The following is a 51,172-nucleotide window of genomic DNA, read 5'->3' on the forward strand; positions in this document are numbered from 1 at the left end:
TCGGATCGGCCAAGGGCAATCTGGGCCATCTGGAACCGGCCGCCGGAATCGCCGGACTGCTCAAGGCCATCACGGTCGTCCGCGACCGGATCGTCCCGCCCACACTGCATTTCGACGCGCCGAATCCGCTGATCGACTGGGACGCCACGCCGATCGTGATCCCGGCCGAGGCGCGGGAGATCTCCGGCGCCGAGCCGGTGTACGCGGGGGTCAGCGCATTCGGATTCAGCGGGACCAACGCGCATACGATCATCACCGCGGCCCCGGGGATCGAACCGGCGGCCGAAGATGCCGGGGATGCCGGGGTTGCCGCCGAACCGGCTCGGGAACTGCTGGTCCTGCCGCTGTCGGCGGCCACCGAACAAGCGTTGCGGGATACCGCGCTTCGCTGGCGGGACCGGCTGGCGGCCGGCGCGCCTGCGCGTGACCTGTGCTTCACCGCGTCGCGTCGCGCCGCACTCGACCATCGTGCCGTGGTGATCGGGGAAACCGCCGCCGCACTGCAACGCGGACTTACCGCCATCGCCGAGGATCGTGATCGCGCGGGCGTGATTCGCGGCCGCCGCGGCGAACCGGGCGCCCTGGTCTTCGTCTTCGCCGGATTCGGCGGGCACTGGACCGGGATGGGTGCCCAGCTCATGGCCGACTATCCGGTATTCGCCGAGGCGGTACGGTGGTGCGCGGCGGCGTTCGAACCTCATCTGGGCGCCGACATCGCGGAACTGCTGGCCACCGGCGAATCCGACGGCGGCCGTATCGATCTCGCCCAGCCCATGTCCTTCGCCGTGCAGATCGGATTGGCGGAATTGCTGGCGGCGACCGGGTTCCGGCCCGATGCCGTGATCGGTCACAGCGTCGGTGAGATCGCGGCCGCCCGGGTCGCGGGGGCACTGAGCCTCGCCGACGCCGCCGCGGTCATCGTCCACCGCAATCGCGTGCTGCGCGCGATCGAAGGGACCGGCGGCATGTTGTCGGTGCCGATGAGCGCCGGTGAGCTCGCCGGATGGCTGGAGCAGATCGAAGGCGAATTCGACCTCGCCGCGGTGAACGGACCCGCGCAGGTCGTCGTCTCGGGAACGGTCGCCGATCTGGATCGGCTCGAAAAGGCGCTGGCCGCAGCCGGTTACGATCCTCGGCGGGTGAAGATCGAGTCGGCCGCGCACAGCCGCCAGCTGGATCCGCACCTGGACGCCTTCGTCGAGCGGATCGCCGGCATCACCGCGATCCCGGGTGGCCGGGCCGCCTTCCTGTCCACCGTGGAGTCCGACTACGTCCCCACCGATGCGCTGACCGCCGACTACTGGGGTCGTAATCTGCGCAGCACGGTCCGCCTCGACGAGACCGTCGAGCGGGTGCTCGCGGAGGGTCCGGCGACCTTCGTCGAGATCGGGCCCAATCCCGTTCTGGTGGACGGCATCCGCGCCCGCATCGACGCGTCGAACGACCGGGGTGCGGTGGCCGGATCCCTGAAACGCAACGGCTACGCGCGCCGCGACATCCTGGAACTGATCGCCCGGTTGTACGTGCACGGAGTCCCCGTGGACTGGGCGGCCGCCGGGGTGCGCGGCCGGATCGTCGAACTGCCGGCGTATCCGTGGCAGCACAAGCGGTTCTGGGCTCGCTCCGACTGGGATGTGGCGGCCGAACAGCACGGTGGTCAGGCGGTGGTCGAATCGTCCGTCAGCGGCGAACGCCTGCTTCAGCGCGTGGTCGATCCCGCTCGCTCGCCCTGGTTGCTCGACCACGCGGTCGGGGATACGCCGGTCGCCGCGGGTGCCTGGCTGGTCAACCTCGCCGCCGCGGCCCGCCTGCAGCACGGTTTCGGGCCCGGCTGCCATTTCGCCGATATCCGGTTCGAACGGGTACTCACCCTGCCCGAATCCGGCCGTCGAGTGCAGGTGGTACTGCGCGACAACGAGTTTCGCATCAGCGCCCGCGCCGCCGAGCCGGGTGGCGCGGCCACGGTGTGGACCGAGCACGCTCGCGGACGGATCGTTTCCGGCGAGAACATCCCCGAGGTCCCCGGACTGGCCGCGGCGCGGCGGCACTGCCTCACCGTGGTGGACCCGCAGGATCTCTACGCGGCCTACACCCGCAACGGCACCCGTTACGGGGCCGCCTTCCGCACGGTGACGGAACTCTCGGTCGGCGATGGTGAGGCGCTCGGGCGGGTGAGCGCGGCGGCCGGTGCGCGCGACCCGGAGCACGGGGTGGCGGCCGCCGCGGTGCTCGACGGATGTTTCCAGGTGGTCGGCGCACTGGCCGGGGACGAACTGTTCCTGCCGTCCGCGATCGGCGCCCTGCACGTCGCAGACCACATTCCGCCCCAGGTCCACGCCCATGTGCGCCGCTACGCCCGCGACGGTCGCCTGCAGACCGCCGACCTCGACATCTACGCCGACGACGGCTCGCTCGTCGCCACGGTGCGCGAGCTGACCGCGACCCGCGTCGACGCGGCGGATACCGCCGATGCCGCCGTCCTCGCGGTCGATTGGCAGCAGCGTCCGCGCGCGACCGGGCGGCTCTCGGGGCGCTGGGTGGTCGTCGGCGGCGACCCGGACGACGACGCACCGCTGGGATCCGAAACGCTGATCCGGGAACTCGTCGCGGCGGGCGCCGACGCCGCCACAGTCGCGGTCGCGCCGAGTGCCGACGACACCGAACCGCACGCCCCGACCTTCGACGAGCCCGCGGATCACATCCTGTACCTCGCCGGAACCGAGGACGGTGCAACGGCATTCGCGGATCTGGCCGCACTGCTCGGCCTCGCGCGGGCGGCCGTGCGGATGACCTCCGCGCCCCGGCTGTGGGTGGTTACGCGCGGCGGTCAGGCGGTGGCGCAGGAGTGCGTGGACCCGTGGCAGGCGGCCCTGTGGGGTTTCGGCACCGCCCTGGCCGCCGAACACCCCGAACTGCGGACCACGCTCGTCGACCTGGCCGCCGACGCGGGCGTGGACGGCGACGACGCGGCCGACCTGATCGCGGAACTCGCCGACGGCAGCGAGCGGCATATCGCGCTGCGCTCCGGACTCCGCTGGGTCGCGCGCCTCGACCGGGTCCGGCTGAACCCGGATCCACCCGTCGTCGCCGCGGGCACCCGCGGCTTCGGGGTGGATATCGACGAGCCCGGCCGCCTGCAGACGCTGACGCTGCGCGGTCGGGGCCGGCCGCGACCGGGCCCCCGTGAGGTCGTCGTCGCCGTGGCCGCCGCCGGCCTCAACTTCGCCGACGTCATGTGGGCCATGGGCTTTTTCGCGGATCTCGACGACGTGCCGCTGGGATCGGAATGCGCGGGCACCGTCGTCGCCGTGGGCGCCGAGGTCGACACGGTGCGCGTCGGCGACCGGGTGGTGGCGGTGGCGCTGAACTGCCTGGCCACCCATGCCGTCGCCGACGCGGCGCTGGTCTTTCGGCTGCCGGAGACCTTCGCGCTCACCGACGCCGCGGCGCTGCCCACCGCCTACACCACTGCCTGCTACGCACTCGAACATCTGGCCCGGGTGCGCCCCGGCATGCGCATCCTGATCCATTCGGCTACGGGTGGCACGGGTGCGGCGGCCATCGCGGTGGCACAGCGGCACGGGCTGGAGATCATCGCGACCGCGGGCACCGAGGACAAGCGCCGCTTCCTGCGGGAGCTGGGCATCGAGCACGTCTTCGACTCGCGCACCACGGAATTCGAGCAGCAGGTTCTCGACGTCACCGCCGGCGCGGGGGTCGATGTCGTGCTCAACTCCCTCACCGGCGCGGCCGCCGAGGCGAGTCTGCGCACGGTCGCCGCCGACGGGATCTTCCTCGAGCTCGGCAAACGCGATATCTACGGCTCGGGGCGACTCGCCCTGGAGCATTTCAAACGCCGCATCACCTACACCGCCGTCGATATGGCCGGCCTGCACCGCGAGCGCCCGGCGGTCTTCGCCGAACTGCTGCATGACACGCTCGACCGCGTCGTCTCCGGCGAACTGGAACCGCTTCCGGTGCAGACCTATCCGATCGCCGCGGCGGCCGAGGTGTTCCGGCTGATGAGCACCGGTGCGCACACCGGCAAACTGGTGCTGGTGACCGACGACGCGGCCACCACCGACATCGTGCGCGGCGCCGCGCAGGGGCTGGCCGAACCCGGCTGCGTGCTGATCACCGGCGGCCTCGGCGGGCTGGGTCTCGAACTGGCCCGCACCCTGGTCGAACGGGGCGGCGCGCAGGTCGGACTGCTCGCTCGCCGTGAGCCGACCGCCGACGAACGCGCGATCATCGACGAACTCAACGCCGCCGGAGAGCGCGTGATCGTGGAACGCGCCGACGTCGCCGATGCGGTCGAGGTCGCCGACGCCGTGGGGCGGTTGCGCTCCCGGGTCGGTCCGGTGCGCGGGGTGTTCCATCTCGCGGCCGTTCTGCGCGACGCCGTCCTGACCAATCAGAGATGGGACCGGTTCGATCCCGTGCTGCGTCCGAAGGCATTGGGCGCCTGGAACATTCACCGCGCGGTGGCGGGCGATCCCGTCGAGTACTTCGTGATGTACTCCTCCACCGCGACCCTGCTGCCCTCGGGCGGTCAATTGAACTACGCCGCCGCCAACGCGTTTCTCGACGGCCTGGCGCACTACCGGCGCGCGCAGGGGCTGGCGGCCACCGCGGTGGCATGGGGTCCGTTCCGCGATACCGGACTCGCCGCGCGCAGCGCCGCGACCGAGGAGTATCTGGCCGGCCGCGGAATCCGCTCGCTGGCGCCGGCGACGGCATACACGCTGCTGGAGACACTGCTCGACGACGGTCGTCCCCGCGCCGCCATCATCGGTCTCGATGCCGACGCCTGGCTCGGCGCCCATCCCTTCGCGCGCGCCGTGCCGATGTACGAACCTCTGCGCGCCATGGGTTCCGGCGCCACCTCGGCCCTGGCGGACGAGCTGCGCCGCCTCCCGGTCGAGGAGCGCGAGGCCGCGCTGTGGGAGCTGCTGCTGAGCAGAACGGCCGCGGTCCTGCGCATCGATGCCGACGAGATCGATCCCGCCACACCGTTTCTGGAACTGGGCATGAGTTCGCTGGCGCTGCTCGAATTCAAGAACGGGCTGTCGGCGGCGCTGGGGATCGACCTGCCCGGCGCGGTGCACTGGGAGCATCCGACCGTGCGGGCGATGCACCGCTACCTGTCCGGCCGCCTGCGCGAGGAGGAGTCCCGATGAGCGTCTATCTGCACGGGATCTCCTATGCCGTCGGCGCTCGCGAGCCGATCGCGGGCCTGGAGCCGCTGCGCGAGGACCCCGCCATGTTGCGCGATATGCACGGCCTCGGCCTGTACCACTACTGCCGCACCGAACAGAGCCCGCTGCAACTGGCCGCCGAGGTGGTCGCGAGCACTTTCGACCGGATCCCGGTGGATGCGGCTGAGATCGACCTGCTGGTCTACGCGTCGTCGAGTCCCGAAACCGGTGCCCTGGCCGGTGGTGAATTCCTGCGTTTCTGTGAGCGTTTCGGCCTCACCCGCGCCACCCCGATCGGTGTCACCCTCGCCGAATGCGCGAATTTCGGCAGCGCCCTGCGGATCGCGCACAGCCTGGTCGCCGCCGGATCGGCCCGCAATGTCCTGGTCGTCACCTCCGACGCGTGCCCGGACCCGCACGCCCGCATCCTGCGCGACGCGCTCTCGGTGCTGAGCGACGGTGCGGCCGCCTGCCTGATCACCTCCGCCGAACCGTCGCGCATCGAGGTGCTCGGCTCGAATCAGGGCACCAACCAGCTGATCCGCGTGGCGAAGATGCCGGCGCTGGCCGGGCTCACCAAACGCGGCCTGTCCCGCGCGGTCGCCGATATGCTCGACCGCGCCGGCCTGGACCGCGCCGACGTGCGGCGCATCATCGCCAACAACGTCAACGAGGAGGCCGTGCGCTTCATGGCCGATTCGGCCGGACTCGACCACGACCTGTGCTATCTCGACAACATCGCCGACTACGCCCACGTGCACTCGGCCGACAACTTGATCAACCTGCAGACCTATCTGGAGGACGGCGTCGCGCCGGGGGAGATCGTCATGACCATCAGCCACGGGTTCGGCACCTGGGGCGTCGCACTGTTGAGGATCGGCTGACATGCTCGCATTCGTATTCCCCGGTCAGGGCGCGCAATTCCCCGGCATGGGCAAGGCGCTGGCCGACACCTACCCGGTCGCGCGCGAGGTGTTCGACCGCGCCGACGCGGCGATCGAATTCGGCCTCGGCGAGCTCTGCTTCGGCGGCGACCCGGCGGAGCTGGCCCGGACCGAGTACGCCCAGCCCGCCATCCTGGCCACCAGCGTGGCGGCGTACCGGGTTCTGGTGTCCGAGACCGGCATTCATCCGGTGGTCGTGGCCGGTCACAGCCTCGGTGAGATCACCGCCTACGTCTGCGCCGGCGCCCTCGACTTCGAGACCGCGGTGCGCCTGGTGCGCCGCCGGGGTGCCCTGATGCAGGAGGCGGTGCCGCCCGGGGCGGGTGCGATGGTGGCCGTGATGGGTCTGGCCGCCGACGAGGTCGATCGGATCTGCGCTGCCGCAGCGCAATCCGAGGTCGTCGCGGTCGCCAACTACAACGGCGCGAGTCAGATGGTGATCTCCGGGCACACCGGCGCGGTCGGCAGGGCACGCCGACTCGCCGACGAACGCGGCGCGATCACCCGCGCTCTCGAGGTCAGCGCCCCGTTTCACTGCGCACTGATGGCACCGGCGGCGGCCGCCTTCCGATCCGAGCTGGCCCGCGCCGAATTCACGACGCCACGAATTCCGGTGGTGGACGGCACATCCGGGGATTGGCGAGCCGGAGCGGATCCGGCCGGCTCGCTGTCCGCACAGATCTGCGCACCCGTGCGCTGGGACGCCGTGATGGCCGGACTGACGGCCCGCGGCGTCCGGTACGTGATCGAAGCCGGGCCCGGCGCCCGCCTCACCTCCATGGTGTTACGGTCGAAAAAGTCCATCGCAGCAACGCATTTCGGCGCGCCGGAGGATCTGGACGCCGTGCTCGATCTGCTCGCCGACCGGCCGTGGACGCGGCGCGAACTGGGATATTGGCGCCACGGCGAGCGCGGCGATCTGTACGCGCCCAGCACATCCGAGATCGTCTGGGCCGGTACCGACGAATCCGAGCCGATCACCGATGCGGCCTGGACCGTCCGTTCCGACGGCTCCCGTCTGCGGCGCTACGGCCCGATGGCGGTGATCGCCGCGGACAACGCGCTGCGCACTTTCGATCCGGACGCGTGGACGCCACGCGAGGACGGAGCCTATCTGCGACGGGACCACCTCGCCGTCGAACATCCGGCCGATGGCGGTGAGACCTTCGACCCCGCGGAATGGATCGTCGACCCGGCCGGAACCCTGCGCCGGCGCGACGGCTCCCGCGTCGTCTGGCCCGACGGCGACGAATGGAGTTTCGCGACGCCCTGACCGGTCTCATACGGTCGTATTGACCGAAGGCCTCATACGTTCGTATGGTAGTTCTCATACGAACGTATGAGAGGGGTGGCTGCCGATGTTTCGTCTCGTGGAACTGCTGGGTCTGTGCGCGCCGCTGCTGGGTGCGGCGATCGCGCTGTACTACCGGCGGCGGCTGGGGCGAGCCTTCGGCGCCGCAGTACTCGCCGCGGGGGTGGCGGTGATCGGCTCGGTGGTCGGACTGGTCACCAGCCGGGCGATGTGGTTCGGTTCCGGTGGCGCCGAGGGCATTACGCGGCGCATGGACTTCGGCGTCGGCGTCCGCAACCTCTTGCTGGTGCTGGCCTGGGCGCTGTTGCTGGTCGCCATCCTGCGGCGTCCGGTGCGGCCGGAGCCGGCGCGATGAGCGGCGCGCAGGTGGTGTTCGGCGTCGGCGAGCTGGCGGTGGTGGTGCTGGCTGTGGTCTCACTGGTGGCCGGCGTGGGATTGGCGCGCAGCTATCGCCTCGCCGGGTGGTCGCTGGCCGGAGCAGCGGTGTTGTGGCTGGTTGCCGAGGGCTTGCGTCTGCTGCAATTCGAAGCGCTGCTACCGGCGTTGGCGGGACCGGATCACGAATCGGCCCGCATGCTCGTCGGCCTGCTCGGGGATGCGGTCTACTTCGGCCTGAGCGGCGTCGCGGTGCTGCTGCTGTTCTTCGCCGCCGTCGTGGAGCGGGCCTCCCGGGGCGACGGCCGCCGGGAACCGGTGGCGGTGGCGCGTCGGGTGGGAGCGCAGATCCGGCACTACTATCAGGCTCGCGATGAGCGGGAGAGGAGTCGACGTGGTGGGCGTTGAGCGGGCCGGGGCGGCCGGTGCCGCGATGGACCGTCGTGGTCAGCTGCTCGATCGGCTGGCCGACGTCATCGCCGAGGACGGGATCGAGGGCGTCAGTATCCGCACGCTGGCCGCCCGCGCCGAGGTGTCGATCGGTACGGTGCAGTACTACTTCTCGACGAAAACCGACCTCCTGCACCGGGTGTGGGAATACGTGCGGGACGAGGCGGCCCGCCGCTTCGACGCCGCGACGGTGGCACAGCTTCCGCCGGCGCAGCGCCTGTCCCGCCTCGTCGACCTGCTCATCGCCCCCGACAGCGAGGATCGCCTCGCCCGGGTGTGGTTCGCCCTGGTGGCCCGCGCCGCCCACGACCCCGAGATCGCGGCGCTGCATCGAGCCCAGTGGCAGCACACCGAGGAACTGCTCGCCCGGGCGCTGGCCGCCGTGAATCCGGACCGGTCCGCCGAATCCGCCGACGCCGCAGCCGAATTGCTGGCGCTGCTCGACGGTCTCACGCTCGCCGTCCTCACCGAACCCGATCGCATGCCGCCGGCCCGGGCTCGCCGGATCGGGCGGGACTGGACCGACCGCTGGGCGGGCCGGTAACCGTCACCCGGGCGGTGTCAGTGCACCCGTGAGGAATCCGGAATCAGTCGGCCCGCCTCGACCAGAACACGCAGTGCGGCACGGCGGCGCGGGCATTCGTCGGTGCGGCAGCCCCGGTGCATCTGCATGATCTGATGGGCCTTCTGCGGGGTGAGGTCGAGCGGTTCCATCCAACAGGTACTGAACATGTCCACGGTGTAGTCGCCCTCCTCGATCCCTGCCTGACCTTCGGCCATCCCGTGCCGATGTCGGTCTGTCGAGGTTATGCCCCCACTTTCGGGGGCCGGAATGTGCCGAACGGACCGAATATTGGTAATTTCGGACTGTGGTTGGGATCGGTACGCCGTCCGATGTGTTACCGCACGGCAGCGTCAGTGTGCGCATGATGGTGAGTGTCGGGCTCGCGCATGGATTGGATGAACCGCTGTTATTGGCGGGCACCGGAATCGAACCCGCGGATCTGGCCGATGAACAGGTGCGAATTTGGCCGGATCAAGAATTCGCTGTCGCCCGCAATCTCATTCGCGCGCTCGGCGATCGTCCCGGGCTCGGCGTGCAGACCGCCGCGCAGGCGTCGCTCGGCAAGGCCGGTCTGGTCGGCCTCGCGGCCCTGGCCAGCGCGACCATGCGTGACGTGCTGAACATCGCGGTCCGCTATCAGGATCTCGTCTCGGTCGCGGCGCGCTATCACCTCGACGATTCCGGTGGCGACGAGGTCGCGCTGGTGGCCGACGGCTCGGGAATACCTGCCGACCTGCGTGGATTCTTCGTCGAACGCGAGGTGGCGCTGATCTTCGTGGCCGGCCGGGCGCTCGACGTGACCATCCCCGCCGTCCGCCTGGAACTGGAGCTGGACGCCGACCGGGCCGCCGCACTGGCCGAATTCGCCTCGATCGACACCATCCTCAGCGACTGCCCGCGTACCGCGCTGGTCCTGCCGCGCTCGTTCCTGGATCTGCGCATGCCACATGCCGATTCGCATACCGCGAATCTGATCGAGCGGCAGTGCCGCGAGGCGCTGCAGGTCCTGCTCGACGGCGGCTGGAAGTTGTCGACACTGGTCCGCGAGCGCCTGCTGCGCGAACCGGGTTCGGTGCCGTCGATGGCCGAAGTGGCCGCCGAGCTGCACATCAACGTCCGTACGCTGCGCCGCCAGCTCGCCTCCGAGGGCGCCAGCTTCCGCGGCCTGCTCAACACCGTGCGCGAGAGCACCGCGGCGGAGTTGCTGCGCGCCGGGGCGACGGTCGAGGATGTCGCCCGCCGGCTCGGATATGCGGAAACGGCTAATTTCACACACGCCTTCACCCGATGGATGGGGATGTCGCCGCGGGCTTACCGGCAGTCGCTGACCCGAAATCGATAGCGAATCGTGTCCTGACGCGTATTCGGATTTCGGGGAATCCGTGATTTAAGGTGCCCGCAACAATGTGTGGCACGGTGTTCCGGATAACTCGCTGCGCGTTTTTTCACGAGCACATTCTGCATTCGCAATATGGCGACCGAATGCCGGTGAATTGCGCCGAGGCCGGATGGTGGGCGCGTGCGGGTCAACGGGGAAACCGAGCCGCTCGGTTGTGTCTCGGCGCCTCGGTTCAGGGTCACCGGCCGTCCGGCCCCGCCGAGCTCGACGGCGAAACGTCGGGTGCCCAGCCGGCTACCATGTCCGGCCGTGCGGCAGGGTGAGTGCCCTCATATAGTTTCCTAGTAAAATACCTGTTAACCTTCTCGGGTGTCGCATCGTGCCTCGTCCTCCCCGGCTGCCGGTATCCGCACCACGCTGCGGATGCTGTCGCTGCGCGGGGTCTTCCGGATGCGTCCGGTCGCCGACACCTGGTACCAGTCCGCGCTGTGCGCGCTGATCGCGATCGGCGGACCGGAGGTCGTGCTGCTGGCGACCGGGCAGGTGCAGCTGGCCTTCTACACCAGCGCCGGTGGTCTGTGCGCCCTGTACGGGCACGGCCTGCCGTATGCCGCCCGCGGCCGGACCCTGGCCTGGGTGGTGCTCGGGATGTTCGCCGGCACCGCGGTCGCGTTGACCGCGTCGGCGCTGATCGAATCCGCGGCGGTGCGGGTCCTGGTGATCGCGGTGCTCGCCGGGCTTTACAAGCTGGTCTGCGACGCCTCCCGGATGGGACCGCCCGGCAACATCATCTTCACCTTCGTGGTCTCCAGCGCGGCCTTCATCCCGCAGCGTGCCGGACAACTTCCCGGTCACCTCGCTCTGATCCTGCTGGGCGGCGTCCTGGCGTGGTGTGTCTGTATGGCTCCGGCGCTGGTCCGTCCGCACGCGCCGCAACGCCTGGCCGTGGCACGGGCGCTGGAATCGACCGCCCGGCTGCTGCGGGTGCCACTCGGCGATGCGGGAGTACCGCGCGCCCGGCACGACGCCGCGGTCGCCGTGCAGGCCGGATGGACCGCGCTGTCCCGGGTGCCCGCGACCGCCCGCACCACGGCGCAACTCGCCGCGCTGGCCGGTCTGCTCGCCCGCGCCGAAACCCTCGCCGCCACAACCAGGCCCGCCGGTCCCGAATATCTGCTGTACCCCTCCGACGCCGAGAATGACACCGCGGCATCGGGTTTCGCCACGGCACGAGATCGAACCCGACTCGGCGCCGACGCCGGCGCCGACACCCTCGACCGGTACGCCCGCGCCCTGCGCAGCGGCCTCGAGGTGCCCCGGATCCATTGCGCCGCAGCCGAAGAGTCCGAGATTCGCGGTATCGGCCTCGGCCGAACCGGTGCCGTCCGCGGGGCGGCGTTGCGGCGCGTGGGCCACGCCTTCCTGCCCGGCGCGCCCGGACTGCCGCTCGCCACCCGCGTCACCCTCGGCGCCGCGGCGGCGGGCTGGATCTCGTTGGCGCTGGGCGTGAATCGTCCGTACTGGGCCGTGATGACCGCCGCGGTCCTGATCGTCGTCAATACCGCGCAGTCGTGGCAGCGTACTGTGCAACGCGTGCTGGGCAATCTCGTGGGTGTCGCGCTGTTCACGGCGGTGGCGCCGTGGGCGCACAGCGCCGTCGCGCTGGTGGTGATGGCGCTGATCTGCCAGGTGATCGTCGAGGCCACCATCTCCCGGAACTATTGGGTCGCTTCGGTGTTCATCACACCGATGGCCCTGGCGATGGTGGAATTCGCCACCCCGCGACCGGCCTCCGAGCTCGGACTCGATCGCTGGCTCGACACCTGTGTGGGTGCGGTGGTCGCGGTCCTGATCTGCTTCGCCATCCCCAATCGCCGGGTCACCGACCGGGTGGCGGCGGCGCTAGGCGACCTCGATGCCGCGATCGGCCGGGCCCGCCGGGCGGTGGACTCCGGCACCGCGGCGCCGGCCGATCGGGCCCGGCTCGCCGCCGCCCTGATCGAGGTTCGCACGTGCGCCGATACCGCGGCGGGGGAATGGTGGAGTGCTCCGCTCCCCGATGAACGCATCGTCGCCGCGGAACGCACCGGACATCAGCTCCTGGATCGCTTGCCGGTCAGAACCTTCGCGGCGGTGTCGTGATGACCGCGCGGACCCCGGCCGGTTCTCCCTCCCCGGTCCTCGAAGACGCCAAAGAAAACGCGGCCGAGAACGCGGTAGCCGACGATGCCGTCGCCGAGGTGATGCGGCAGTGGGCGCGGGCCGCACCGGAACTCGATCTGCGTCCGATCGCGGTGATCGGCCGCATCACCCGCTGTGCGGCCCTGCTGCAACAGGTCGCCGACGCCCCGCTCGGCGACGAAGAACTGGCTCGACCGGAATTCGACATTCTGCTGGCGCTGCGACGGGTCGGCGGTGAACTCACGCCGGGCCGGCTGGCGCGCGAAACGTTCGCCTCGCCCGCGGCCGTGACCAAGCGGCTGCGGGGGCTGGAAGAGCGCGGGCTGGTCGGCCGTCGGGCCGACACCAGGGACCGGCGGGTCTCCCATATCGCGTTGACCGCGGACGGCCGCGCGCTGATCGATCGGCTGATGCCGCGACAGCTGGCCTACGAGGCCGGATTGCTGTCCGGACTACCCGATGACGACCAGCGCGAACTCGCTCGCATTCTGGCCGATGTGCTGGTGCGGTGGGAGGGACGGTTCGGCGGGCTGCCCCGCTGACTCTCGAGACGACTCGCTCCGCTTCTCCCGAGGACGCCCGCATCCGGTCGTACGACGAAGCGGACCGGATGCGGGTGGATTCGCCTGCGCGTCAGCCGTTTCCGACGGCCGAGAGCGGGCGGATCAGGGGAACGCCGTCGGATGCGACGGGTACCGGGACGCCGGCGAGTTTGTCGATCGCCGCGTAGTAGGCGGCCTCGTATCCGGCGCCCAACTGGTCGACGGAGAACTTCTCCACCACCCGGCGCCGGCAGGCGGCCGGGTCGATCTCGTCGGCCGCGGCGATGGCCGCGGGCAGTTCGGCGGGATCGTCGCAGATGATGCCCGTGACCCCGTGGTCGACGACCTCTTCGACCGCGCCGCCGCGCAGGGCCACCACGGGGGTGCCGCAGGCCATCGCCTCGATCATCACGATGCCGAACGGCTCCTCCCATCGAATCGGGAACAGCAGGCAGCGCGCCGAGGCGAGCAGCAGCCGCTTCGCGATCTGGTCGGCCTCACCGAAGACGAAATCGGTGTCGCGCAGCAGCGGCCGCACCGCGTTCTCGAAGTAGGCCTTCTCCGGGGGTTCGTTCATCTTCGCCGCCAGCACCAGCGGCATCCCCGCCTCGTGGGCGGCGTGCAGGGCCAGGTCGGGGCCCTTGTAGGGGGCGTAGCGCCCCAGAAACAGGCCGAAGTCCTGTTTGCGGGTCTGGAACGGCCATTCGGCGGGGCGGACCGTGTTGTAGACGCGGCCGACCCAGTTGAGATTCTCCGCCAGGGAGCGTTGCCGATCGCTGATCGCGACGAACTGCGCGGTATCGGTCAGCGAGCTGTAGTACTCCTGCGCTTCCCCGTCGACCGGACCGTGCACGGTGACGACGGTCGGAATGCCGAGAGCGGAGTACATCGGAGCGTTCAGCGGCCCCGCGAAGGTGTGGTCGTGAACGACGTCGATCCGTTCGGTCTGCGCCAATTCGGTGATGATGCGCCGAACCTTGAGCGCGTTGAGCACCTCCGGGAACGGATCGCCGAGGCGTTCGGCGAGGATGTCGTCCCATACCCGGATGAACCGTGCAGTAGTCCCGGAGCGGCCGGCGCCCAAAAGGGTCACCCGGTGCCCGCGTGCTACCAGTGCGTCCGCCAGTTGAGCCACCACGGCTTCGACGCCGCCGTAACCGGCAGGCGGCACTTCGAAGTACGGCGGTGCGACCATCACGATGTGTAAGGACGCGCCGGGTTCGTGGAGCCGGTAGATCAAGGATTCCGAGTCCGCCAGTGAAGCGTCCTCCAACGTGGTGCCGCGCAGGGCGCCGGCCGCGGAAGCGCCGGACAGCGATGCGCCGGACAACGATGCGCTGGACAAAGAGGCCGAGTACTCCGATTCCGGATAGTGCAGGGAGTCGTCGCACTCGACGGGACTGGAGCCGGACGGGCCCGCGGAATCCGAGCCTGACGGGTTACTGCTCATGGTACTGCCTCCTCAACGTGTGAAGCTGCGACCAAGCATGGCGAGAGACCAGAAACCACCAGGCGTCTCTCGGGAACTTCGGTTTCCCTCATCGGGCGGGCCGGAGCGACCCGGTGGGTGATGTACCCAGCAGCAGACACGGTAACCCTTCGGCAGTAAAATGTCCGGGAATACCTGGTAGAACGCAAAATTTGTGCAAGTGAGCCGGGGTACGCGGGCGGGATTACTGAGCGGTAGGACATCGCGGCGGACCCTGTCGCCGGTCCTGCCGGGGGTGTCCGGGGCGTCACGGCCGCGCCGGCGCCTCCGCGTTCGGGCGCCGAGGCGCGCATATATATATATAAGGCATCGATAGATCGCCGAATTGAAATCCCGGCAATTCGGGCATTCGAGACAAATTGCGATTACGACGCGCCGACGGATTTACTGTTTCACGGCAGAGTATTGACCGTTGATTTACCATTGCCGCGCCGCTGCGCGTGGCGTCCGAATGTTCCGGAAAACGCCCTCATTTGCAGGTCGTACGGCGTAGAAAGTGATAGCCGGTCGATGGCTGGGGCAATTGTCCCGGAGTGTCCAGTGCAAAATTCAAGATCAAGTATATGAAGATCAAAAATGTTGCTACGCAAGAAGGTTGGTCTGTGTAAGCTGACCTCGATCACGACCTACTACGAGGTGGGATGGCGGCGATGGTGGTGTCGCAGTGAGTATCGACAAACTCCGGCTGCGCCGTGCGAGCTACATGGTAGCCGCATTCGGTGTGCTGGCTTTGGTGGTGACCGGTCCACTGGATCGGTTGATGCTGGGTGTTTTCATCTGTATCGGGCTGGGTTTGGGTTGGCTGAACGCGCAACTGACATTGCGGTCGGTCACCGGCATCACCCGCTCGGAATCGCCGAATAAGCAGGCGCTGGCCTTGTCGACGGCCGCGCGGCTGATCATCGTCACCGTACTGGCGATCATCGTGGCGTTCCTGACGCGCCCGAACGGTGTGGGCATCTTCTTCGGACTCGCGTTGTTCCAGGTGATCCTCGTCTTGCATACCGTTGTGCCCGAGTGGAGAGGGCTCCGTCAGCAGTCATGAGCAGCACTATCGCGACGATGATCCTGGCCGATGAAGAGCCGAAGATCGAAGTAGGTCACCACGCCACCACCGAGCTCTGGGGATTGACGTTCAACGTCGACACCATCCTCTCGACGGCGGTCGCCGCGGTGATAGTCATCGCCCTGGCGCTCTTCCTTCGCATGAAGATCACCTCGGGCGTACCGAACGGCGTGCAGTTGTTCTTCGAGACCATCACCGTGCAGATGCGCGGGCAGGTGGAGTCCGCGATCGGAATGCGTATCGCGCCGTTCGTATTGCCGCTGGCGGTAACGCTTTTCACCTTCATCCTGCTGTCGAACTGGATATCGGTGCTGCCGATGCAGTACGGCCGCGGCGAATTCATCTTCCCGCCGGCCTCCGATGTCAATTTCGTCTATGCCCTGGCATTGTTCGTCTTCGTCTTCTACCACGCGGCGGGTGTCCGGCGCCGCGGTCCGGTGACGCATGTGAAACAGTTGCTGAAGGGCCACACGGGGTGGGGACCGATGGTGTTGATCAACATCATCGAAGAGATCGCCAAGCCGTTGTCGCTGTCGCTGCGATTGTTCGGAAATATGTTCGCCGGCGGCGTCATGGTCGCGGTGATCGCGCTGTTCCCGTACTGGATCGCGTGGGGCCCCAACGCCATCTGGAAGCTGTTCGACTTGTTCGTCGGCGCCATTCAGGCGTTCATCTTCTCGCTTTTGACCGTCCTCTACTTCAGCCAGTCCATGACGCTGGAGCACGAAAACCACTGAACGGCAGTCCCGGTCGGCCTCACCGATCGGTCAACGTTGGAGAACAGGAAGAGAAAATGGCAGCAGATCCAGCAATCGTCCAGGGTGCCCTCATCGGCGGCGGCCTCATCATGGCCGGTGGCGCCATCGGCGCGGGTATCGGTGACGGTCTGGCCGGTTCGGCACTGATCAACGGCGTTACCCGGCAGCCCGAGGCCGAGGGCCGGTTGCGCGGTAACTTCTTCCTGACCGTCGGTCTGGTCGAGGCCGCGTACTTCATCAACCTCGCGTTCATGGCGCTGTTCGTATTCGCAACTCCCGGTAAGTAATCGGCGAGATGTCCGCGCGAACCGATGTGGTGGCCGAGGGGAACTTCCTCATCCCCAACGGCACCTTCTTCGTCGAGCTGATCATTTTCCTGATCGTGCTCGGAGTCATCTGGTTCTTCGTCGTTCCGCCGATCCGCAAGGTGCTGACCGAACGCGAGGAGCGGGTGGAGGCGACCGCCGCCAACGCCAAAGAGGCGAAACAGGTCTTCGCCGACGCCCAGGCGAAATATGAGACGGCGCTGGAACAAGCCCGTACCGAGGCGGCCGACATCCGCAACGAGGCACGGGCCCAGGGCCGGGCGATCATGGACGACCTGCGGACGCAGGCTCAGCAGGAGGTCGACGGCATCGTCGCCGAATCCGCTGCCCATCTGCGCGCCGAGGCCGACCGCGTCAAGTCCGAGCTGCGACTCGAGGTCGAGCCGCTGGCCCAATCGCTCGCCGACCAGGTGGTCGGTGACAGTCGCCACGCCGGCACCGCCGGTCGTAGGAGGGGCAGGGATTCGTAATGATTGACACCAGCGGCGGTGTGCTTGCCGCAGGCGGATACGAGATCACCTTCGACTGGCCGGTCTTCTTCAGTCAGCTGTTCGGCTTCGCCGTCATCGTCTTCATCATCTGGAAATGGGTTGTCCCGCCGGTGAAGAGGTTGATGGCGAAGAGTCAGGACGCGATCGCCAAGCAGCTCACCGAAAGCGATCACGCCGCGCAACAGCTGGAAGAGGCCAAGCGCTCGTACGCGAACGCCATCACCGAAGCGCACACCGAACTCGAGCAGATTCGCGCCGACGCGCGCGCCGACGCCGAGTATATCGTGGCGCAGATGCGAGAAGCGGCCGCAGCGGAAGTCGAACGGGTGCGACGGCAGGGTCGCGATCAGGTCGCCCAGCTGCGTCGCCAGATGGTGCGCGATCTGGAAACGGATCTGGCGGCCGCGATGCTGGCGATCACCGAGGAAAAGGTTCGCGACCAGGTGGCGACACCGGAGGCGAAGTCGGACAGTATCGAACGGTTCCTCGAGGACCTGGAGATCCTGGCCAACTCGTCGTCGGTCAAGCGGCAGGCCCAACCGGGCTGGAACTGAACATCGTAGGCGAGTAGCCGGTGGGCCGTGGCCCACCGGCTACTCGTTTCTATACCGAGACGGTGGCGGGCGGAGTCAGCGCGTCGGCGAGCGCCGCGAGGGTGGGCGAGCAGCCGGAATCGATACGGACGGTGGCCAATTCGTCCCCTCGCGTGGCGCCGCGGTTCACGATCACGACGGGTTTACCGGATTTCGCGGCCCGGCGGACGAAGCGCAGCCCGGACATGACCGTCAGCGAAGAACCCGCGACGACCATCGCGTCGGCCGCGTCGACCATCGAAAATGCCTCGGCCACCCGATCTTTCGGGACGTTCTCGCCGAAGTAGACGATATCGGGCTTCAACATGCCACCGCAGTCGGTGCAGTCGACCATGCGGAAGCTGTCGGTCTCGCCGACCACGGCGTCCGCGTCCGGCGCCACCTCGATACCCGTGGCGGTCGCCAGCTCGGCGAAGCCGGGGTTGGCCGCTTCCAGCCGATCGGCGAGTGTCATGCGCGAGATCAGTCCGTGGCACGACAGGCAGCGCACCCGCGCGTAGGTACCGTGCAGATCGATGACGGCGCGGTGCCCCGCCTTGGTGTGCAGCAGGTCCACATTCTGCGTGATCAGTCCGCTGACCACCCCCGCATGTTCGAGCCGGGACAGCGCGCGATGGCCGAGATTCGGCCGCGCGGCGTCCATCCGCCGCCAGCCGACGTGATTGCGTGCCCAGTAGCGCTGCCGGAATACCGGATCACCGACGAACTGCTGATAGGTCATCGGATTGCGTGGCGGCGAATCCGGCCCGCGATAGTCGGGGATACCGCTGTCGGTCGACATGCCGGCCCCGGTCAGGACCACGATCCGGCGGCCCGTCAGCACCTCCACCGCACGATCGAGGCCGGTGTCGGTCGGCAGGGTCGCGAGCTGGGGCATGAATCCAGGTTACGAGCCCGTGCGCGATGTTCTCCCAGGGCTTACTCGATGGCGCGGATCAGATCGTCGTCGGAGTTCTCCGGTGTGGTCCTGGCCGCCTTCGCGTGGCTGTAGGCGATGCCGGCGACCAGGATGGCCAGCAGGACCGCCGAGGTGCCGTAGGTTCCGAATCCCAGTCCGCCGCTGCTGTGCGATTTCGAGAGCAGATCGCCCGCGGTGGCGCCGAGCGGCCGGGTGAGGATGAAGGCCATCCAGAACAGGACGACACCCGAGATCGGCGTGCAGTAGTGCGCCAGCAGGATGACCACCATGATCGTGCCGATCAGCGCCGCGCCGCCGCCGTAGCCGAGGCCCGAGCTGTCGGACAGGTAGTCGCCGAGCGAGGTGCCGAGGGTGTTCGACAGCAGGATCGCCGCCCAGTACAGCATCTCGCCGCGCAGCGTCCGGATATTCGAGACGTCGTAGGTCTGCCCGCTGAACCGCCAGATCACGAAGACGATCGCCAGGCCGCTGATCAGCAACGCCGCGCCCGCGCCGTAGCCGAGCCCGCCGTCGGTCGAGGTATCCGAACCCGGCCCGCGGTTGATCAGATCGGACATGGTGGTGCCGGCCGTACTGGTCGCGGCGATCACCGTCCAGTACAGGGCGGGATGGAAGCGGCGGGCCCGCAACTGGGCGATGAGGCTCACCACGAAGATGGCGAGGAACAGCAGCGAAGCGGCCGCGTAGCCCAGCTTCAGGGTCTGCGCCAGCAGATCGCCTCCGGTCTCGCCCAGGGTGGTCGCGGCGATCTTCAGAACCCAGAACAACGCCGTGACCTGGGGAAGTTTATATACGGTCCGGGCCGGTGCCGGGTTGGTCACGTGGTAGTCCTTTCCGGGCCGCGAGCCGGCGACCGTCTCGACACAGGGACGGCGGCATTCTGCCCGCCGGTCGCTGAGACCACGCTGAGATCGTGACGGGCTCGCCGAGGTCGTGGTCGATGATGGGTGGGTGAATCGGTTCCGGCGCTGGATACATCCGTCGCGGTGGGGTGTGCGGATCCGGTCTGCCCTCGTTTCGGCTCTGGCGGTCGGTGTCGTGCTGCTCGTCGCCGCGGGTGCGATGGTCTGGTTGCTGCACCGTTCGCTGATCGACGAACTCGACGCCGCCGCGCAGGCCCGTGCCGGCGAGATCGCGGAGACGCTCGAACACGACCCGGCTCGGGTGCGCGAACTTCCGCGCGCCGAGGACGGGCGCGTCGCGGCGGCCCAGGTCGTCGCGCCGGATGGGACCGTGATCTGGGGTTTCGACGATCCGCACGGAGTACTGGCCACCGCCCCCGCAGGTGCGAGACGGGCCGTCGGACTGTCCGCCTCGCCTGGATACGACGAGGACTTGCGGGTCGCGAGCCGGGTCGCCGAAACGTCCTCGGGCCGCTACCAGGTGTTCGTCGCGGTCGACACCGAATCGGTCGAGCGGGCGGTCGGCCGGGTCGGGGCCTTGCTGGCGGTGGGAGCGCCGATCGTGGTGCTGGCCGCCGCCGTGGCAACGTATCTGCTGGTCGGCCGCTCGTTACGGTCGGTGGAGGCGATCCGCGAGCGCGTGGCCCGGATCGGTGCCACACAGCTCTCGGAGCGGGTGCCGGTGCCGACGCCGCGCGACGAGATCGCCCGGCTGGCCGAGACGATGAACGATATGCTCGCGCGCGTCGAGGCCGGACACCGGGCCCAGCGCCGTTTCGTCGGCGACGCCTCCCACGAATTGCGCAGTCCGCTCGCCACGGTCACGGCCGCACTGGAATTGGCGCGCCACCGGCCCGAAACGGTGGACGCGGAGCTGATCGACGGCACGCTGCTGCCGGAAGCCGAGCGCATGCGCCGGCTGATCGACGATCTGCTGACCCTGGCCGCCGCCGACGAACGCGGACTCGAATTGCGTACGGGCGATGTCGATCTCGACGACATCGCCCAGGCGGCGGCCGTCGCCGCTCGGCTGCGCGGGGGGATAACGGTCGATACGGATATCCGCCCGACCCGTATCGTCGGGGATCCGGAGCGATTGGCGCGGGCGCTGCGCAATATCGTCGACAACGCGGTCGCCCGTGCCCGTTCACGGATCCGGATCGCGGTCACCGACGAGATCGCGCCGGGAGCGTCGGGGGGCGCCCGCCTCGTCGTGGACGACGACGGGCCGGGCATTCCCGCGGCCGACCGCACGCGGGTCTTCGATCGTTTCGTGCGACTCGAGGCCGACCGGTCCCGGACGACCGGGGGTTCGGGCCTCGGGCTGGCGATCGTCGCGGAAATCGTGGCCGCCCACGGGGGAGTGGTGCTTGTGGACGAGTCACCTTGGGGTGGAGCACGATTCGTTGTCGAACTGCCGGTGACGGGACCGCCGGACCGGTGACTCATTCCGGTGCGGCGGTGACTTCCGAGTCGATCAGCCGATAGCCGACACCGCGCAGCGTTTCGATGCTGTTGCTGCCGAACGGCGTATCGATCTTCTTGCGCAGATAACCGATATAGACCTCGACGACGTTCTCCGGCCCGTCGTAGTGCGCATCCCAGACGTTGCGCAAGATCTCGGTTTTGGTGCGGGCACTGCCCTTGTGCCGCAACAGGTATTCGAGCAGTCCGAATTCCCTTGGTGTCAAGGACAATTCGGAATCAGCGCGGGTGACCGAGCGCCGCCGCGGGTCCAATCTCAGATCACCCGCGGCCAGGATTTCGGGCTGCTGTGGGGCGCGACGGCGCAGCAGGGCGCGCAGGCGGGCGGTGAGGACGACGAAGGAGAACGGTTTGGTCAGGTAGTCGTCGGCGCCCAGGTCCAGCGCGTCGACCTGGTCGTAGTCGCCGTCCTTCGCGGTGAGCATCAGCACCGGGGTGGTGATGTCGCGTTCGCGCAGCCGGCGCAGCACCTCGTAGCCGCTCAGTTCGGGCAGCATGATGTCGAGCACGATGACGTCGAAGTCGTCCTCGCTCGCCCACCACAGGCCGTCGGTGCCGGTGTGAGCGTGCTGGACGACGAAACCCTCCAGCTCCAGGCCGCGCCGCAGAGTGACGGCGAGCCGGGGCTCGTCCTCGACCACCAGCACACGCATCCCTCCAGCATGCCGGATCCATGCGGTGGGCCGCGCGGGTCCTACAACCAGATGCCCGATTCGACGACCCATACGCCGCCGTTGTTCTTGCGGGCGGGCTGGGACAGTTGCAGGGAGACACGCTGTCCGTCCGGCCCGGTCGCGACGGCCAGGTAGGGCCCGCCGTGGGTGATCGCCGGCTGCGACCAGCCGAAGCGTCCGGAGACGAAGGCACGTGCGACGGCGTCCTCGTCCAGCCGCCACGGCTGGTGACCGGCGTCGACCGACTGCTGCAACTGCGCGGCCGCATCGCCGCTGATGCCTTCGCCGGGGAAGGCGGTGCCGGCCGGCGGATGGTCGCCTGCGGTCGGGCCGGACGGCGAGACGACGGGAAGCTCGGACGTTGGGGCAGAGGGGAATTCGGCGCGGCCGGACGAAGGCCGCTCGACACTGCCGGAGCCGTCGTGGGTTTCGACGGTGGTGTTCACGGCGGCTGTCTGCGTCGTCGAGCGGTATTCGGCGGTATTCGGCCCTTCCGAGGCCGGCGAATCGGTCGAGCAGGCGCCGAGGGGTACGGCGACCGCGACACCGACCGCGACGGCGATGACGCGGGGTATGTCCGTGGCCCGGATCTGCCGATGGCCGGATCTGTGCGGGAGTCGGGTGTGGGAGCGCATGGCGTTCTCCTGATGCGATCGGTGCCGTCATCGTGTGATCCGCGCCCGGCCGGTGTGTGTTATCGGCGGTGAGGCGTGTCGGCGCAATCGAGACCACTCCGTCATCGCGACGGGCGTGGGCGATGGTGCTCGCTCACCTGTCGCGACCGCGGTGTCAGCGCGTCGCGGATCTCGGCGGCCGCCGCCCGCACCCGCGGTGCGATGCGCCGCAGCGCCGCCGGACGATCACAGACGACACCCACGGCCGCCGACGCGTCGACGGCCACGGCCACCGCGGCCAGTCCGGATCCGAATTCGTCGTCGTCGTAATCGGTTGCGTGGCAGGCGATTCGGTGCAGCTTGCGGTGCAGTTCGGGCAGATCGACGCCGGGCTCGATATCGGTTACCCGCGCCTCGACATCCTCCGGCGGCAGGTGGGCCAGCGCGACACGGCCGAGGGTGCTGCGATGCGCCGCCACCCGGGTCCCGACCCGGGTGGGCACCGCCGTCGCCGCCCGGCCGCCGAGTTTGTCGAGGTAGAGCACCTCGCCGCCGTCGAGGGCGCCGAGATGGACGACGGCCGCGGTGGCCAGTAGCAATTCGTGCAGAATCGGCGCCGCGCAGGCACGTAACCGGGACAGCCGCGCGGTGTCGGCGTTCCATGTGCGGACGCGCCGGCCCAGCGCATAACCGTCCGCACTGTGGGTGAGCCACTCCAGCTGGATGAGCTGCCGCACGATCCGATGCACGGTGGCGCGCGGCAGCCGGGTCCGGACGGCGATCTGGCCGAGCGTCAGGTGGCGATCCGGTGCCTGGAACAGATCCATCACCAAGGTGGCGCGCTCGAGCATCGTCAAAGGCAGCTGAGCTGCGGCTACCTCGGACATGTACCGATGGTAGAAGTCACTCGCGCCGCGCGAGGGCCACGTTATCCATTCGGTACGCCGAGCTCACCCGCCGGATCCGGACGCCGATCCGGCGCCGAGGCCGTTCGCGGACCCGCTGGGCAGTTGCAGTTGAGCGTCCGGTGCGCCGGTGCCGTTCGGGTCGAGCATTCCGCCCTGGCCGGCGTAGGGGCTCCGGCCCGGCGGCGCCTGCAGCACCGTGAGGTAATTCCACAATCCCGCCGCGAGCGCACCCCCGCCGACCAGCACCGTCCCGAAGACACCGCCCGCACCAGCGAACGCCAGGACGGCCGCCGGAATCGTCGCCAGGCAGCCGGGGCCGACCACCAGGCAGGTACTCGCTCCGACCGCGGCGCCGATGAGGGCGCCCAGCACGGTGCCGACGACCGTCCCGATCACGGGGCCGCGCGACATGACGGTCGCGAAATCGTCGAGGGCCAACTGATTCTCCATCGCGGAAGCCGCGGGGCGTCTCGCGATATCCGGTGTCATCGTGAGCGTGCGCCCGCCGTCGCCGATGCGGGTAGCGATGCGGTGGGCGGTGCCGTCCAAGGTGAAGCTCGCCGGCAGCGTCGTGACGGGAGTGCCGCCCACGGTGACGCGGGCGGAACCGTCGTCACCCGCGCTGAACGTACCGGCGGCGAAGCCGCTGAGAACGACGGCGCCAGAGGTGGTTTCGATGCTCGGAGCCGGTGGCTCGGCGGTCGCGGTGGCGACGGTGACGGATGCGGCCAAGGCCGCGGTGGCCGCGGTGAGCGCGGCGATCGTACGGCTGGACATCTGCGCCTCCCACGCTCAGCGACCGGTGTCCGGCACACCCGGCCGGCCACGCAGATCGGGGGCGTATTCGCTGGTTCCCGGAGGAGCCAGCAGCGTGGTGACGTAGCGGTAGAGCCCCGCCGCGGTGGCGGGACCGCCGCCCAGTACCAGTCCTGCGACGCCGCCCGCGGCTCCCGCGAGGCTGACGATCGGCAGCACGGCGACCACACAGCCGACGCTCAACACCGCACACGAGGCACCCGCCAGGGCGATCCCGAGCCCGATGCCGAGGACCGCGCCCACCGCCGTGCCGATCAGCGCGCCGACCGAGGTGCCGATACTGACCGCGTTGACCAGGTCGTTCATCGCGAGTTGATTCTCCAGCGGCGAGGCGACCGGGGTCGGGGCGTCGCGGCGCAGGCCCGCGGTCTCCGGTGTCAGCGTGAGAGTCGTCGCATCCCCGCCGATCCGCGCGTGGATCGGCATGCGCTGGTCGCCGATCGCATCGGCGAGCGGCAGGGCATCGAGCACGCGGTCCTCATCGTCCCGGACAGTGACCGCGGTGCCGTCGGGATCGACGGCGAAGCGGCCGTTGGTCAATTCGACTGTCACCGAGCCGGTATCGGTCGATGCGGCACGGTAGGCGACCACCGCCGGGGCCGGATCGGCCGCCGCGGTCCCCGCCGCGGCCAGTGTCGCGCAGATCGCCACTGTCGTCGAGATCCGAATCTTCATGGGGCGCCCCCTCGTCTCGATCCACCGGGCGCTCGTGACGCCCGGCCCCGGTCCGGGTGCGGTGTCGCGCACGACGTGCGGGGAGCCGGACCGTAGCGCGGCGGATTCGGAAGCGTCCGAAGGCGTCTCGCTCAGCGAGACAGTTTCTCCGTCGTGGCCGGAAGCCCGGCCAGGAAGGTGGTGATCGCCGAGGTGACCGTTTCCGGATCCTCGACCATCGGCAGATGTCCGCAGTCGCTGAGCACGAGACGCTCACGGGGGCGCAATGTTTCGTCGAGCCGGGCGCCGGCGGCGGCCGAGAGGATCCGATTGCGCCGGCCCCAGACGGTGCAGATCGGCGGGAACTCGGGGCCCGGAGTGAAGTCGTCGAGTGCGGCGAAAGCGGGAAAGTCCTGTACCAGCCGGTCGAGCGCGAGCAGGCGGCCGCGATCGGCCCAATGTGATTGCAGGCGTGGGTCGTTCTGCAATTTCCGGTCGCGTCCGCGCGGTCCCAGCTGAGTGGCGACGATCCATGCGACGAGGGGTTTCGGCAGCGCGAGCCGCCGGGCCAACGGCGCGAGCGGCACGAACCGGTCGAACCACATCAGCGGCGCCTGATCTCCGTGCCGCACGGTATTCCAGGTGAGCGGATTGATCAGCACCAATCCGCGCACCCGCGCCGGATCACCGATCGCGAAACTCAGCGCCGTCGCACTGCCCAGGCAATTCCCGACCAGTATCACCCGGTTCAGCCGGTACTCGTCGAGAAAGGCCCGCACCATGGCCACATAATCGGCGAGCCGATACCCGTGCGGTTGCTCCGATTCTCCGTAGCCGGGCAGGTCCAAGGCGAACACCTCGTATTCGCCCCGCAACGCGGCCATCTGCTCGTCCCAGATCCGCCGCTGGGCGCCCGCATTGTGGAGGAAGACGACCGGATCGCCGTGGCCGGCGCGGTCGTACACCACGCGCCGCCCCTGATATTCGAATTCCGCCACGACGACTCCTCACTTCTACGAACATCGATGTTCGTGAGTGGGTACGGTACCGCACCCGCGCCGAAAATGCGGGTCAGCGGGCCAATTGCAGGGCCAGGGTCGCGGCGGCCGGGATCAGATACAGCGCCGGGAAGATCGTGGTTCCGTAGGAGTGGGCTCGTACCGTGGTTGCCATCGCGCCGAGGAAATACAGAATCAATCCCACGGCCGCGGCCACCCCGATCACCGGGACGAAGAAGCCCACGACGAGTCCCAGCGCCCCGGCGGATTTGGCCAGGGCGAGCCAGTTCCACCAGCTTCGCGGCACGCCGTATTGATTCAGCGGTTCCACGACGAATTCGCTCTTGTTGAACAGTGAGTAGCCGGAGAAGCCGATCCACAGTGCGGCCGCTGCGCCGACGATGTAATACGCGATGTCCATGCCGGTGTGACGATGCGGCGGGCCGCGGTGTGACATGCCGCCGGGAGCGATGGTGCGATCAGCGTCGCTGCAAGGTGAATCCCGCGAGCGAATACGGGGCGTCGATCGAGGTCGCGGCGGCATTCACGGTGCCTTCCCAATAACCCTGCGGTGCGTCGACGGCGCGCAGGTCCAAACCCGTCGGCATCCCCTCGAACGTCACGTATGTCTCATCGGGGCCGGCCGCGTTCTGGCGGCCGGTCTTCGAGGAATTCCCGCACACCAGCGTCACGGTCGCACCGTCGACGAAGACCTGCAGGTCGCAGTTGTGCACGGGTGAGCCGATCATATTGTCGGGGTGCTGGGTGATGTGGTAGTTCCCGGCCGGAAGGATCCCGTTGCGGGGAACTCCGGGGTCGTCGGCAAAGGCGGCGGCCGGCACCGCGGAAAGGGTGGCGGCGGTGAGTGCGGCTCCGGCCGCGGCGCGTCGAACATTCATGGTCCGGCTCCCATCGGTCGATCCATCGAAATCAGCCGGATGCCGGAGTCGTCTCGGGCAACCGGGTCGCTCTGATGGGAGGATTCCCCGCTCCCGCAAACGAAACCAGCGGCGCGGACATCGGCGCGGTGGCGTCGCCTGCGTCTGGCTATTACCGTGTGGACCGGCTACTGATGTCCCGAGATGTTAAGTTCCAAGTCCCGATGCGGTAAGTATTTGCGCCTGTCTGCGCCTACCGTTGAACGCATCACCCGGTGCCGGACTCGGCGGCGAGCGAACCGCCCGACCGGACGCACCGAGACAGTGCGGACCGTGGATCGCGAGCCCTCGCGGCACCGATGCTCCGGTCCTGTCGGAAGAGGAGATGTCCTGTGCCACAAGCCTTTCGTTACTACGAGACCGGAGCGCCCGAGGTGCTGCGGTGGGAGCGCGTGGAAGTCGGCGATCCGGGGCCGAACGAGGTGCGGATTCGCCACCGTGCCGTGGGCCTGAACTTCGCCGACACCTATTTCCGTACCGGGCTGTACCCGGCGCCGCTGCCCGCGGGCATGGGCGTGGAGGGCGCGGGTGTGATCGAGGCGGTGGGCCCGGGTGTCACCGACTTCGCTCCGGGCGACCGGGTGACCTATACGGGCAGTCCGCTGGGGGCCTACAGCACGGAGCGGGTGATGCCGGCCGAACATCTGATCGCACTTCCGGACGGCATCGGCTTCGACACCGCGGCGGCGATGACCATGCGCGGCCTCACGGCGGCGTATCTGCTGCGCCGCATCCACCCGCTGCGTCCGGGCGATACGGTGTTGCTGCACGCCGCCGCGGGCGGGGTCGGCCTGATCTTCACCCAATGGGCAAAGCTGTTGGGTATCACCGTGATCGGCACCGTCTCCTCCGACAGAAAGGCCGAGATCGCGCGGGACCACGGGTGCGATCACGTGATCGTGTACACCCGCGAGGATGTCGCCGAGCGCGTGCGTGAACTCACCGGCGGCGCCGGCGTCCGGGTCGTCTACGACAGCATCGGCAAGACGACCTTCGACTCCTCGCTGAATTCGCTGGCGCGACGCGGGCTGCTGGTGTGTTTCGGCACGGCCTCGGGTCCGGTGCCGCCGATCGACGCCATGAGCCTGGCCGTCAAGGGGTCGTTGTTCGTGACCCGGCCGGCCCTGGCCGATTACATCGCCGACCCGGCCGAGCGCGCCGAACTGGCCGGCGAGCTGTTCGCCCACGTCGCGGCGGGACGCATCCGCATCGACATCAATCAGCGCTACGAACTCGCGGACGCGGTGGCCGCGCACCGCGATCTGGAACAGGGCACGAGCATCGGCTCGTCGGTCTTCACCGTGGGCCGGGAAGGACAGTCATGACAAGCATTGCCCCCGTGCATCTTTCGGCGCGCTCCGCGCCGTTCGGAGTGCGTCCGCTCACCTGCGCCATCGGCGCGGAATTGTTCGATCTGGACCTGGCCGAGGTGGCGCGCGACGACGCTCTGTTCGCCGCCCTGAAGCAATTGCTGCTCGAGTACAAGGTGCTGTTCTTCCGCGATCAGAACATCAGTCGCGCCGAACATGTCGCGCTCGCAGAGCGTTTCGGGCCGCTGGAGGACCACCCCGTCCTGGGCAGCGACCCCGAACATCCCGGCCTGGTTCGCATCTACAAGGACCTCGACAGCGCGCCGGAACACTACGAGAACGCCTTTCACTGCGACGCGACCTGGCGGGAGGCTCCGCCCATGGGATGTGTGCTGCGCTGCGTCGAAACGCCGGCCGTCGGCGGCGACACCATCTGGGTGAATATGGCCGAGGCGTATCGCCGCCTGCCCGAATCGGTGCGCTCGCGGATCGCGGGCTTGCGCGCCCGTCATTCCATCGAGGCGAGCTTCGGCGCGATGCGTCCGGACGCCGAACGCCTGCGGCTGCACGAACAGTTCCCGGACGCGGAACACCCGGTGGTGCGCACACACCCGGAAACCGGCGAGAAGGTGTTGTTCGTCAACGCGTTCACCACACATTTCGTCAATTACCACACGCCGGAGAATGTGCGGTTCGGCATCGACTACGCCCCCGGCGCATCGGAACTGCTGAACTACCTCGTCCGGCAGGCGAGCGTTCCCGAATATCAGGTCCGCTGGCGGTGGACCGAGAACAGCTTCGCCATCTGGGACAACCGCTGCACCCAGCATTACGCCGTGCAGGACTACTTCCCCGACGTTCGCAAGATGGAGCGCGCCGGAATCATCGGCGACAAGCCCTTCTGAAGTCACTGAACCACAGTCTATTTCGATACAGCAGCCTATTTCGATCGGAGTACAGCCATGCATTTCCACGACGACGCCTTGTTCCCGGAGAACCAGGAGAAGCTGGTCATCACCAGCGCGCCGTACGGGCCGGAATGGGAGCCCGACGATTTCCGCGAGGATCTGCCGCTGACCATGGAGGAACATATCCAGCAAGCCGTCGACTGCTACGAGGCCGGCGCCACCGTGCTGCACATCCACGTGCGTGAACTCGACGGCAAGGGGTCCAAGCGCCTGTCGAAGTTCAACGAGCTGCTGGCCGGGCTGCGCGAGGCCGTCCCGGAGATGATCCTGCAGGTGGGCGGATCGATTTCGTTCGCGCCGGAAGGTGAAGGCGCCGAGGCGAAGTGGCTGTCCGACGACACCCGCCACATGCTGGCCGAACTCGATCCGAAGCCGGATCAGGTGACGATCGCGATCAACACCAGTCAGATGAACATCATGGAGTTGATGACCGCCGACGATATCGCCGGCACCTCGATGCAGCGGCCGGAACTGGCCGAGGCCTACCGGGAGATGACCGTCCCGGCCGGACCGGCGTGGGTGGCCGAACATCTGCGTCGCCTGCAGGGCGCGGGGATCCAGCCGCATTTCCAGCTGTCGAGCATTCCGCAGCTCGAGACGGTCGAGCGGCTGATCCGTCGCGGCGTGTACACGGGTCCGCTGAATCTGACATGGGTCGGCATCGGGGGCGGCTTCGACGGACCGAATCCCTACAACATCATGAATTTCATTCAGCGCGTCCCCGACGGGGCTTGCCTGACCCTCGAGACGCTGATGCGCTCGGTGCTGCCGGTCAACGCGATGGCGATCGCCATGGGACTGCACACGCGCTGCGGTAACGAGGACACCATCTGGGGGCGCAAGGGGGAGAAGTTCACCTCGGTGCAGCAGATCCAGCAGCTTGTCCGCATCGCCGGTGAACTGGGCCGCGAGGTCGCCACCGCCAAGGATGCGCGTGAGATCTACAAGATCGGCACCACCTACGCCGACGCCGACGAAACCCTCGCCCGGCTCGGCTACGCCCCCAACCGCAGGCCCGGCCAGGTCGGCTTCACCCACCACGCCTGAGTGGACGTACTCCGTCGGGCGGTCCACCGGCTCCGCCCGCCGGGCCTCCGTGCTCGGCCACACCGACTTGCAGAAAGGAGTTGCAGCACAGTGCACACTGCCCTCGACCCGACCGTGGTGATCGTGCCGGGCCTGCGTGATCACGTTCCCGATCACTGGCAGACGAAACTCGCCGCGACGCTGGAGCGGGTACGTATCGTGCCACCGCTCGAGCAGGACGGAATCGGCCTCGCGGCGCGGGTACAAGCCCTGGATCGGGTGCTGTCGGACGTGGCCGGGCCGGTGGTACTGGTGGCCCACAGTGCAGGCGTGATGATCACCGTGCACTGGGCACAACAACCGACCCGCGATGTTCACAGTGCGCTGCTGGCCACTCCGGCCGATATCGAAAAGCCCTTTCCTCCCGGCTATCCGACGACCGAGCAACTGGACGCCGACGGCTGGTTGCCGATTCCGCGGCGCCGGCTGCCGTTTCCGAGCATCGTCGCGGCGAGCACCACCGATCCGCTGGCATCCTTCCGGCGGGTGGCCGGTATGGCGGAGGCATGGGGCAGCCGGCTGGTCGACCTGGGCGATGTCGGACATCTCAATCCGGCGTCGGGTTTCGGACCCTGGGACCGCGCCGGGGAACTGCTGCGGGCGGCCGTCGACCTGGCCCGCCCGTCCGCGGTCGGTCGGGAGGCGCGATGACCGAGGTGATCATGTCGGCGGCGGCAGCGGTCGCCGACATCTCCTCCGGATCCTCGCTGGCGGTGGGCGGGTTCGGGTTGTGCGGCATCCCGGAGACGTTGATCGAGGCGGTCGCCGCCGCCGGAGCCGACGAACTCGCCGTCGTGTCCAACAATTGCGGCACGACGGCGTACGGCTTGGGAATTCTGCTGGCGGACAAGCGAGTACGCCGCGTCACCGCCTCCTATGTCGGTGAGAACGCGGAATTCGCCCGGCAGTATCTGTCGGGCGAACTCGAAGTCGAGCTCACTCCGCAGGGCACTCTCGCCGAACGGCTGCGCGCCGGCGGAGCGGGTATCCCCGCCTTCTACACACCGGCCGGCGTCGGCACGCTGATCGCCGACGGCGGAATGCCGTGGCGCTTCGGGCCGAACGGCAGCGTGGCGGTCGCGTCGCCGCCGAAGCCGGTGGCCACCTTCGCGGGGCCCGCCGGGCCGAAACCCTATGTGCTGGAGGAGGCGATCACCACCGACTTCGCCCTGGTACACGCGCTCATCGGCGACACCGCCGGCAATCTGGTCTTCGACAAATCGGCGCGCAACTTCAATCCGCTGGTCGCGGCGGCGGGCCGGATTTGTATCGCCGAGGTCGAAACGGTCGTTCCCGCAGGCGATCTCGACCCGGACCGGATTCACCTGCCCGGCATCTTCGTCGATCGCATCGTGCCCGCCGGGCGGGCCCGGGGTCGCATCGAGAAGCGGACCGTACGGAGCGAGGAGAGGAAATGAGCGGCGTCATCGCCCGTTCCGGATGGGATCGCTCCGCGATGGCGGCGCGGGCCGCGCGAGAATTGCGTCCGGGTGAATACGTCAATCTCGGCATCGGCCTGCCCACGCTGATTCCCGACCACCTGCCCGCCGATATCCGGGTCACCCTGCATTCGGAGAACGGCATCCTCGGCACCGGGCCCTATCCGGTCGAGGCCGAGGTCGACGCGAATCTGATCAATGCCGGCAAGGAGACCGTCACGGTGCTTCCCGGTGCCTCCTTTTTCGATTCCGCGACCAGTTTCGGGATGATCCGGGGTGGTCACATCGATACCGCGATTCTCGGCGGCATGCAGGTTTCGGCCACCGGTGACCTCGCCAATTGGATGGTGCCGGGCCACATGGTCAAGGGCATGGGCGGGGCGATGGATCTGGTGCACGGCGCCCGCCGGGTGATCGTGCTGATGGAGCACACCGACAAATCCGGCGCGCCGAAACTGGTGGACCGCTGCACATTACCGCTGACCGGCGTGGGCGTGGTCCATCGCGTCATCACCGATCTGGCGGTCCTCGACGTCACCGCTTCCGGTCTGGTGTTGCGCGAATGCGCACCGGGCGTGACCGGGGACGACGTCGGCGCCGCGACCGGCGCCCCCGTACTCACCGACATCGGCGGACACTGACCGTTCTCGATCTCGCGATGGTGCGCGAGTTCGGATCATCGACCTGTTTCGCTCTGTCCGCCACTGTCTTTCGACGCAGCCCGACGCCATTGGCTCGGGCTGCGTCCGTGATGGCTGCGGAACCAGCGAGTGAAACTGGCGGGGCTGGAGAAACCGAGCATATCCGCGATCTCGGTGAGGGAACGGCCCTGATTTCCCACCACTCGGCGGGCCAGATCCAGCCGGGTGGTGTTCACGATCTCCGAGTAGGTGCAGCCCTCGTCCGCCAGGCGGCGGTGGACGGTACGACGGTCCACGCCCAGACTGCGCGCGACCTGGTCGGCGGAGCAGCGGCCGGTCGGTAGCAGCATTTCGACGAGTTCCTGGACCCGGTCGCGCATCGCCGTTGCGTGGCCGCTGTCCACGGCGCCGAGCAATTGTTGCGTGTACGGGCGCAGCAGCGGGTCCGACATCGGGTTCGGGGTATCGAGATCGCTTGTGTAGAGCGTGATTCCGGTGAATTCGTGATCGAATGTCAACTGGGGTCCGAACAATCGCAGATGCGTGGTGCGATCCCGCGGCGCGGAATGGGTGAAGGTGGTTTCCGCCGGTTGCCAGCCCGCTCCGAGGAATGCGCGCAGAATTCCCTGCAGCGCTCCCATGGCCAGTTCGGTGGCCTGGCGGGTGCTGCGGTGCTCGCCGATATCCAGACTCAAACGGACGTGGGCGATCCCGTTGCGTTCGGTGAGGCGTATGTGCAGCGATTCGTTGTAGGTGTGCTGATGGCGCACCATCAGTTCGAGGGCGCTGCGCACATCGGGTTCCTCGCGAATCACCAGACTCAGCGGGCCCAGATTGGACAGTCGCCGCCGTTCCGCGAGCAGCAGTCCGAAATCCTGCCGGCCGGATTCCGCGGCCGAACGCTCGAGGAGTTCGGTGACGGCCGCGGCGGGCACCCACCGGTCCTGCAGGCTCAGGCCGGCCGGATCGAGTCCGGCCTCGCGCAGCAACCGGGCGGGATCGAGCCCGAGAGACCGGCCGAGATCCACGTAGTCGTTCAAGGCCGCGTATCGCGCCAGGGGTTTCATCAGCGCCTCGCTGTCCCAGATTGTTCGCATCCGTGTCCCCGAGAGTAAAGCACGATAGGACCGGCGCCCCTACTGTTGTCTCCATCACAGCGAGGTGGCCGCCCGATGTTGCCGGTCGGCCACAGGGCTCGAGCGTTTCGGCGCCTCAGCGCCCGCACCTTCCCCAGCTCCGGCGGGCGTCGCCCGCCGCGTTCGTAGGAGCACCCATGCAGTTGAACACCACCCCTGAGCTTCCCGCCGCGCAGGCCTCGGCCGTATCGACCGGCCGTACGCGGCGCTACCCCTGGCTGGTCTTCGCCCTCGCCTTCGGGCTGTTGCTCGCCGACTACATGTCCCGCCAGGTCCTCAGCGCGGTCTTTCCGCTCCTGAAAACCGAATGGGGCCTGACGGATTCACAACTCGGATCACTGAACAGCGTGGTGGCGCTCATGGTGGGCCTGTTGACGTTCCCTCTCTCGCTGCTGGCCGATCGCTGGGGCCGGGTGCGCAGCCTGGTGCTGATGGCGACGCTGTGGAGTATCGCCACCCTGCTGTGCGCGCTCGCGTCGAACTATCACCAGATGCTCGGCGCGCGATTCCTGGTCGGCGTCGGGGAGGCGGCCTACGGCAGTGTCGGGATCGCGGTGGTCCTCGGCGTGTTCGCGCCGCGGGTGCATGCCGCGCTGAGCGGTGCCTTCATGGCCGGGGGTTCGTTCGGTTCGGTGCTGGGTGTCGCGGCCGGCGGCGCGATCGCGGTACACCTGGGATGGCGGTGGTCGTTCGTCACCATGGCGGTCGTGGGCCTGCTGCTCGCGGCGCTGTTCGCCGCGCTGGTCGACGAGCGGAAACTCGCTCGGCACGCCGACGCGGAATCGGTCGAACCGGCGACGCACACCGAATTCCGGGCGCCCGTCTCGTCGCTGTTCACCAACCCGGCGGTGCTGTGCGCCTACGTCGGTGGGGGCGTGCAGCTGTTCGCCGCCGCGGTGCTGCTGGCGTGGACGCCGAGCTTCTTCAATCGGGTCTACGGTTTGGCGGCGGATACCGCAGCCGTCGCCGCTGCGGGTGTCGTCCTGCTGGTCGGCGCCGGAATGGTGTGCTGCGGCATCGTCACCGACCGGATCGGCCGCCGCGACCTGTCGCGCAAATGGCTCGCCGCCATCGTGTTCTGCTCGATCTCGCTGATCTGCCTGACGCTCGGATTCAGCATCGAACACGGTGCGGCACAACTGATTCTGATCGGCGTCGGCGCATGGTTCTCGGGCGGTTCCTCCGGGCCCACCGCCGCGATGGTGGCCAACCTGACCCATTCGTCGGTCCGCGCCTCCGCGATGGGAACGCTGACGCTGTCCAACAGTCTGCTCGGAATGGCCTTGGGCCCCTTCGTCGTCGGCGTGCTCGCCGACCACTACGGCCTGAGCGCCGCACTACGACTCGCCCCGCTCGCCTATCTCGTCGCGATCGCCGCACTGGTGGCCGGTCGCTGCCTGTACCCGGCCGGGCTGCGCACACTCGCCGCTGTTCACAACCGATGATGAGGAAACCGATGAAATTCACGACACCCGCACTGATCACGGCGCTCGGGATCACCGCCGCCGCCGTCACCACCGGCACCGCTCATGCGGAACCCGACCGCACCGCGGTGCACTACGAGATCGGCCGCCAGGCGGATTCTGCCCTGGTGACGACTTCGGACGGCAAGCTGAAAGTGGTTGCGGATCAATTGATTCTCACCGACCGTGCGGATCGGCCGGTCGCCGCCGTACCGCTGACCTTCGCCGTCGACGACATCGCGTATCCGATCACCGCCCACATCGACGGCTCCACCGCGACACTCACCCCGGACAGCGGTAACGGGCGGCCCACCCAGGCGCGTCGCGATGTCGTCTCGGTCCGGCAGGCGGCGGAATCGTTCACGCCACGCGATTCACAGGCGCTGGGCGCGTTCGGTCAGCGGGTCGCCATCGCGGCCGGAGTCAGCGCGGTACTGGGCGCGGTCATCGGCGGCGGAATCGGCTGCCTGGTCGGCGGCGCCGTCGGCGCGGCGATCTCCAGTCCGGTGATCGTGCTCCTGGCGCCGTTCGTCGGAGCCACCGTCGCCGGCTGTGTCCTGGGCGCCGCCACGCTCGGCGCCGTGGGATCGATGGCCGGTCTCATCCTGGCCGGTGGTCCCATCACGCTGTTCTCCGCCATCCAGTACTTCTCGACGGTGCTGGCGCCGTGCCCGCCCGAGCTGCCCTACTGCAAGGACCCCGCACAGCCCGCACCCGCCAAGTAGTCGGCCGCCGGATTCTTCGACCACATCTCAGGAGGCATCGTGTTCGATTCGCCCGCACCGGTTTCCACACCGGTCGTCGACGGCATGCGGGCCGGCGGAAGCTGGAACCCGCTGTGGGATCAGCTCTACGAATGGGACCCGGAATGGACCGAACGGTTCATGGCCATGAACGCCACACCGATCGCGCGCCACATCTTTCCACCGGAATTCGTCGAATTGCTGAGCATCGCGATCGACGCGTCCTGCACCCACATGTACGCCCCGGGCGTGCGCCGGCACATCCGCGCCGCACTGGACTTGGGTGTGCCACCCGAACAGATCCTGACGGTCCTCCAGATGGTCAGCGTCCTCGGCATCCACGCCTGCAACCTCGGCATACCCATCCTCGCGGAGGAACTCGGCGAACCCCGGCCGGACCGATGACGCAGTAGTCCGATCGGTAGCGTCGATCGATCAGGTGGGGTCGCCGTACGCCTGTGCCGCCGTGTTGACGCCGGGGGTCCGGGCTCGATCGCTACGCTGGCGCGGTCCCCGGGAAAAGGAGCGTTCATGGGTGCCGCTGTCGATCGGTTGGCCGAGATCGCGTTTCCGCTGTCGCCGTGTCCGGACGAGAGCCGGGCGTTTCACGAACAGTGGCCGGTGCGGCTGGGGGACACCGATGGGGACCAGCGGCTGCGGCTCGATGCGGTGGCGCGGTATCTGCAGGACATCGGCTACGACCACCTGCAAGTGGTCGAGGACGGCGATCTGCATCCGGGGTGGATCGTGCGGCGGACCGTGATCGACGTGCTGCGGCCCATCGAATTCGGGGATCGGGTGCATCTGCGGCGCTGGCCGTCCGCCCTGTCGAATCGGTGGTGCAACATGCGCATCCAGGTGCGCAGTGAGAACGGCGGCCTGATCGAGACCGAGATGTTCCTCATTCACGTCGATATCGAGGCCGGTCGGCCGGCGCGGATGACCGAGCGCTTCATGGCGCCGATGCGCGCCGCCACCGTCGAGCACCGCCTGCGGTGGCGGGCCGCCTTGCGGGAGGGGGCCGGTGACGACGCCGAATTCCGTCCGTTTCCGCTGCGGGTCACCGATGTGGACCGCTACGGGCACGTGAACAACGCGGTCCATTGGGAGGCTGTGGAGGAGGCGCTCGCGCGGTTCCCCGACGCACCGGCGCCGCCCTATCGGGTGATTCTCGAACACGCCGGGCCGGTGATGGGCGCCGACGAGGTGCTGATCCGCGCGTGGCGGGATGCGGGCGCGCTGCATGTGCAGCTCGAAGTCGACGGCAGCGCACGCACATTGGCGCGGATCGAACCGCTCACGCGCTGACGATCCGCGCCGGGCGTTTGCCGCCGCCCGGCGCGGTCCTCGGTCATCGCGGCGCGTTGGCCGGGTCGGCGAGGGTCGGGGTGCGTCCCTGCCGATGTGCCTGCTGGGCGTCGTCGAAGAACTCGCGGCTGAACAGTGCCGAGAGGATCGCGATACCGCCGCGGTGAACACGGAACTCGCTCTTGGTGCTGGTTCCGGTCAACCGGACGACTCGGCCGGCGGCATCCTGCGGCCGAGCGAAATCCTTCACCCGGCCACGCCCGGTCCACTCCAGGTCGCTGTGCTCGACGACCGCGTCGTCGGGAACCAGCAGCTTGACCATGGCGTGGTCCACGTCGGCATGGACGACGATCGGGTCCTCGCCCTCGATCCACGGCGAGCGCAGGTCGATGACGACGCTCGCGTAACGGGCCTTCACCTCGAAGGCGGTGGCGTGGGTCCAATCGCCGAGACGCTTGGCGGTTTCGTGATCGGCGTGAATGCGGACGGTGTCGGTCGTGAGGGTCATTGTTCTGGTCCTTCCGGATCTCAGTGGTCGGGTTCGCCTGCCTCTCAATAGTGACACACAAACTAGTATCGAAGCAACTAGTCTTTCAAAAACTAGTCTGGTGGCACCTAGTAGGATGGGTGACATGCCCACCTCCGACCGGTTCAAGCGATCTCCGCTCGCCATGGCGGTGCTCGGCATCCTGCACCTGGAGCCGATGCATCCGTACGCCATCCAGCGCCGCATCAAGGAGTGGGGGAAGGACAAGGTCGTCAATGTCGGGCAGCGCGCCCAGCTCTACAAGACGATCGCGCGCCTGCAGGACGCCGGTCTGGTGGCGGTCCGCACCACCGGTCGCGACCAGCAGTATCCGGAACGCACGGTCTACGAGATCACCGACGCGGGCCGCGATGCCTGCACGGCCTGGCTCACGGACATGCTCGCCGTGCCCCGCAACGAATTTCCCGAATTCCCGGCCGCCCTGTCGTTTCTGATGCTCCTCGGTCCCGACGCGGCCCGCGAAGAACTGGAGCGCCGGCTGAAAGCGTTGCGCGCCGAGCATTCCGAGCTCGAGACCGGCCTCGCGCAGGCCACGCGGTTCGGCCTGCCGCGTGTCACCATGCTCGAGGACGAATATCAGCGTGCGGTCACCGAGGCCGAAATACGGTGGCTGGAAGGCGTTGTCGCCGCCCTCGCCGACGGGACGCTCACCTGGTCGTGGGAGTCGCTGGCACGGTTCCGGGACCAGGCCGCCCCCGGCGACTAGATATGCCACCGTGGCCGGATGCGGCTCGACGGCCCTATCGTCGGTTACGGTGCCGACGTCGAGACGAACCGGCACGAACCGCCGGCGACCAACAGGACACAGGGGATGGCAATGGCAAAGATCGTGTTGTTCGGAGCTACCGGATATACCGGCCGCCTGACCGCTCGAGCCCTGCTCGATCGCGGCGCCGAGCCGATATTGGCCGCTCGTAACGCCACCGCGCTACAGCAGCTCGCGGCCGATCTCGGCGGCGTCGAGACCGCGGTGGCCGACGTAGCCGATCCCGCATCGGTGCGCGCCCTGCTCGATCGCGGGGACGTGCTGGTGACGACGGTGGGACCGTTCCTGCGGTACGGCGGCCCGGCGCTGGAGGTGGCACTCGAGTCGGGTGCGCACTACTTCGACTCGACCGGCGAAGGCCCGTTCATCCGCCGGGTCTTCGATCGCGACGCCGACGCGCGCCAGGCGGGTGTCGCCCTGCTGACGGCCTTCGGATTCGATTACGTCCCAGGCAATCTGGCCGCCGCCCTCGCGCTGCGCGACGCGCCGGACGCCGCCCGAGTCGACATCGGCTACTTCATCGCCAGCCCCGGCACCAGCGGCGGCACCCGCGCATCCATGGTCGGCATGTTGTTCGAGCGCGGCTTCGCCCTTCGCGACGGTGACATCGTGCCGGAGCGAACCGGGGCCCGGACGCACACCTTCGAGGTGGAGGGCCGCGCGCTCAGGGGCGCCTCGATTCCGGGGTCGGAACACCTCGTTCTGCACCGCGCCCATCCGAACCTGCGCGAGGCCGACGTCTATCTCGGCATGCCCGGCGGCGCCGCCCGTGTGCTGCAGGCGACCTCCCTCGTCACGGACACCGTCGCCCGGGTGGCGCCCATGAAGCACATGGCCGAGAGTGCCTTGAATGCCCTGGTCAAGGGTTCGACCGGGGGGCCCGATGCGGCCACCCGGGCCCGGACGCGCACCTGGTCGGTCGCCGAAACCCGCGACGCCACGGGCCGAATCCTGTCCTCTGCCACCCTGGCCGGCGTCGACCCCTACGACTTCACCGCCGCGATCCTCGCCTGGGGCGCGCACACCACGCTCGCCGGTGGTCTCGTCGGCACCGGCGCCCTCGGGCCGGTCGAAGCCTTCGGCCTGGAACCGCTCACCGCCGCGGCGGCCGATGCCGGACTGCGCGGGGCCACACCCGCGTAGACTGACTTCCGGACGTGCGAAGACCCGGCCGGGTATGGGTTAGTCCCGGTGACGCGAACCGTTGAACACCGCACCTTCCGCAGGTGTGACCTGTACGTCCCTTCCGATGATGTTGCATGCGAAGGGACTCGGTCATGTCGAAGTTCACTGTTGTTGTCGCCGGAGCCGGGCTGGGCGGGCTGGCCTTGGCGCACGGGTTGCGCCGCCGGGGCATCGATGTCGTTGTGTACGAACGTGATTCCGCAGTGGATACCCGGCGTCAGGGCTACCGGCTGCATCTGGACGCCGCGGCACGACGTGCGCTGCACCAGGTGCTGCCCGCGTCGCTGTGCGCACTGTTCGACGCCACCACGGGCACCCCGAAACCCCGATTCACGGTGCTGGACACCGAACTCGGTGAACGGTTCGCCCAGGATTCGGCGGAGCCGGCCTACGCGGTCGACCGCCTGACGCTGCGCCGCATCCTGCTCACCGGTATCGACGACCGCGTCGTCTTCGGCAAGGCGGTCGTCGGATACCGCACCGAGGGCGATCGGATCGACGTTCGTCTGGCCGACGGCGACAGTGTTCGTGCCGACATACTGGTCGGCGCCGATGGGATCAATTCCGTTGTGCGCCGGCAGTATCTGCCGCATGCCCGGATCGTCGACACCGGTGTGCGCCAGCTCTACGGTGCGATCGCGCTGAACGCGCGGACGCGGAACTTGTTCGACGACAGCATGTTCGGCATCTTCACCATGATCGCCGGCCCGGACCGGAATTTCGTCGGCGTCGCGCCCGTCGAATTCCCCGAGGACCCGGCGACCGCGGCGGCCCGCCTCGTGCCGGCCGCGAACCTGCCGTCCGTTCCGGACTACATGACCTGTTCGTTCGGCGCTCGCACCGAGTGGTTCGGTGCCGTGGAAACGTCCCTGCGCGACCTCGACGGCGGCCGCCTGAAAGATCTCGTCTCCGCCGCGGTCCGGACCTGGCATCCACGCATTCGCGCGATCGTCGACGCCTGCGACCCGGCCGGTATGTTCGCCCTCCCGCTGCGAACCAGCGTGCCGATCCCGGCGTGGCCGACCACGCCGATCACCCTGCTGGGTGATGCCGTGCACGCCATGAGTCCGGCGGCGGGATCTGGCGCCTGCGTCGCACTACGCGACGCGGCCGACCTGGCCGAGACTCTCGAATCCGTTGTGGCAGGGAAGGATCGGCGTTCCGCGCTGCACGAGTACGAACAACGTCTGATCGACTACGGATTCACCGCGGTCCGCACCGGGGCAGCCGACGGACACCGCTTTCTGGGGCAGAACCCGCTGCCCGCGTAGGGGGCGGGACGAGGGCCGCGATCCGGCGATCGGGCGCTTCCCACGCCGAGCGGCCCCCTCGCGCGCATGGCAGGCTGCGGGCATGGAGCTCTCGCGCTGTGTTGTCCTGGTCCCGACCCACGGATCGATCGCACCGGATTTCGCCCGCAATCTGGCCCGGCTGGAGCAGCGTGGTTACGAGGTCCGGACCGTCACGGGATTCGCGGCGATCGATCAGGGACGCAGTCAGATGGCCACCGACGCGTTGCGCGACGGATTCGAAGGGCTGATGTGGATCGATTCCGATATCGCGTTCGATGTGGATTCGGTGGACCGGTTGCGCGCACACGATCTGCCGATCGTGTGCGGGATCTATGCGAAGAAGGGTGTGCGCGGCCTGGCCTGCCATGTGTTGCCCGGAACCCCGAGCATCCTGTTCGGTGAAGGCGGGGGATTGCTGGAGATCAAATACGCCGCCACCGGATTCCTGTTCACCCACCGCGACGTCTACGAAACCGTCGCCGAACACGAACAACTTCCGGTGTGCAATCTGCGGTTCGACCGCCCGACCGTCCCGTATTTCCTGCCCATGCTGGTACCCGACGGTGAGCACACCTGGTATTTGGGCGAGGACTACGCGTTCTGTGAGCGAGCGCGGCGCAGCGGCTACTCGATCATGGCCGACAGCTCGTTCCGGCTGGGGCATGTGGGGACCTACAGCTACAGCTGGGAGGAAGCGGGTGCGGATTCGCACCGCTACGCGAGTTACAACTACCGGCTGGGGTGAGTCGCAGATTGCGATCGAATGTCCGGAACGCGAATTCCGGTTACTTCGCAGCGATCGGGCGGTCCGGCACGAAATTCGCAATGTGCGTCCCACTGGGGTTGAATCGGGATATGCGGTCGGACTATCACGCGAATCTGCGGCAGCTCGCCGAGTTGTTGCATGCGATGTGTGAACAGGACCGGACGGCCATTTCGGCGGCCACCTACGCGGTGGTGAACGCCGATATCGAACAGGCCGAGGCCGCGCTGGACGTCGTCGGCCGGGTCGAGGAGATGGCGCAGCAGACCGAACAGGAAGCGCTGCGCCTGCTGGCCTTGCAGGCCCCGGTCGCCAGCGAGTTGCGGCGGGTGGTGACCGCTATCCAGCTCACCGGTCATCTTCAGCGCATGGGCGCGCTGGCCGGGCATATCGCCACCAGCGCGCGCCGGCGCCATCCCGAGCACGTCGTTCCCGAACCGGTGCGGCCGTTGGTCGAGCGCCTCGGCTCCACCGCCTGTGCCATCGCCACGAGCGCCGCGGCGGTGCTCGAAACCGGCGATCCCTACGACGCGGCCGGTCTCGACGCCCAGGACGACGCGCTGGACCATCTGCACGAGCAACTGCTGGCCGCGGTGCTGGACCACGACTGGGCGCACGGCATCACGGCCGCGGTCGATCTCACGCTGCTGGGACGGTATTACGAGCGCTTCGCCGACAATGCCGTGGAAGTGGGACGCCGCACCATCTTCCTCACCACCGGGGAAACCGCCGAGAACTGGGCGCCGGACGACGACGAGTGATCCGGCCGGCCCGCAGATCTCATGGGGCGGAACCGAATTCGGCCAGCACCGTGCCGTGCCGGACGACACCGGAGAGGCCGGGGAGCTCCGCCGGCGCCGACCAGGTGCGAAATCCGTCGTAGCTGTCGCTGTAGAGATAGCGGTCCTCGGTGTAGGCGTCGAGATAGATGCGATGCCCGCCGTCGGGCAGCGGCACCACCGACGGGCCTTCCCGCGGGCCGCCCCATCCGGCCCAATCACCTTTGGCCACAAAGGAATACGGGCCCAAGGGGTTGTCCGCGACCGCCAGTTCGACGAGTTTGGTGTCCTCGTTCTTCACGAACGCGTACACCCGCCCGTTCCACCGCACCAGCTGCGTGTCGATGTAGCCCAGCGAACCCGGACCGCTCGGGCCGACTCCGAGCATCGGTATCGGCGGCGCCCAGGCGGAAAGTCCCGCGCCCGCCGGTATCAGCAGGTGCGGGGTGAAGCCGTGCCCCCAGGTCAGCGACACGATGATGCCGACTCGGCCCGCCGCATCGGCATACCACTCCGGGGCCCACGCCCCTTCCAGGCGGCCCGGCACCAGCATCGGGACCGAGGCCAGCTCCGTCCACGCGATCCGGTCGCGGCTGCGCGCCAGGCCGATCGAGGTCGCATCGGGGGCTTCGGTGTAGGTGAGGTAGTACCAGCCGTCGGTATGCAGCAGCACGCTCGGATCGCGAGCCAATCCGGTGCGCGGTGTGAACGCGCGTTCGGCGACCGACGTGAACACCGTCGCATCCGCCGACTCGTATACGGCCACGGTGGTGTCACTGTCGGTGCGAAACGCCGTCATGGTGTACCGCGTGGGCACCCGCTGGGGGTCGGCGCCGATCCCCGGTAGCGCCGACTGCGCTCGTGCCGTCCCCGGCGCCAGCAGGGGCAGTCCGGCCAGCAACGCGAGTGCGGCTCTGCGTCCCATCGCCATGACCAGCGATTGTGCGGTTCGCGCGCGACGATTCGCCGCAGGCGCGCCGGAGCGGACTCGCCTCCGGCGTGGCGTGGCCCCAGCCCGCCGCCGACTGTAGTGGAATCGATGCGCAGCCCGCGGTTCAGCCCGAACGTGAAGTGATCTTGCTCGACACCACCGGCACCGACCTCCCGGCCGACGCGGCGAAGGCCGCGGCCGGACCGGAGGTGGCCAGACCAAGAGGGAGAACTCACTCGTGCGAACAACTCTTGTGGCGCTCGTGCTGGCTCTGTTGACAGCGGGCGGCGTCGCGACGGCGGGTCCGGCACCCGCGCAATCCGATCCGATTCCGATGAACCCGCGCACCTCGTTCGCTGTGGCCGCACTGATCCCCGGAACCGGCGCGGGCACAGAGAATTTCGACGAGATCCGGCCCGCCCTGTCGATCATCAAGCTGTATCTGGTCGACTACGTGCTGCGCCACGGCGACGGTTCCGGCTCGGATCGGCGGGCGGCGCAGCGCGCGATCCAGCTCTCCGACAGTGCCGCCGCCAGTGAGCTGGATACCAAGTACCCCCACGCCATCGACGCCACCGCCGCGGAGTTCGGATCGGCCGACACCCGGCGCGGTTCGTTCTGGGGCGACTCCTACACCAGCGCCCGGGACGTAGCCGAATTCCTCGCCGCCAAGCAACGCACCGATCCCGGTTCGCCCATGCTGCGGTGGATGGCCACCGCGAGCCCGATCGCCGCCGACGGTACGGCGCAGAACTGGGGCACCGCGCATCTTCCCGCGATCATCGGCACGAAATGGGGATGGTCGGACGACGGCACCGAGGTCGCCTCGGCCTCCTTCGGCCCCGGCTTCGCGATCGCCGCCTTCACCCACGGCGATGCGAACGACGAGAACGCCGACCTCGCGGTATTCACGGGGAAATAACGGCGCTGCGGCTGCCGGTCGGCGCGGCGTCGCGCACAGCGGTTGGAGATATTTCGTGTGCGGAGATCGCGGACCGGTTACCGTGACACCCGGAGATCCTCCGTTTGGTTCTGCCGCTGCGGGGGAAGGTATTTCGGAGAATCCCGCGTTCGAGCGGGCGGGGAGGGCGATTCGATGGACGCGGTAGGGGACACGGTGCCCGTCGGTTCGATTCCGATCGGTGCCGTTGTTCGGGATGTCGTCGCGGAGGTAGCTCCCGACGAGCTGCCGGTGGTGGATCGACTGCGGCAATTGGGCGACGACCGCGCGGCGCGTCTGCTCGCGCGCCGCAGAAGTGGTGGTGATCTGCTCGGTTTCGGCATCGACGAGGTCGCTGTGCTGGCGAGCCCGGTGCTGTGGATCGTGCTCACCAAGGCGGCGGAGCAGTTCACGGAGGGGGCGATCAGCAGCGGTGGCCAGGCGGCGCGGCGCTGGTTGCGCAAGCGGCTCGGCCGCGCGAAGGCCGTGACGGTATTGCCTCCGCTCGAGCCCGAACAGATCGCGGAGGTGCGGGCGCGGGTACTGGATTCCGCACTGCGCAGTGGCATGGACGCCGATCGGGCTCGGCTGCTGGCCGATTCGGTGGCCGGCCGTCTGGTCGTCGACGCGGTGCCCGAGCTCGCCGAGCCCTCGGCCGAACCCGACCGCGATTCGAGCACACCGAGCTGACCGTGCGTGCCGAGGAGGGGGAGGCTGCCGCGGGTCCGGACGCGGTACCTATAGACACCGGATTCTTCGCCGCAGGCACCGCGGTCCGGTTCGCGTTGCTGCTCGCCTTCGTCACGGTCGACAGCCTGACTCTGCTGTCGACCACCCTGGTGCAGTTACGCGAGGGCGACGAGTGGTACACCTGGTTCCAGTTGTGCCGTCTCGCAGTGGGATACGATCCGACCGAGCCGTATATACCCGCAGCGATGATGACGCGTGCGGCATTCGTCGCCTCGTGCGACGCGGCTCACGGGGTGCGTTCCCACAGCGATCCGGTGACGGTGATATCGGCCCTCGCGGTGGTGTTCGCTCTCGCCGCGGCGCTGTTCGTGCTGGGCCCGATGTGGCGGCGCCGACGTGGCCGGTTGCTGCCGGTGGATCCCGAGTCGTCCGACGAACTGGCGCGGCAATTGCGAGATCTCGTGCAGCGGGCCGACTTACGCAGGACACCGGCGTTCGCCATCGATCCGAGGGCGGATTCCGTCGGTGCGGTCGTCTTCGGCCGGATGGGCCGCTACACCGTATGCCTGGACGCCGGCCTGGTCGCACGGGGCAGCGCCGAGCCCGCCGTGCTGCGCGACGTGGTACTGCACGAACTGGCGCACATCCGCAATCGCGACGTGGACATCACCTACGCCACGGTCGCGCTGTGGCGGGCATTCCTGATCTGCGCGCTGCTACCCAACATTGTCGGGCAGGCCGTATCACTGTTCCAGCATCCCGATATCTGGCGTAGTCAATGGGAATTGGGGTTGCGTGGCCTGATCCGGGTCGTGGTCCTCATCGCGTTGACTTATCTCGTCCGGGCGGACATCTTGCGTACCCGCGAGGTCTATGCCGATATCGACGCCGCGCGCCTCGCCGGGGATACCGCCTTCACATGGCGGGATCGACCCGGCGCGCGTCGTCCGAAACTCCCTGCCCGGCATCGCCTTCTGGGGCTGATGCGCACGCACCCCGACTGGTCCGACCGCAGTCGATGGCGAAACGACCCGGGAATACTGTTCGGCGCGACCGCACTCCCGATGTTCCTCACCGGAGTCACCGCGCAGGTGGCGAATGTTCAGGCGACCATCTGGTCGAGTCCCGGCACTACGGCCGAGGTGGCGACCTGGACGACCGCCGTACTCGTCGTCGGCATCGCGGGTTACATCCTCTGGCGCGCGGTCGGTTACGCGGTTCTCATCGATCGGCCGGTGCCCTCGGGATGGATTGCGGGCGTCTGGCTCGGCGCGGGCCTGGCGGTCGGCGAACTGCTGTCCTTCCGCACTGCCGGTGTGAGACTCTTGCCTCCCGACCCCGAGATTCTGATCGTCCTGCTGATCAGTGCTCCGGTATTCACGAGCTGGGTCACCCAGTGCGCCGAAATCTGGATTCGGGGTAGTCGTGGCCGATCGCTGCGCCTGGTGCGGATACTGGGACTCGCCGCGGCCCTGATCGTGTTCGGCACGTGGTACGGCTACTGGATGAACGGGCTTTTCCTCTTGCAGAGGGGGGCGCTGCGGTCGCCCGATTTGTCCTTGCCGGGAACCCCGGGATGGTTCTGGGTCGTCGCCGACCTCGGCAACAGACCGCTGGTACTCGTGGGCGCATCCGTTCTGTGGTTGTTCCCGTTGCTCGCCGTGGTGCGGCGATGGAACACATTCCCGCCCGCATGGGTGCGACGCGCCCGCACCGACGCATCGGACGCGGGAGCGGTGGTGCATCGGGCCGTGCCGGTGCGGCACGCCGCCGCGGGTGCGGTCGTCGGCGGTGGACTGTGCTGGTTGACCGTTGTGGTGATCATGGCGCGACTGCATCCCGACCAGCCGCCGTTCGGGCAGCTACCCGACGAGTGGGTGTTCCGCTATCCGATGTGGCTGAGCGCGGGTCTCGGCTGTGTGCTCATGCTGACGGCGATCGGAGTATCGGCGACCGCGGCGCGATTCCGGCTGCTCATGGGGCTCGCCGCCGCCGGCGGCGCCGGATTGGCCGGTCTGGCCGGCTTGTTCGTCCTCGCGGCGACCGACGGATGTATCGCACCCATGCGGGTCATGGCCCACACCTGCCGCTGGCGACCGGGCCCGGCCTGGATGGTCGTCACGTTGCAGGTGCCGTTCGTCCTCGGTCTCGCGATCTACCTCGCGGCGGTGGCCGCGCTGCTGGGTGCGGCCATCGCCGTGGCCGGCCGTCGGCTTGCCGGCCGAGCGCGGGCCACGGCACCGCGATTCGACATGGAGCCCGAGCTGCCGCGATCGGCGGTTGTGCGTGGTGTCGTCGTGGTGCTCGCGGCCGGAGCGGTGATCGCTCTGGTTGCGAATACCGCGATTTCCTTCTACGACCGTGGACATGTCGAGGGGGCCGCCGTCGGAACACTCGGGCGGGAAGCACAGCCCACCCCCGAGGCGCGGGCGCGCCGGATAGATGCCTGGCTTCGGGTCGGTGGTGCGGCCGAAGCCAACAGGCTCCACGACGACAACGAACGGTTACGAGCGGCTACTGCGGCCGCCGTGCGCGCTGCCGAGGGACAGCCGACGGTCGCCGTCGATCCGGAGATATTCGCGCCGTTGTGTGCTGCGATCGCCGCCGACGCCGACCGTGCGGCCGCGTTCGTTCCGATTCCGGACGACCTGGCCCAGGCCGACTGGGCGACATGGCTCGCCGTGGTGAAACGCGCCGGTGACGACTGCCGGCGCAGTTTCGACGACAAGAACGACACCCTGTTCGACCGATCGATGACCGAGTACGTCGCGGCCGACGCCGCGTACGCGACGCTCCTGCGCCACTTCGACGAGATCCGCGACGCCGCGGCGGGGGGCTGACCGGGGCATGCGAGACCGCTCACCCGATTGTCGGCAGGGTGAACGCGGCGGTGCGGACCACGTCGCCGTGCTCGAAATCGAGGAACAGCCGGTAGGTTCCGGGGCCGGGGACGGCGGTGTGGAAGGTGACCTCCGGGCCCGGGGCGGTGACGCCGTCGCCGGGTTCGCCGTTCGGGTGGACGTGCACATAGGCCAGATCGCCCGCCCGCAGGATCACCAGATGGCCGTAGGCCGCCAGATACGGCTGTAGGTCGGTGACCGGCTCGCCGTTCTTCCGCACGGTCAGGGTGAGCAGGCGGCCCTCGCCGGGCACCAGATCGCCGTCGAGAGTCACCTCGTAGCCGTCGACTTTCGCGGTCCGTTCGGCCGCGGGTGTCGGGCGAGGTTCGTACGCCCCGGTGACGGCCAGATCCGCGCCCAGGGTGATGGTCTTGCCGAGTGCGCGCGGGGCGATGTCGGTGAAGACTCGATACGCGCCCGCCGCCGGCAGGTTCAGCCGCACCGTCCAGATGCCGTCGGCGGTGAGTTCGGGATGCACGTGCCAGAACCCGGTCAGCTCCCGCTGCACCACGATCAGATGCAGCTCCCGATCGTGGATCGCGGTGTACTCGGTGACCGGTGTGCCGTCCGGCCCCAGGATCCGGAACCGGAAGTCGACCTCACCCGGTGCGAGGATCGGCTCGGCGAGCGCCAAAGTGTAACCGTCCTGGGTGATCTGGAGTCCGCCCGGCAGCCCACCACCGTGCGCGGCGTGTTCGGCGTGCCCGCCGTGGCCTTCGTGCCCGGCATGCTGCTCGCGCGGGCCGTGGGCCCCGTGATTCGCCTGTGCCCCATGGTGTTCGAGGTGAGCGTGTGTGGTCATCGTCCCGGCCTTTCGATCTGTTCTCGTCCGACATCGGAAACGTTAATACCCCTGGGGGGTATGTGCAACCGATGACAAGTGAGACGAAGAAGACGACCGGATTCGAAACGCGACCGGCCGGCCCGGAATCGGGCCGGCCGGTCGGTCGGAAAAGCTCTGAACGAAGTACCGAGCTCCTTCGGGGGAGTGCCCGTCAGCTCAGACCGGTCACTTCCTGGGCGATCGCGGCGAGCCGCGTCTGAGCGGCCGAGACGACGCCGTGGCGGTTCTTGTGGGCTTCCTCGTAGGCGACGATCGCGCGGATGTCGGCCGGCTCGGTGAGCTCCTTCACCGCGGCGACGGCTTGGGACACGTTCAACTCGTCGTAGTCGCCGACCGGGAGCTCGCTAGGTTCGAGAACACCCGTGGTGGCGCGGATCGAATGCAGCGCATCGGCGGCCGCACCGGCGCCTTCGTGGCGCGTGACCTGCTCGGCGGTTTCGAGCGCGGCATCGCGCGAGGCCGACAGCGTCTTGACGGCGACATCACCGGCGTGGGCTCCCCGCGCGAGCAGCTCGCCGAGCGCCGGCGGGGTGGTGCGAACGGAGTCCAGCGCGCGATCCAGGCCGCGAGCCGACCACGTGACGGGCAGGTTGAACAGTTTCACCGCGGTCCCCGTCGCCGCCTGAAGAACGGTGCGGCGCAACGCGGCCGGTCCGCCGAGGGCGTCCTCGGCCAGGACGGTGGTCAGCCAATCCACGGTGGCCGAATGCGCGGTGATCAGGCGGTCGGCCAACGTCACGACCTCGCGCTGCCCCGCGGCGGTCGCCAGGGCCTTGATGTAGCGGGCGCGGTCGAGCAGCTGGTGCTCCAGCGCCAGGTCGCCGAGCAGCGCCTCGTCGAACGGCTGAGCCTGTTCGGCCATCGCCTTGATGGCAGCGACCGCGCGGCCGAGGAACGGGCCGACCACCTCGGGCACACTGCCCAGATCGCGGATGGCCGCCTCGATGGCCTCGGCGCGGGCGCGGCCCTTGTCGGCGTTCTCGGAAAGCTCCCGGCGAACCGCCTCGGTCCGGGCCTGAGCGATCCGGGTCTCGGCCACCTGGATCTCGGTGTTGGTCAAGGTCAGCACAGCTCGCAGCTGGGCCAGCAGGGTGGAGGTATCGGGAGTGCTCATGCGAATCTCGTCCTTCGGCGTATAGACGGCATCAGGTCGGGGCGCAACGTTGCACCATATCTGCGACTACCCGCCATAACCGACGATTAACATGTTCGGCGCTGACGCGATCGCGGCAGCGGGCAGTCGTGGATCGGCCGAGCGGTCCTGATGCGGTCAACCGAGATAGGTCGATTCGAGCACGAGATCCTTGAGCACCTTCTGGTATTCGGCGTGCGTCCGATGCTCTCGGGTTGTCCACCGGGTGCCCTCGTGGCGGCGCATGAACGCTCGATACTCCGGGGCGCCCGGGTATTTCACGTTGTCCGCCACCACGACCGAGCCGGGACGCAGCCACTCCTGATCCATGATCCGGCGGAGATCGGGAAGATATTCGTCCTTCTCGTGGTCGAGGAAGGCGAAATCCAATGTGCCGGGGGAGAACTGGTGCTCATTACCCAGCGCGCCGAGCGTCTTCCCGTCGTCGCCGAGGGTGCCGACGATGACGACGATCCGCTCGCCGACGCCCGCGTGATCCCAGATCTGCCGCGCGACAGCGGCATTCGCCGCATTGAACTCGATCGAGTACAGCACGGCATCGGCCGGCATGACCCGCGCGATGCGCAATGCGCTGTACCCGCAATAGGTTCCGAGCTCCAGCAGGCGCCGCGGCCGCGCGGCGGCGACGGCCCGGTCGAGGATCCGGCCCTTCTCGTCACCGATGTTGATCAGGTAACTCTTGGTATAGCAGAACTCGTCGATCGCCCGGATGACGTCGTCGATGTCGCCTTTTCGCGCATGCGCGCACACATAGTCCGCCAGCGCCTGTTCCCGGCCGTCGCCGACCTGCCAGGTGGCGCCCATATGCCGGAGGCCGAACAGAAACCGCACATACGACCATCGCAGGAACATCACCGGTTTGCCCACGCTCTCGTTGGCGGCGATCGCCAGGGCGACCGCCGCGACGGCGGCCAGGGCCAACCGCGGGAGACGGAGACCGAACACAGCCGGCCGGCGGGCGGCCAGCAGAATCGACGAAGCAACCGACACCGCGGCGGCCACGATCGCAGTGGAATGCTTGCTCATCTGTTCTTCCCTTCGCCGTGCCGATGCAGTTCGGCCTCCAGGATCGGCCCGATGACCGCGAGGGCCTCGGGGTTGGTCATCTGGGCATGGGTGACGTCGACGCGGTGTTGCGTGATCTGCCCGGATACGAAGGGCCGCCACATCTCGCCGGTCAGCTCGCCGGTGATGCCTTCGGTCGCCGAGAAATACAGCAGATCGCCGTCGTAGCGTGCGGGCCGGTAGCTCGTGGACATGGCGACACTGTCGACATATCCCTGGTGGAGGCGTTCGAGCTGCTCACGGCTCAACCCGCGACCGGGACCGGGACTGTCGGCGAGCACGTCCACAGCTTCGTCCAGGGTGAGTGGCCGAGTGTCCGGGGTGGCCGACTCGTTGCCCTGCAGGTGGGTGACCAGATCACGGACGGTGGGCGGTTCCGGCTGGGGCGCACCCTCGTCGAAGGCCACGCTGTCGAACATCACGAGCAGTCCCACGGCGTGCCCCCGGGCGCGCAGCCGGACGGCGAGCGCGTGCGCGAGTTGCCCGCCCAGCGACCAGCCGAGCAGGTGGTAGGGGCCCTCCGGCTGGACGCGCGTGAGTTCGCGCAGATACACCTCGGCGAGCTCGTCGACGGTGTGGTACCTGCGCGACCCCCCGGAGACGGCCGGAGACTGCAGACCGTAGACGGGCCGGTCGGTGACGTACCGCAGCAGACCCGAGTAGCACCACGAGAGCGGAACGGCGGC

52 protein-coding genes (1 of these 52 cut by a window edge) are annotated in these 51,172 nt (G+C 68.5%); 33 read left to right on the forward strand and 19 right to left on the reverse strand.

The window, feature by feature from the left end:
• The 6 genes from A5780_RS33045 to A5780_RS33070 all read left to right on the forward strand — a co-directional run.
• Positions 1-5,180: the 3' portion of a type I polyketide synthase gene (locus tag A5780_RS33045; protein ID WP_064911006.1), read on the forward strand. It extends 1,120 nt beyond the left edge of the window; the window shows 5,180 of its 6,300 coding nt (coding positions 1,121-6,300); its start codon lies beyond the left edge, outside the window; the stop codon is at positions 5,178-5,180.
• Complete coding sequence (locus tag A5780_RS33050; protein WP_064911007.1) at positions 5,177-6,082, forward strand: 3-oxoacyl-[acyl-carrier-protein] synthase III C-terminal domain-containing protein; 906 nt, start codon at positions 5,177-5,179, stop codon at positions 6,080-6,082. Before A5780_RS33045 ends, A5780_RS33050 begins: the two co-directional genes overlap by 4 nt.
• A gap of 1 nt (position 6,083) precedes the next feature.
• Positions 6,084-7,415, forward strand: a complete 1,332-nt coding sequence (gene fabD / locus A5780_RS33055) for an ACP S-malonyltransferase (protein ID WP_064911008.1) — start codon at positions 6,084-6,086, stop codon at positions 7,413-7,415.
• Positions 7,416-7,500: 85 nt separating this feature from the next.
• Positions 7,501-7,809, forward strand: coding sequence for a hypothetical protein (locus A5780_RS33060; protein WP_064911009.1), 309 nt, complete (start codon positions 7,501-7,503; stop codon positions 7,807-7,809).
• The gene (locus A5780_RS33065; protein WP_064911010.1) at positions 7,806-8,237 is read left to right on the forward strand and encodes a hypothetical protein; all 432 of its coding nucleotides are present in this window, start codon (positions 7,806-7,808) and stop codon (positions 8,235-8,237) included. Before A5780_RS33060 ends, A5780_RS33065 begins: the two co-directional genes overlap by 4 nt.
• Complete coding sequence (locus A5780_RS33070; RefSeq protein WP_197521932.1) at positions 8,224-8,823, forward strand: TetR/AcrR family transcriptional regulator; 600 nt, start codon at positions 8,224-8,226, stop codon at positions 8,821-8,823. Before A5780_RS33065 ends, A5780_RS33070 begins: the two co-directional genes overlap by 14 nt.
• A 17-nt stretch (positions 8,824-8,840) precedes the next feature.
• Here A5780_RS33070 and A5780_RS33075 read toward each other — a convergent pair whose 3' ends face one another.
• Positions 8,841-9,059 carry a hypothetical protein gene (locus tag A5780_RS33075; protein WP_030515125.1) on the reverse strand — a complete coding sequence of 73 codons (219 nt, stop codon included), beginning with the start codon at positions 9,057-9,059 and terminating at the stop codon, positions 8,841-8,843.
• Positions 9,060-9,205: 146 nt separating this feature from the next.
• On the opposite strand from A5780_RS33075, the gene A5780_RS33080 reads away from it, so the two are divergent.
• The 3 genes from A5780_RS33080 to A5780_RS33090 all read left to right on the forward strand — a co-directional run bounded on the left by A5780_RS33080 (position 9,206) and on the right by A5780_RS33090 (position 12,906).
• A complete protein-coding gene (locus tag A5780_RS33080; RefSeq protein ID WP_063009160.1) occupies positions 9,206-10,186 on the forward strand; it encodes an AraC family transcriptional regulator in 981 nt (326 codons plus the stop codon).
• Positions 10,187-10,552: 366 nt separating this feature from the next.
• A complete protein-coding gene (locus A5780_RS33085) occupies positions 10,553-12,325 on the forward strand; it encodes an FUSC family protein (protein WP_197521933.1) in 1,773 nt (590 codons plus the stop codon).
• Entirely contained in the window at positions 12,325-12,906 is a 582-nt protein-coding gene (locus tag A5780_RS33090) for a MarR family winged helix-turn-helix transcriptional regulator (RefSeq protein WP_082856606.1), read from the forward strand. The genes A5780_RS33085 and A5780_RS33090 overlap by 1 nt, the downstream gene beginning before the upstream one ends.
• 91 nt (positions 12,907-12,997) lie before the next feature.
• On the opposite strand, the gene A5780_RS33095 is transcribed toward A5780_RS33090, so the two are convergent.
• Positions 12,998-14,101, reverse strand: coding sequence for a glycosyltransferase family 4 protein (locus tag A5780_RS33095; protein ID WP_081879462.1), 1,104 nt, complete (start codon positions 14,099-14,101; stop codon positions 12,998-13,000).
• 958 nt (positions 14,102-15,059) lie between these two features.
• On the opposite strand from A5780_RS33095, the gene A5780_RS33100 reads away from it, so the two are divergent.
• From A5780_RS33100 to A5780_RS33120, 5 genes are read left to right on the forward strand one after another with little or no spacing between them, the layout of a single operon-like run.
• The gene (locus A5780_RS33100) at positions 15,060-15,440 is read left to right on the forward strand and encodes an ATP synthase subunit I (protein WP_030515130.1); all 381 of its coding nucleotides are present in this window, start codon (positions 15,060-15,062) and stop codon (positions 15,438-15,440) included.
• Positions 15,437-16,198: a F0F1 ATP synthase subunit A gene (gene atpB / locus A5780_RS33105; RefSeq protein WP_030515131.1), complete on the forward strand. Its 762-nt coding sequence runs from the start codon at positions 15,437-15,439 to the stop codon at positions 16,196-16,198. The genes A5780_RS33100 and atpB overlap by 4 nt, the downstream gene beginning before the upstream one ends.
• Positions 16,199-16,254: 56 nt before the next feature.
• Positions 16,255-16,506, forward strand: a complete 252-nt coding sequence (locus tag A5780_RS33110) for a F0F1 ATP synthase subunit C (protein WP_025352811.1) — start codon at positions 16,255-16,257, stop codon at positions 16,504-16,506.
• Positions 16,507-16,514: 8 nt separating this feature from the next.
• A complete protein-coding gene (locus A5780_RS33115; protein WP_036524281.1) occupies positions 16,515-17,015 on the forward strand; it encodes a F0F1 ATP synthase subunit B in 501 nt (166 codons plus the stop codon).
• On the forward strand, positions 17,015-17,590 hold the full coding sequence (locus A5780_RS33120; RefSeq protein WP_030515133.1) for an ATP synthase F0F1 subunit delta: 576 nt from the start codon (positions 17,015-17,017) through the stop codon (positions 17,588-17,590). The genes A5780_RS33115 and A5780_RS33120 overlap by 1 nt, the downstream gene beginning before the upstream one ends.
• A gap of 49 nt (positions 17,591-17,639) precedes the next feature.
• Here A5780_RS33120 and A5780_RS33125 read toward each other — a convergent pair whose 3' ends face one another.
• Both A5780_RS33125 and A5780_RS33130 read right to left on the reverse strand, forming a co-directional pair.
• Complete coding sequence (locus A5780_RS33125; RefSeq protein ID WP_063009164.1) at positions 17,640-18,506, reverse strand: NAD-dependent protein deacetylase; 867 nt, start codon at positions 18,504-18,506, stop codon at positions 17,640-17,642.
• A gap of 41 nt (positions 18,507-18,547) precedes the next feature.
• Positions 18,548-19,369 carry a hypothetical protein gene (locus A5780_RS33130; protein WP_064905794.1) on the reverse strand — a complete coding sequence of 274 codons (822 nt, stop codon included), beginning with the start codon at positions 19,367-19,369 and terminating at the stop codon, positions 18,548-18,550.
• Positions 19,370-19,499: 130 nt separating this feature from the next.
• Between A5780_RS33130 and A5780_RS33135 the strand changes: the two genes are divergently transcribed.
• A complete protein-coding gene (locus tag A5780_RS33135) occupies positions 19,500-20,894 on the forward strand; it encodes an ATP-binding protein (RefSeq protein ID WP_064911012.1) in 1,395 nt (464 codons plus the stop codon).
• 1 nt (position 20,895) lies between these two features.
• On the opposite strand, the gene A5780_RS33140 is transcribed toward A5780_RS33135, so the two are convergent.
• The 8 genes from A5780_RS33140 to A5780_RS33175 form a co-directional block, all read right to left on the reverse strand.
• A complete protein-coding gene (locus A5780_RS33140; RefSeq protein WP_064911013.1) occupies positions 20,896-21,588 on the reverse strand; it encodes a response regulator transcription factor in 693 nt (230 codons plus the stop codon).
• A gap of 41 nt (positions 21,589-21,629) precedes the next feature.
• Positions 21,630-22,244, reverse strand: coding sequence for a hypothetical protein (locus A5780_RS33145; protein WP_063009172.1), 615 nt, complete (start codon positions 22,242-22,244; stop codon positions 21,630-21,632).
• Positions 22,245-22,345: 101 nt separating this feature from the next.
• Positions 22,346-23,110, reverse strand: a complete 765-nt coding sequence (locus A5780_RS33150; RefSeq protein ID WP_064911014.1) for an IclR family transcriptional regulator — start codon at positions 23,108-23,110, stop codon at positions 22,346-22,348.
• A gap of 63 nt (positions 23,111-23,173) precedes the next feature.
• Positions 23,174-23,908 carry a hypothetical protein gene (locus A5780_RS33155; protein ID WP_064905785.1) on the reverse strand — a complete coding sequence of 245 codons (735 nt, stop codon included), beginning with the start codon at positions 23,906-23,908 and terminating at the stop codon, positions 23,174-23,176.
• 15 nt (positions 23,909-23,923) lie between these two features.
• Complete coding sequence (locus tag A5780_RS33160) at positions 23,924-24,622, reverse strand: hypothetical protein (RefSeq protein WP_064911015.1); 699 nt, start codon at positions 24,620-24,622, stop codon at positions 23,924-23,926.
• Between the two features lie 131 nt (positions 24,623-24,753).
• Positions 24,754-25,599: an alpha/beta fold hydrolase gene (locus tag A5780_RS33165; protein WP_064911016.1), complete on the reverse strand. Its 846-nt coding sequence runs from the start codon at positions 25,597-25,599 to the stop codon at positions 24,754-24,756.
• Between the two features lie 73 nt (positions 25,600-25,672).
• Positions 25,673-26,020 carry a DoxX family protein gene (locus A5780_RS33170; RefSeq protein ID WP_030515143.1) on the reverse strand — a complete coding sequence of 116 codons (348 nt, stop codon included), beginning with the start codon at positions 26,018-26,020 and terminating at the stop codon, positions 25,673-25,675.
• Between the two features lie 58 nt (positions 26,021-26,078).
• A complete protein-coding gene (locus A5780_RS33175; RefSeq protein WP_064911017.1) occupies positions 26,079-26,498 on the reverse strand; it encodes a hypothetical protein in 420 nt (139 codons plus the stop codon).
• A gap of 371 nt (positions 26,499-26,869) precedes the next feature.
• Here A5780_RS33175 and A5780_RS33180 point away from each other — a divergent pair, with 371 nt between their 5' ends.
• From A5780_RS33180 to A5780_RS33205, 6 genes are all read left to right on the forward strand, one after another.
• On the forward strand, positions 26,870-27,862 hold the full coding sequence (locus A5780_RS33180) for a quinone oxidoreductase (RefSeq protein ID WP_064911018.1): 993 nt from the start codon (positions 26,870-26,872) through the stop codon (positions 27,860-27,862).
• A complete protein-coding gene (locus tag A5780_RS33185; protein ID WP_063009190.1) occupies positions 27,859-28,752 on the forward strand; it encodes a TauD/TfdA family dioxygenase in 894 nt (297 codons plus the stop codon). Before A5780_RS33180 ends, A5780_RS33185 begins: the two co-directional genes overlap by 4 nt.
• A gap of 57 nt (positions 28,753-28,809) precedes the next feature.
• Positions 28,810-29,862, forward strand: a complete 1,053-nt coding sequence (locus A5780_RS33190; protein ID WP_030515147.1) for a 3-keto-5-aminohexanoate cleavage protein — start codon at positions 28,810-28,812, stop codon at positions 29,860-29,862.
• Between the two features lie 90 nt (positions 29,863-29,952).
• Positions 29,953-30,552: an alpha/beta hydrolase gene (locus A5780_RS33195; RefSeq protein ID WP_030515148.1), complete on the forward strand. Its 600-nt coding sequence runs from the start codon at positions 29,953-29,955 to the stop codon at positions 30,550-30,552.
• Complete coding sequence (locus A5780_RS33200; protein ID WP_064911019.1) at positions 30,549-31,319, forward strand: CoA transferase subunit A; 771 nt, start codon at positions 30,549-30,551, stop codon at positions 31,317-31,319. The genes A5780_RS33195 and A5780_RS33200 overlap by 4 nt, the downstream gene beginning before the upstream one ends.
• Positions 31,316-31,981, forward strand: a complete 666-nt coding sequence (locus tag A5780_RS33205) for a 3-oxoacid CoA-transferase subunit B (RefSeq protein ID WP_064911020.1) — start codon at positions 31,316-31,318, stop codon at positions 31,979-31,981. Before A5780_RS33200 ends, A5780_RS33205 begins: the two co-directional genes overlap by 4 nt.
• Before the next feature lie 35 nt (positions 31,982-32,016).
• On the opposite strand, the gene A5780_RS33210 is transcribed toward A5780_RS33205, so the two are convergent.
• Positions 32,017-33,048, reverse strand: coding sequence for an AraC family transcriptional regulator (locus A5780_RS33210; protein WP_064905840.1), 1,032 nt, complete (start codon positions 33,046-33,048; stop codon positions 32,017-32,019).
• Positions 33,049-33,254: 206 nt separating this feature from the next.
• Between A5780_RS33210 and A5780_RS33215 the strand changes: the two genes are divergently transcribed.
• The 4 genes from A5780_RS33215 (at position 33,255) to A5780_RS33230 (ending at position 36,631) form a co-directional block, all read left to right on the forward strand.
• Positions 33,255-34,562 carry an MFS transporter gene (locus tag A5780_RS33215; RefSeq protein ID WP_063009198.1) on the forward strand — a complete coding sequence of 436 codons (1,308 nt, stop codon included), beginning with the start codon at positions 33,255-33,257 and terminating at the stop codon, positions 34,560-34,562.
• An 11-nt stretch (positions 34,563-34,573) separates the two neighbouring features.
• A complete protein-coding gene (locus A5780_RS33220) occupies positions 34,574-35,305 on the forward strand; it encodes a hypothetical protein (protein ID WP_064911021.1) in 732 nt (243 codons plus the stop codon).
• A gap of 84 nt (positions 35,306-35,389) precedes the next feature.
• On the forward strand, positions 35,390-35,728 hold the full coding sequence (locus A5780_RS33225) for a carboxymuconolactone decarboxylase family protein (RefSeq protein ID WP_063009437.1): 339 nt from the start codon (positions 35,390-35,392) through the stop codon (positions 35,726-35,728).
• A 126-nt stretch (positions 35,729-35,854) separates the two neighbouring features.
• Positions 35,855-36,631 carry an acyl-[acyl-carrier-protein] thioesterase gene (locus A5780_RS33230; protein WP_064905771.1) on the forward strand — a complete coding sequence of 259 codons (777 nt, stop codon included), beginning with the start codon at positions 35,855-35,857 and terminating at the stop codon, positions 36,629-36,631.
• Positions 36,632-36,674: 43 nt separating this feature from the next.
• On the opposite strand, the gene A5780_RS33235 is transcribed toward A5780_RS33230, so the two are convergent.
• Positions 36,675-37,139, reverse strand: coding sequence for a hypothetical protein (locus A5780_RS33235; protein WP_063009203.1), 465 nt, complete (start codon positions 37,137-37,139; stop codon positions 36,675-36,677).
• 124 nt (positions 37,140-37,263) lie between these two features.
• Between A5780_RS33235 and A5780_RS33240 the strand changes: the two genes are divergently transcribed.
• From A5780_RS33240 to A5780_RS33260, 5 genes are all read left to right on the forward strand, one after another.
• A complete protein-coding gene (locus tag A5780_RS33240; RefSeq protein ID WP_063009439.1) occupies positions 37,264-37,884 on the forward strand; it encodes a PadR family transcriptional regulator in 621 nt (206 codons plus the stop codon).
• Positions 37,885-37,995: 111 nt separating this feature from the next.
• Complete coding sequence (locus A5780_RS33245) at positions 37,996-39,087, forward strand: trans-acting enoyl reductase family protein (RefSeq protein WP_064911037.1); 1,092 nt, start codon at positions 37,996-37,998, stop codon at positions 39,085-39,087.
• 134 nt (positions 39,088-39,221) lie between these two features.
• Positions 39,222-40,400 carry an NAD(P)/FAD-dependent oxidoreductase gene (locus A5780_RS33250; RefSeq protein WP_064911022.1) on the forward strand — a complete coding sequence of 393 codons (1,179 nt, stop codon included), beginning with the start codon at positions 39,222-39,224 and terminating at the stop codon, positions 40,398-40,400.
• Positions 40,401-40,482: 82 nt separating this feature from the next.
• A complete protein-coding gene (locus A5780_RS33255) occupies positions 40,483-41,166 on the forward strand; it encodes a hypothetical protein (RefSeq protein WP_064911023.1) in 684 nt (227 codons plus the stop codon).
• 110 nt (positions 41,167-41,276) lie between these two features.
• Positions 41,277-41,945: a PhoU domain-containing protein gene (locus A5780_RS33260; protein ID WP_063009441.1), complete on the forward strand. Its 669-nt coding sequence runs from the start codon at positions 41,277-41,279 to the stop codon at positions 41,943-41,945.
• A 19-nt stretch (positions 41,946-41,964) separates the two neighbouring features.
• Here A5780_RS33260 and A5780_RS33265 read toward each other — a convergent pair whose 3' ends face one another.
• A complete protein-coding gene (locus A5780_RS33265; RefSeq protein WP_369829566.1) occupies positions 41,965-42,894 on the reverse strand; it encodes a hypothetical protein in 930 nt (309 codons plus the stop codon).
• Positions 42,895-43,132: 238 nt separating this feature from the next.
• Here A5780_RS33265 and A5780_RS33270 point away from each other — a divergent pair, with 238 nt between their 5' ends.
• The 3 genes from A5780_RS33270 (at position 43,133) to A5780_RS33280 (ending at position 47,364) form a co-directional block, all read left to right on the forward strand.
• Positions 43,133-43,816 carry a hypothetical protein gene (locus A5780_RS33270; protein WP_064911024.1) on the forward strand — a complete coding sequence of 228 codons (684 nt, stop codon included), beginning with the start codon at positions 43,133-43,135 and terminating at the stop codon, positions 43,814-43,816.
• A 174-nt stretch (positions 43,817-43,990) separates the two neighbouring features.
• Positions 43,991-44,524 carry a hypothetical protein gene (locus A5780_RS33275; RefSeq protein WP_063009213.1) on the forward strand — a complete coding sequence of 178 codons (534 nt, stop codon included), beginning with the start codon at positions 43,991-43,993 and terminating at the stop codon, positions 44,522-44,524.
• A gap of 2 nt (positions 44,525-44,526) precedes the next feature.
• On the forward strand, positions 44,527-47,364 hold the full coding sequence (locus A5780_RS33280) for a M48 family metalloprotease (protein WP_064911025.1): 2,838 nt from the start codon (positions 44,527-44,529) through the stop codon (positions 47,362-47,364).
• A gap of 19 nt (positions 47,365-47,383) precedes the next feature.
• On the opposite strand, the gene A5780_RS33285 is transcribed toward A5780_RS33280, so the two are convergent.
• The 4 genes from A5780_RS33285 to A5780_RS33300 all read right to left on the reverse strand — a co-directional run.
• Entirely contained in the window at positions 47,384-48,226 is an 843-nt protein-coding gene (locus tag A5780_RS33285) for a hypothetical protein (protein ID WP_064911026.1), read from the reverse strand.
• A 193-nt stretch (positions 48,227-48,419) separates the two neighbouring features.
• Positions 48,420-49,382, reverse strand: coding sequence for a hypothetical protein (locus tag A5780_RS33290; protein WP_064911027.1), 963 nt, complete (start codon positions 49,380-49,382; stop codon positions 48,420-48,422).
• A 156-nt stretch (positions 49,383-49,538) separates the two neighbouring features.
• On the reverse strand, positions 49,539-50,273 hold the full coding sequence (locus A5780_RS33295; protein ID WP_064901681.1) for an O-methyltransferase: 735 nt from the start codon (positions 50,271-50,273) through the stop codon (positions 49,539-49,541).
• A gap of 170 nt (positions 50,274-50,443) precedes the next feature.
• A partial coding sequence (locus A5780_RS33300; protein WP_156769736.1) for an alpha/beta fold hydrolase occupies positions 50,444-51,172 on the reverse strand: 729 nt, incomplete at its 5' end.

It is taken from the genome of Nocardia sp. 852002-20019_SCH5090214 (assembly GCF_001665865.1).
GTDB classification, from domain to species: domain Bacteria; phylum Actinomycetota; class Actinomycetes; order Mycobacteriales; family Mycobacteriaceae; genus Nocardia; species Nocardia nova.

What these genes read in the sequence shown, in the direction of transcription:
- A5780_RS33050 (WP_064911007.1), top strand. Translation starts at nt 5,177, where the DNA reads ATGAGCGTCTATCTGCACGGGATCTCCTATGCCGTCGGCGCTCGCGAG.
- fabD (WP_064911008.1), top strand. Translation starts at nt 6,084, where the DNA reads ATGCTCGCATTCGTATTCCCCGGTCAGGGCGCGCAATTCCCCGGCATG.
- A5780_RS33060 (WP_064911009.1), top strand. Translation starts at nt 7,501, where the DNA reads ATGTTTCGTCTCGTGGAACTGCTGGGTCTGTGCGCGCCGCTGCTGGGT.
- A5780_RS33065 (WP_064911010.1), top strand. Translation starts at nt 7,806, where the DNA reads ATGAGCGGCGCGCAGGTGGTGTTCGGCGTCGGCGAGCTGGCGGTGGTG.
- A5780_RS33075 (WP_030515125.1), bottom strand. Translation starts at nt 9,059, where the DNA reads ATGGCCGAAGGTCAGGCAGGGATCGAGGAGGGCGACTACACCGTGGAC.
- A5780_RS33080 (WP_063009160.1), top strand. Translation starts at nt 9,206, where the DNA reads ATGATGGTGAGTGTCGGGCTCGCGCATGGATTGGATGAACCGCTGTTA.
- A5780_RS33090 (WP_082856606.1), top strand. Translation starts at nt 12,325, where the DNA reads ATGACCGCGCGGACCCCGGCCGGTTCTCCCTCCCCGGTCCTCGAAGAC.
- A5780_RS33095 (WP_081879462.1), bottom strand. Translation starts at nt 14,101, where the DNA reads ATGGTCGCACCGCCGTACTTCGAAGTGCCGCCTGCCGGTTACGGCGGC.
- atpB (WP_030515131.1), top strand. Translation starts at nt 15,437, where the DNA reads ATGAGCAGCACTATCGCGACGATGATCCTGGCCGATGAAGAGCCGAAG.
- A5780_RS33110 (WP_025352811.1), top strand. Translation starts at nt 16,255, where the DNA reads ATGGCAGCAGATCCAGCAATCGTCCAGGGTGCCCTCATCGGCGGCGGC.
- A5780_RS33115 (WP_036524281.1), top strand. Translation starts at nt 16,515, where the DNA reads ATGTCCGCGCGAACCGATGTGGTGGCCGAGGGGAACTTCCTCATCCCC.
- A5780_RS33120 (WP_030515133.1), top strand. Translation starts at nt 17,015, where the DNA reads ATGATTGACACCAGCGGCGGTGTGCTTGCCGCAGGCGGATACGAGATC.
- A5780_RS33125 (WP_063009164.1), bottom strand. Translation starts at nt 18,506, where the DNA reads ATGCCCCAGCTCGCGACCCTGCCGACCGACACCGGCCTCGATCGTGCG.
- A5780_RS33140 (WP_064911013.1), bottom strand. Translation starts at nt 21,588, where the DNA reads ATGCGTGTGCTGGTGGTCGAGGACGAGCCCCGGCTCGCCGTCACTCTG.
- A5780_RS33145 (WP_063009172.1), bottom strand. Translation starts at nt 22,244, where the DNA reads ATGCGCTCCCACACCCGACTCCCGCACAGATCCGGCCATCGGCAGATC.
- A5780_RS33150 (WP_064911014.1), bottom strand. Translation starts at nt 23,110, where the DNA reads ATGTCCGAGGTAGCCGCAGCTCAGCTGCCTTTGACGATGCTCGAGCGC.
- A5780_RS33155 (WP_064905785.1), bottom strand. Translation starts at nt 23,908, where the DNA reads ATGTCCAGCCGTACGATCGCCGCGCTCACCGCGGCCACCGCGGCCTTG.
- A5780_RS33160 (WP_064911015.1), bottom strand. Translation starts at nt 24,622, where the DNA reads ATGAAGATTCGGATCTCGACGACAGTGGCGATCTGCGCGACACTGGCC.
- A5780_RS33170 (WP_030515143.1), bottom strand. Translation starts at nt 26,020, where the DNA reads ATGGACATCGCGTATTACATCGTCGGCGCAGCGGCCGCACTGTGGATC.
- A5780_RS33175 (WP_064911017.1), bottom strand. Translation starts at nt 26,498, where the DNA reads ATGAATGTTCGACGCGCCGCGGCCGGAGCCGCACTCACCGCCGCCACC.
- A5780_RS33185 (WP_063009190.1), top strand. Translation starts at nt 27,859, where the DNA reads ATGACAAGCATTGCCCCCGTGCATCTTTCGGCGCGCTCCGCGCCGTTC.
- A5780_RS33190 (WP_030515147.1), top strand. Translation starts at nt 28,810, where the DNA reads ATGCATTTCCACGACGACGCCTTGTTCCCGGAGAACCAGGAGAAGCTG.
- A5780_RS33200 (WP_064911019.1), top strand. Translation starts at nt 30,549, where the DNA reads ATGACCGAGGTGATCATGTCGGCGGCGGCAGCGGTCGCCGACATCTCC.
- A5780_RS33205 (WP_064911020.1), top strand. Translation starts at nt 31,316, where the DNA reads ATGAGCGGCGTCATCGCCCGTTCCGGATGGGATCGCTCCGCGATGGCG.
- A5780_RS33210 (WP_064905840.1), bottom strand. Translation starts at nt 33,048, where the DNA reads ATGAAACCCCTGGCGCGATACGCGGCCTTGAACGACTACGTGGATCTC.
- A5780_RS33215 (WP_063009198.1), top strand. Translation starts at nt 33,255, where the DNA reads ATGCAGTTGAACACCACCCCTGAGCTTCCCGCCGCGCAGGCCTCGGCC.
- A5780_RS33220 (WP_064911021.1), top strand. Translation starts at nt 34,574, where the DNA reads ATGAAATTCACGACACCCGCACTGATCACGGCGCTCGGGATCACCGCC.
- A5780_RS33225 (WP_063009437.1), top strand. Translation starts at nt 35,390, where the DNA reads ATGCGGGCCGGCGGAAGCTGGAACCCGCTGTGGGATCAGCTCTACGAA.
- A5780_RS33230 (WP_064905771.1), top strand. Translation starts at nt 35,855, where the DNA reads ATGGGTGCCGCTGTCGATCGGTTGGCCGAGATCGCGTTTCCGCTGTCG.
- A5780_RS33235 (WP_063009203.1), bottom strand. Translation starts at nt 37,139, where the DNA reads ATGACCCTCACGACCGACACCGTCCGCATTCACGCCGATCACGAAACC.
- A5780_RS33240 (WP_063009439.1), top strand. Translation starts at nt 37,264, where the DNA reads ATGCCCACCTCCGACCGGTTCAAGCGATCTCCGCTCGCCATGGCGGTG.
- A5780_RS33245 (WP_064911037.1), top strand. Translation starts at nt 37,996, where the DNA reads ATGGCAAAGATCGTGTTGTTCGGAGCTACCGGATATACCGGCCGCCTG.
- A5780_RS33250 (WP_064911022.1), top strand. Translation starts at nt 39,222, where the DNA reads ATGTCGAAGTTCACTGTTGTTGTCGCCGGAGCCGGGCTGGGCGGGCTG.
- A5780_RS33255 (WP_064911023.1), top strand. Translation starts at nt 40,483, where the DNA reads ATGGAGCTCTCGCGCTGTGTTGTCCTGGTCCCGACCCACGGATCGATC.
- A5780_RS33260 (WP_063009441.1), top strand. Translation starts at nt 41,277, where the DNA reads ATGCGGTCGGACTATCACGCGAATCTGCGGCAGCTCGCCGAGTTGTTG.
- A5780_RS33265 (WP_369829566.1), bottom strand. Translation starts at nt 42,894, where the DNA reads ATGGCGATGGGACGCAGAGCCGCACTCGCGTTGCTGGCCGGACTGCCC.
- A5780_RS33275 (WP_063009213.1), top strand. Translation starts at nt 43,991, where the DNA reads ATGGACGCGGTAGGGGACACGGTGCCCGTCGGTTCGATTCCGATCGGT.
- A5780_RS33285 (WP_064911026.1), bottom strand. Translation starts at nt 48,226, where the DNA reads ATGACCACACACGCTCACCTCGAACACCATGGGGCACAGGCGAATCAC.
- A5780_RS33290 (WP_064911027.1), bottom strand. Translation starts at nt 49,382, where the DNA reads ATGAGCACTCCCGATACCTCCACCCTGCTGGCCCAGCTGCGAGCTGTG.
- A5780_RS33295 (WP_064901681.1), bottom strand. Translation starts at nt 50,273, where the DNA reads ATGTTCCTGCGATGGTCGTATGTGCGGTTTCTGTTCGGCCTCCGGCAT.